Below are 56471 nucleotides of genomic sequence, written 5' to 3'. Positions count from 1 at the left end.
CCGGCAGACCCACGCGCACCATCCACTCGCCGGCGTCGTCGTACATGCCGCAGGTGCTCATGACGCCCAGCACGCGCTCCACCACGGCCTCGTCGAGCACGCGCTCGCCGGTCTGCGGGTGCACGCCGCCGGTGGCCAACAACGCCGCCATCATCGAGAGGTCGCGGACGGTCACGAGGATGGAGCAGGCAGCGAAGTAGTCGTCGGCCACGGCCTCGGGGGCCTCGGTGACCAGGTCGAAGCTGCGCATGAGGTGGGCCAGGGCCAGGTTGCGGTCGCCGTCCTCCCGCTCGAAGGCCAGCACCTCCTCGTCCACCTCCAGCGCGCGTCCGGCCATGCGGGAGTAGCCGCGCACCAGGCGGTCGCGGCGCGTGTCGCCCCGGGCCACCGAGCCCTCGTCGTGCGGGTTGGAGGACGAGCCGGCCACCAGCGAGGTGGCGGCGATGGCGCCGGCGTTGATGAGGGCGTTGGACGGCCGCCCGGTGCCCTCCTGCAGGGAGATCTCGTTGAACGCCTCGCCGGAGGGCTCCACGTCGATGACGGCGTCCACCGCCTCGAACCCGGAGTCGGTGAGCGCGATGGCGTAGGTGAACGCCTTGGAGATGGACTGGATGGCGAAGGACCGCTCGTCCTGGCCCACCGAGTAGGTGTGGCCGTCCACGGTGGTCAGGGCCAGGCCGAAGTCGTCGGCGTCCACCCCGCCGACCGCCTGCGCGAACGCAGCCACCTCCCCCTCGGTATGGGGCAGGAAGTGGTCGTGCACGCGGACCAGCAGGTCGGTCAGGGGCGTGTGCGGGGTCGGCTCGGCCATGCCGCGAGTCTCGCAGGTCCACGGTCCCGGACCGCGCCCCACAACACGACTTGGCACGGCACGATCTGGCCACGACCGGCATCGCAGGGGGTTCGCCACCGCCATGACGTCCACCCCCGTGACGTCCACCGGCGGCAGGGCACTCACCGCGTCCCCCGGGTCAGGTGCACGGTCGCCCGACCGGACGCGTCGCGCGTCACGGTGTGCTGCACCCCGGGGTGCTCCACCATGCGGTTGTGCCGGCCGCACAGGGGGATGGCATTGGCCAGGTCCGTCGACCCCCGCGGCGACCTGCCGGTCGGTGGCCCACCCCGCGGCGACCTGTCGCCACCCCGGTCGCCGGGTGACCCGCGTCGGGCTGCCCACGGCTGGTCGTGATGCACCTGACACCAGGCGAACGGGCGATCACACCCCTCGGCGGCGCACTCGTCGTACACCCGGGAGAGCGCCACTCGTTGCGCATCGGAGAAGAAGCGCCGTTGCCGCCCCAGGTCCAGCGGCATGCTCTCGCCACCCAGCACGCTGGGGACGATGCCGGCCTGTGCCGCGATCCGCCGGACCTCCCCTGCCGAGAGGCGGTGGGCGCTGTCGGTCACCCCGGCCCGTTCGGCCTCTCCCCGCAGGGTCTCCAGGTCGGTGTGGACCACGACGGTGGCGGCGACCTTCTGGTGCAGGTGCTCGGTCGGCAGCCGCTCGACGAGCTCGGCCAGGGCCAGGCCCCGCTCGTGCCACAGGTCCAGCTGCTGGTCGCGGGACTCCTCGTCGGTCCGCGACCGCCCCAGCACCGCGGCGGGACGGGTGCGACGAGCCGGCGACGCCATCGCCTGCAGCACCCGTTCCAGGGCCATGGCCTGGAGGGTCGGCAGGACGGCGTGCAGCACGGAGGTGCCGTCGGCGCGGTGCGTGATCGTGGCCCGGGTGGCCTGCCATGCGGCTTCCTCCTGACGGTGCAGCAGGTCGTTCTCGTGCTCGTCCACCTGTCGCCGGGTGCGGCCCACGGCCGCCAGCACCCGCCGCCCCGCTGCCCGGAGCGAGGCCGGGGAGAGGCGATGGGCCGATCGGGTCAGGTCGCGCTCGATCTCCTCGCGTTCCGCTGCCGTGACGTCCTCGGGGAGCTCGCGCAGCGTCGCCAGGATGACGTCCACGTGCTGCCGGCTGATGAGTCCTTCGTCGAACGCCCGCCCCGCAGGCGTTCGCCTCCGTGCGGCCATCCTCTCCGCATCGTCCGGCACCTCCGGGTCACCCGCCGTCCTGCCCGTCGTGGCCAGGCTCTCTCGCCCCACGGGCGCCACGGGGCCGTTGCCGAGCTCGCGGGCCAGGTGGGCGTCCTTGCGGGCAGCCGCCGGGTCCCGCTGCCCGTCCCGGGCGAAGAACTGCCCCTCGTCCAGCAGCGTCGAACCACCGCGCTCGCGACATCCCGCCATGAGGTGCCCCACCCGCAGACGGGCGGACTCCAACCGGTTGACGGCTCGGTTCACCTCCGCCGAGAGGGAGCCCAGCGCTGCGGCGTCCACGCCCGGCGCGGTGGGAGCGAGCGACGACAGGGTCTGCAGCAACTGGTCGGTGGCTCGGTGGGCCTCCGCGAGGGCGGCACGTGCATCGTCCACCGACGGTCGCGCCCGGTCCGCCGCCTGCCGCGCGGCATCCACCCCCGGCCCTGCCGTGGTGTGCGAGATCCCCATGATCACCCCCCGTGACCCTCGTGCGCCCGGCGCGGTAAGCCCGTGCCCTTGACCCAAGGATAGTACAGATGAACGAGCACATGCAACACGTGTACCCATGTCCATCCGGTGCGACCATGTCCGCCATGGATGCCGTGCAGCACGTGGACGCCGTGACCCGTCGGGTGGAGCCCCTGGGCGAGGGCTGGGTGCTCTCCCTCTCTCGCGTGGTGCCCGGGGTGCCGCGCACGGTGTGGCCCCACTGGCAGCAGGCCGTGGCCAGTACCGGTGCGCGTGCCGACGAGCTGCTGGACCCCGAGGGCTGGCGCGGCAGCCTGGAGGTGGACGGGGTGACCTCCTGGGTGGCCGCGGACCTGGCCCGTGACGGCGGGCAGACGGTGCTCACCGTGCAGCACGCCCTGCCCGCCGGGGTGGTGGACGGGCCGCAGCAGGACGTGGCCGCGGCGCTCGTGGCCCGGGGACTGGTGTGGGACCGGCTGCTCTGGGGGCTCGGCCGCGCCGTGGAGGCCGAGCGGGGCGAGCTGGAGGACGTGCCCGCCCGCGAGGACGAGGCGGCCGACGCAGCATCGGAGCTGTGGCGGGTGGCTGCGCGACAGGCGGGCATCCACCCGCGCTGAGGGGCGCGCCCCCATCGGGCCCGGGGAGCCGGTGCTCAGGCCAGGCCCATGTGGCGGGCCTCCTCCCACAGCTCCTCGCGCACGCTGGGGTGCGCCGCGTTCTCGATGATGCCGGCCGCCTGCTCCCGCTCCGAGAGACCCCACAGCCGCGCCACGCCCTGCTCGGTGACGACGGCCGTCTGCTGGAAGCTGGTCACCGGCTCGTCGAGCAGCGGCACCACCGTGGACACGTCTGCCCGCGGGTGCCACGAGCGCAGCCCGATGAAGCTCTGCCCGCCCGCCGAGTGCAGCGCGCCCACGATGAAGTCGGTCTGCCCGCCGAAGCCCGAGTGGATGTGCGCGTCGATGCGCGAGGCGTTGGCCTGGCCGAAGAGGTCCACCTCCAGGGCGGCGTTGATGGAGGTCATGGCCCGCTGCTGCGCGATGCGCCCCGGGTCGTTGGTCTTCTCCGTGCGGAGCATGCGCACCTGCGGGTTGCCGTCCACCCAGTCGTAGAGCTCGGTGGACCCGAAGCAGAAGGACGACGTGATGGGCGCCTCCGGGTCCAGGGCGCCCTGTCGGTGCAGCTCGAGCACGCCGTCGCTGAACATCTCGGTCCAGATGCGCAGGTCGCGGCGGCCGGTGAGATTGGCCAGCACGGAGTCAGGCACCGCACCGATGCCCATCTGCAGCGTGGCGCCGTCGCCGATGAGGGCCGCCACGCGCTCGCCGATGACGCGCCCCGCCTCGTCCGTGGCCGGTGCGCCGTCGTGGGCGGCCAGCGGGGCGTCCACCTCCAGGGCCAGGTCCACGTGCTCCACCGGCACCTGCGCGTCGCCGTAGGCGTACGGCATCCGCGGGTTGACCACGGCCACCACCAGCCCGCCGCGGGCCCGGCACGCCTCGATGGCCGCGGGCATGATGTTGGTCTCCAGCCCCAGGCTCAGCTGGCCGTCGCGGGGCGGGGCGCAGTGGGCCAGCACCACGTCCGGCGGCAGGGTGCTGCTGAACAGCAGGGGCACCATCGAGAGGCGGCTGGGCACGTAGCGCAGGCGGGGGTGGCGGCGCTGACCGGGGCCCACGAAGGAGGTCTCGACGGTGACGCCCTCACGGTCCGGCAGGCCGGGCGGGCCGTTGAGCACGTTGAGCACGTACTGCGCGCAGGCCCGGTCGGCCACGGCCACGGCCTCCCACGGCACGCACATGTTGCCGCTGGCCACGATGCGGGGGGTGCCCGGCAGGGCGGACAGTCGGGACTCCAGGGCCTCGGCGCTCACGGTCTGCATGGGGAGATGGTGCCCGATGGGGCGGTGTCCGGCCACGGGCGGTCGCGGCCGGGGGGGTACCACGGCCTCCGCAGGCCAGTCCGGCGACACCGCCGCCACCACCTGCGTGAGCCGCCCGTGGGGATCCGGTGCCACGCAGCGCGACTGGCCCGGCATCGACTCCGGCTCCTAACTCGACGGCGCCCGCGCCACCCGGCACACCTGCACCGACCGCGTCGTGTTCGACCTGGGTCGAGTGAAGCGCGAGGACGTCTCCTACGACGTGCGCTATGTGGGCGCCGTGCACAACGACTTCAGCGGCAAGAAGGTGCCGTTGGACGGCGGCGCCTTCCTCGAGCTGCACCTCGGCTCGCCGGCCTACGTGTGGAAGGACGGCCGGGTCGTGCCCACCTGGGCACCGGCCAACCCGATGCGCGCCGTGAACGTCTCCGGATTCCGCACGCTGCGCCAGGTGGCCCTGGTGTCGTCGTGGGAGGGCCCCTCGTCGCGTCACCGCGCGGTGCGCTCGTTGGTGGACTCCCCGGCCCGGTCGCCGAGGGTGGTCAGGGCGTCGACCACTCGTCGGGCCCGGCCGCGCAGTCCCTGGCGGGCCACCCGTCCCTCGACGGTGGTGCCGGGGCCCAGCGGGTCGACCGCCTCGGCGCCGGGCAGCACCCGGTTGACCAACCCCATGAGGCGGGTGGTGAAGGAGGGGGCCAGCCCGTGCACGCGCGAGCCCACCTGGGTCACCGGGGTGAGCATGACGTGCGTGTGACCCTCCAGCACGCCGTGCACCATCCTCTCGGCGGCGCGCTCGGCGTCCATGGACAGCAGGGGCAGCGAGGCCGAGGGGCCGAACCAGGCGAACTCCCGGGCCGCGTCACCGGTGAACAGGGCGGCGTCGTGCGAGCCGGTGCGCATGAGGCCCGGCACGATGGTGGTGGCCGTGACGCCGGTGCCGGCCAGCTCGGCCGTGAGGCCTTCGCTGAAGCCGACGGCGCCGAACTTGGCCGTGGAGTAGGGCAGCAGGTGCGGGGGCGCCACCTTGCCGCCGACGCTGGTGACGGTGCCGATGCGGCCGCGTCCCCGCTGCCGCATGTGCGGGAGCACCTGCATCGTCACGTTCACCGGACCCATGAGCATGGTGCCGACGGCCTGGTCGAAGTGTTCCAGGGTCATCGCCTGCGCGGGCCCCACCTGGATGATGCCGGCCACCGTGAGCAGCACCTCGATGGGGCCGAGGTCACGCTCCACACCCTCGACGAGCGCGGTCACGGCATGGCGGTCGGAGACGTCGCAGGGGGCGATGTCGACGGTGGCCTCGGGGTGCTCGGCGAGCAGCTGGGCGCGGGCGGCCTCCAAGGACTCCTGGCTGCGCGAGGAGAGCACCACGCGGTGGCCGTGCTGGATGAGCTGCTCGGCACAGAGCAGGCCCAGCCCGCGCGATGCCCCCACCACCAGGGCCAGTGGTTCGCCGCCACGGGGTGCCGGGCGGGCGGTGCCTGCGGACGGGGACGTGGCCGGGCGGGCGGACGGGGAGGGGAGGGTGGACGGTGTGCTCGACACGGTGGAGTCCATGCCTCCACGGTAGGGGCGCGGCGCTCACCGCGCGCGCTGGACGGATCACGTCTAGCGTGGAGCCGACCGAGCAGGACCCCCATCCGGCCCCGGCCGGGCAAGGAGCAGGACCATGCGCGCACTGACCTGGCAGGGCCCCCAGGACGTCCGGGTGGAGACCGTCCCGGACCCCGTCATCCAGCAGCCCACCGACGCGATCGTCCGTGTCACCTCGACCGCCATCTGCGGCTCCGACCTGCACCTGTACTCGGTGCTCGGGGCGTTCCTGCACCCCGGGGACGTGCTGGGCCACGAGTTCATGGGCGTCGTGGAGGAGGTCGGGCCCGAGGCCGCGGCGTCCGGGCTGTCCGTCGGCGACCGCGTGGTGGTGCCGTTCAACATCTCGTGCGGCCACTGCTGGATGTGCTCCCGTGGGCTGTTCGCCCAGTGCGAGACCACGCAGAACCGCGACCAGAGCAAGGGGGCCTCGCTGTTCGGGTACACCGATCTCTACGGCGCGGTGCCCGGCGGCCAGGCCGAGTACGTGCGCGTGCCGCAGGCCCAGTTCGGACCGGTGACGCTGCCCGAGCACGGCGCCGACGAGCGCTACCTGTACCTCTCGGACATCCTGCCCACCGCGTGGCAGGGCGTGCAGTGGGCCCAGGTCCCCGAGGGCGGCACGCTGGCCGTCTTCGGACTGGGTCCGGTGGGGCAGTTGGCCGTCCGGACCGCGCTGCGGCTGGGGAGGGTCGGCCGCGTCATCGGGGTGGACCTGGTGCCCGAGCGCCTGGCAGCCGCCCGCGCCTGGGGCGCTGAGGTGGTGGACCTGAACCAGGTGGACGGGAAGGGCCGCAAACCGGAGGAGGTCGGCCGCGCCATCGCGGAGCTCACCGACGGGCGGGGTGCCGACGGCGCCCTGGACGCGGTGGGCATGGAGGCCCACGGCAACCCGGTGGCCGAGCGCGTCATCACCGTCGCCGGCCGGCTGCCCGGGGTCATCGGCAAGCCGGCCATCGAGAACGCGGGCATCGACCGCCTCGCGGCGCTGCACGGCTGCATCGAGTCGGTGCGGCGCGGTGGCACGGTCTCGATCTCGGGCGTCTACGGGGGCATGGTGGACCCGATGCCGATGATGACCATGTTCGACAAGGGCATCGCGATGCGGATGGGCCAGTGCCACGTCAAGCAGTGGACCCCCGAGCTGTTCGACGTCGTGACGCAGGACGAGGACGTGCTGGGCCTGGAGGACCTTGCCACCCACCGGGTGGGCCTGGAGGACGCCCCGCGCATGTACGAGGTCTTCCAGAAGAAGCAGGACAACTGCCTCAAGGTGGTCATGACCCCCTGACGCGCGTCCCGTGGGCCGAGTGCCCCACCCCTGCAGGGCACTCGCCGGCAATCACCGCCAGCGGGTGCCCTGCAGCAGTCCGATGAGGTGGTCCAACACGTCCTCGCCGGCGCCCAGCCCGTTGTGCTCGTGCGCGCTGGTCTCGTACACCCGGGCGTCCTGGAGCAGCGCGGCCGTCTCCAGCGAGAAGTCGCGCGGCACGTAGGCGTCGTTGCTGTAGACCGCCGCGGCCACGGGCACGTCAGCCCGGCGCAGCGCCTCGGCCGGGTAGAGCTCCGCCCACTCGACCTCGGCCAGCAGGTCGGTCGCCTCCGCGAACGGTGCCAGCAGGCTGTCCTCGGTGAACAGCGACCGGTGCAGGTGCTCCCCGCCCAGCAGCGTCGGGTCCGCCGCCACCGCACCGGGGATCGTGCGGTCGGCCGCCCAGCGGGTGGCGACGCCGTCCGCCATCGAGGACTCGTGCAGGACCGAGTACAAGGGGTTGCGACCGCCGAACGGCAGCATCCCCTCGAGGTCGGCCGCGAAGGCCGATGACGTGTGGTCGCGCTCCAGCAGGTGGTGCAGCCGCTCGGAGCCCCAGGACATGCCCAGCCCGTGGCCGACGGTTCGGAAGCGCTCGGGGGAGACGACGTCGCCGTTCGGCAGGACGATCTCGCCGTCGGCCGCGCGCTCGGTGAGCTCGGCGATGCGGGCGCGGTCGCCGGGGAAGCGGCGGTGGTGCTCCTCGGACTTCCCGATCATCAGCTCCCAGGTGGCGCCGTAGACCTCCTCGATGGTGTGGTCCACCGGCGGCAGACCGCCGGTGATGAGCGCACCGGCCAGGGACTCGGGGTGGGTGGCGAGGTAGTGCAGGGAGGTGAAGCCGCCGAAGGACTGCCCGAGGACGGTCCACTGCTCGGCCCCCAGGGCTTCGCGCACCAGCTCGCAGTCCGCGACGATCGAGTCCGCCCGGAAGTGCTGCAGGTAGGCGGCCTGCTGGGCGGGCGTGGTACCGGCCAGGACGCCGGTCAGCCCGGGCGCGGTGCGGCGCGGCCCCAGGGTGCTCCCCACGGGGGTGGACAGGCCCGTTCCCCGCTGGTCCAGCATCACCACCTGGTAGTCCTGCAGGGCACGCCGCAGCCACGACGGGCTCGAGAGGGTGAGGGAGGGACGTGGGGCCTCGCCGCCCGGGCCGCCCTGCAGGAAGACCAGATACGGCTTGTCCGCCCCGTCGGTGCCGGTGACCACGCGGGCGAAGAGCTCGAGCGTGTCTGCGGGCAGGGCCACGTCCGCCGGGGCGTCCGGGCCGGTCGCCGGAGGCCGGGACAGGCCGTGGTCGACGGGCGCCTCGAGGCGCAGGGTGCGGATGGTCAGGCCGGGCTGGTACTCGGTGGTCTGCTGCATGCGCCGAGCCTAGGGCCCGTGACACCATCACCCGATGCGTCTGTGGAGTGTGCACCCCGCCCAGCTGGACCGTGCCGCCCTGGTGGCCGGCTGGCGGGAGGGTCTGCTGGCGCAGAAGGTGCTGCGGGGGCTGACGAAGGGCTATACGCAGCATCCCCAGCTGGAGCGCTTCCGGGCGCTGGACGACCCGGTGCTCGGCATCGCGACCTGGCTGCACGGCCTCGCCGATGCCGCCGACGCCCGCGGCTACCGGTTCGACCGCACCCGGGTGGTCTGCGATGCTGACCCGCACCTGCGCCTGCCGCTCACCGACGGGCAGCTCGCCTTCGAGTGGGAGCACCTGGGGGCCAAGTGCCGCCAGCGCTCACCCGAGTGGTGGGCGCAGGTGGGGAGCGACGAGCCCCGACCCCACCGCATGTTCGTGGTGGAGCCGGGGCCCGTGGCGCCGTGGGAGCGTGGTGCCTCGTGAGGGCTCACTCCGTCTCGGAGGCCTGCAGGCTCTCCTTCGGCGCGTCACCGGCGCGATCGCTGGCCTGCGCGTCGGCGTCGTCGTGGTCGTCGATCCACTCCTGCGGGTCCTTGTCCTGCGGGGTGATGCCGCGTGCAGCCTTGAGCGCCTCGTAGCGCAGGAACTCCACGGCGATGTCGTGGCGCAGCTGTAGCGATGCCTGCTGGCGGAAGTCCAGCAGGTCCTGGCGCTCCTCCTCGCCCATGTGGGTGGAGTTGGCCACGTTGGCGTCCACCACGGCCTTCCACCACGCCTCGGAGCCCACCTCCTCGGCGTCCGCGCGGCGCACGGCCTCGCGGATGGAGTTGTGGTCCTCCAGCGCGTCCTCGATCTCGTGCTCGGCGTCCGGGGCGTCCGCGCCGCCGGTGCCCAGGGTGAGCAGGTGCGGGTAGAAGTACTTCTCCTCGGCCTCGGCGTGGGTCTCCAGCAGGATGGCCAGGCGCTTCCACACGGCGCCCAGGCCCTCGGTGTCGGTGCGGTCCCACTCCTCGAGGTAGGAGAAGAGGGTGCGCTGCTCGTCGTGCTGGCGCTGGATGATCTGGCAGATGTCCATGGGGCCTCCCGGGTGGTGGTGGGTTCCCCGGCAGCCTAGAGGCGACCGCGCCCCGCCGCCTGTGGGAGGCGGCCGGGGCGCGGGGACGCGGGACGGGTCAGGCGCGCTGGCCCGCGCGCTCCTGGTGGCGCACCGTGAGCACGCCCAGCCCGGAGAGCACCACCAGTGCGACGGCGCCGGCCACCAGCGCGGGGCGGGTGTCGGGCGAGAGGGCCATGGCCACCAGCACGACGGCGAAGAAGGCCAGTGCCAGCAGGGAGGGCAGGGGCCACCCGGGCATCGCGAACTCGCCGCGCTCCAGCCGGCCGCGGGCCACCTGGCGGCGCATCACGAAGTGCGCCACGAGGATCGTCCCCCACACGAAGATGGTGGTGAAGCTGGCCAGCGACGCCAGCAGCATGAAGATCACGCCGGGCCAGATGACGTTGGCCACCAGCCCCAGTACCAGGCCCGCACCCACCACGGTGATGGCGCCGGTGGGCACGCCCTGGGCGCCCACGTGGCGCAGTGCGGCCGGGGCGCGACCGTGGTCGGCCAGGCCGTAGAGGGTGCGGGCGGTGGCGAAGACGATGGCGTTGAGCGCGGAGAACGCCGCGATGATGACCACGGCGTTGAGCACGTGGCCGGCGGCGGGCAGGCCCACGGCATCGAGCACCTGGACGAAGGGGGACTGCTCCCCGTCGATGCTGTTCCACGGGGCCAGCGCCAGCATGATGCCCACGGACCCCACGTAGAAGATGAGGATGCGCCAGGGCACCGTGTTGATGGCCTTGGGGATGGCCGTGCGGGGGTCCCGTGCCTCGGCCGCGGTGAGGCCCACGGTCTCCACGCCGCCGAAGGCGAACACCACGATGGTCAGGGACATGACGATGCCGCTGATGCCGTGCGGGGCGAAGCCCCCGTGCTCCCACAGGTGGGAGATGCTCGGCTGGCTGCCGGGCAGGCCGGACCCGGAGGCGAGCAGGCCCAGGCCGAGCAGGATCATGGCCACGATGGCGCCCACCTTGAGCAGGGTGAGCCAGAACTCGGCCTCGCCGAAGTACCGCACGGCGGCGACGTTGAGCAGCAGCACCAGGGCGATGACGCCGGCGATCCACACCCAGCCGGGCACCGCGGGCCACCAGCGGCCCAGGTAGATGCGCAGGGCGGTGGCGTCGGCGATGCCCACCAGGAGCATCTCCAGGGCGAAGATCCAGCCGAGCACGAAGCCCGGGACACGGCCCAGGTAGCGCTCGGTGAAGTCCACGAAGCTCGTGGCGTCCGGCTGGCGCACGACCATCTCGCCCAGGGCGCGCATGACCACGTAGATGGCCGCGCCGGCCAGGGCGTAGGCCACGAGCACGGCGGGGCCGGCCACCTGGATGGCGCCGGCGGAACCGAGGAAGAGCCCGGTGCCGATGGCGGTGCCGAGCGCGATGAACATGACGTGCCGCGTGCTGAGGCCGCGGTCGAGGGCGCGGGGCGCTGCGGCGTCCTCCGCGGGGGCGGGGGGCAGGGGGGTGGCCACGGGGGTCCTCTCGGGGATGGGTGAGTGCGCAGAACCGTAGGGCATGTGGGGGCGGTCCGTGGGGTCGGGCGCGGGCCGGCGCGATGGTCGGAGGGGCTCGCGCGGCGTGATGAGTAACACAGGGTTTGGAGAAAGAACACGCCTCGTGATCCCATGGTGGGGCGGTCGTGCGACCGCACCGTCCCGACCCCTCATCGATCCCTTGGGAGTTCTCCGTGGTCCTCACCGGCCTCCTCGTCGGCGCCCTGCTCGGTCTCGTCATGCAACGCGGCCGCTTCTGCGTCACCGGCGCCTTCCGCGACGTGTGGCTCAGCGGCTCAACGCGCTGGCTCACCGCCTTCGGCCTGGTCATCGCCCTGCACGCCGTGGGCTACCTCGCGCTCACCGCCACCGGCGTGGTCGCGCCCGAGGTGGACCCGCTGCCGCTGGGTGCCGCCGCGGTGGGTGGCCTGGTGTTCGGCGCCGGCATCATCGCCGCCGGAGGGTGCGCCACCGGCACCTACTACCGGGCCGGCGAGGGCCTGGTGGGCAGCTGGTTCGCCCTCATCTTCTTCGCCCTCTCGGCCGCGGTCATGAAGTACGGCCCGCTGGCCGGCGGCTGCACCGTGGGCCACGGCATGGTGGCCACCGCCCAGCTCAGCTGGGGGGGTGGGGCGCCACCGGCTCGATGCTGCTGGGCGCCGACGTGGGCACGCGCCTGTTCGTGACCGCCCGTCAGGGCCGTACCGCCAGGGCCGACGCGGCGGACCAGCCCGCCACCGAGCGCCCCGCTCCGGCCCTCACCCCGGTGGACGAGCGCCCCGCTCCGGCCCTCACCCCGGTGGACGAGCGCCCCGCTCCGGCCCTCACCCCGGTGGACGAGCGCCCCGCCCCGGTGCTCACCCCCGTCGGCTGAGACGTCCCGCTGGGGCGGGTGCGGTGACGCGCTCGCCCCAGCACTCCCCTCGACACCGACACCGACCCCCGACTCCCCCAGGAGGACCCCGTGACCACCTACGCCCTCGACACCGCCGGGGACGTCTGCCCCTTCCCGCTCGTGGACGCACGCCGCGCCATGGAGCAGCTGCAGGTGGGCGACCAGCTGCGCATCGACTTCGACTGCACGCAGGCCACCGAGAGCCTGCCCCAGTGGGCCGCCGAGGACGGCCACGAGGTGACGGCCTTCGACCGCACGGGTGACGCCGCGTGGACGATCACCGTCCGCAAGGGGAGGTGAGCCGCCGCTGGGGCCTACGCTCGGGGACATGACTCCCAGCAGCCCCAGCGGTCCCCCTGCCGGCGAGCAGTCCCGCCCGCAGCTCAACCCGTCCTCCCAGCCGGCCGTCGTTCCGGGTGCGTACGGCCCGTACCCGGGCGGTCCCGGCCAGGAGGAGCACCCCGACGGCGTGCCCGTGTTCGTGACGGGTCTGCTGAGCCTCATCGCGTTCCCGCCCATCGGGTTCCTGGCCTGGGTGATGGGCAACCGGGCCCGCCGTGACATCCGCTCGCAGCCGGGGCGCTATCGCAACGAGGGCCTCGTGACAGCCGGCTGGGTGATGGGCATCATCGGCGGACTCATCACCCTGTTCCTCGGTGCGCTGTTCGTGCTGATGTTCGGCCTGGGCATCGGCGTCCCGATCCTGATCGGCCTCAGCGAGGCCTGAGCCCCGCCCCCACGGCGCGGAGGGGCGCCCACCACCACGGTGGGCGCCCCTCGCGCGTGTTCCGGGGACGACGGGACGCGGCTCAGCCGACCAGCCCCACCTCGGTGGCGAGGAAGAACACGGTGAAGCCGGCGAGGAAGACCAGGCCCACCCACGAGAGGGCGCGCAGCCACGCGGGCAGGTGCTCCTCGCGGCGCACCAGGCTGAAGTTGAGCCACGCGAACACCGGCGCGGTGACGAAGGCCACCATCATCGAGAAGCGCAGCAGCTCGCCCATCTGGGCGCTGAACCACAGGATGACGGCCAGCGACGCCACCGCGATGAGGGTGCTCCACAGGATGACCGCGGTGCGCCCGGCGTTGCCCCCGCCGCGGCGCAGGTGGTGCAGGGACTCGGCGCACGCGCGGCCGTACCCGTCCACCACGGTGATGGTGGTGCCGTACATGACCACGAACGCGAGCAGCGCCATGAGCGGGCGGCTCCACTCGCCCATGGTGGCGGTGTACATGCTGATGAGTTGCGGGATGTACGCGCCGCCGGCCATCTTGATCTCCACCCCGGTGCCGAACTGCACCAGGGCGCCCATGGCCAGGAAGAAGACCGCCAGCACGGTGGTGACCACGTAGCCCACGTTGAAGTCCCACAGCACGTCGCGCGCCGTGGACGGGGTGCGGCGCTGCTTCTCGGCCACCCACAGCGACTGCAGGGCCGAGATCTCGATGGGGGCCGGCATCCAGCCCACGAGTGCCACGAGGAAGGGCACCGAGGCCAGCGTCCACGGGCTCGCGGCCACCGCGTCGGCGGCGCCCTGCGGGCCCTTGGCGGCGGCCACCACCACGGTGAGCACCGTGACCGTGGTGAGGATGACGACGATCACCTTGGTGAGGCCGTCCAGGGCGGGGAAGCGGCCGGCCAGCAGGATCACCCAGACCGACAGCATCATGAGACCGGCCACCCACGGCACGCTCAGGGACCACGAGGCGGGCAGGGCGAACTTCAGGATGACCGCGCACAGGATGCCCACGCCGGCGGCGGCGATGACGGCCGAGACCACGCAGAGCAGGAAGAACACCCAAAGGTAGCCGCGGCCCTTGCGGGCGTAGCCCTCCACGAGGTTGTGGCCGGTCTCCACCGTGTACTGGGCGCCGAAGCGGAAGAAGGGGTACTTGAGCACGTTGGCGGCCACGACCAGGCCCACCAGCTGCCACTGGAACAGGGCGCCGGCCTGGGTGGAGCTCACCAGGTGGGAACCGCCGATGGCGGCCGAGGCCATGAGCAGGCCGGGGCCCAGGGCGGCGACGCGGGAGCGCCAGGTGCTGGGGGCGCCGGGTGGCGCGGACGTGCGGGAGTCGGGCAGTGCGGTCGACATGGCAGCACCCTGCCGCCGGACGCAGACGGGGCCCCACCGCGACGTCGCGGTGGGGCCCCATCGTTGCCAATCCGTGACCTGGCCACGGGGCGTGCGTGTCAGGCGTGGGCGGGCACGGCGTCGATGGCCTCCTCGCCCATGTCCTCCAGCTCCTTGCCGTTGGTCTCCTGCACGTAGCGCCACACGAACAGCAGCGAGAGCAGGGCGAACGCGGCGTACAGGCCGTAGGCCAGGGTGAGCGACACCTCGGCCAGGCGCGGGAAGCTCATGGTGATGGCGAAGTTGGCCAGCCACTGCGCGGCAGCGGCCACGCCGAGGGCCAGGGAGCGGATCTTGTTGGGGAACATCTCGCCCAGCAGCACCCACACCACCGGGCCCCAGGTGATGCCGAAGGCCACGATGAACAGGTTGGCCGCCACCAGGGCGATGACGCCCCACGGCTCGGGCAGGGAGACGGTGTGCGTCTCACCCGAGCCGCTCACCACGGCCTGGGAGAACGCCACCGCCATCGTGGCCAGGGAGAGGAACATGCCCGCCGAACCGGCCAGCAGCAGCGGGCGGCGGCCCACCCGGTCCACCAGCAGGATGGCCACGATGGTCACCACGATGTTGGTGACCGAGGTGCCCACGTTGATGAGCAGGGCCTGCGACTCCTCGAAGCCGACGGCCTGCCACAGGGTGGAACCGAAGTAGAAGATGACGTTGATGCCGACGAACTGCTGGAAGACGCTCAGCAGGATGCCCACCCAGACGATGGGCTTGAGGCCGGCCGCGGCGCCCTTGAGGTCGGACAGCGACTGGCGCTCCTCGAGGTTGAGGGTGCGCTGGATGTCGGCCACCTTCTCCTCCACCTCGGCCTCGGGGGTGCCGATGACGTCGATGAGCAGGCGGCGGGCCTTCTCCACCTGGCCCTTGCCCACCATGTAGCGGGGGGACTCGGGGATGCTCAGGGCGAGCACGCCGTAGACCACGGCCGGCACCACGCCGGAGAGGAACATCCAGCGCCAGGCCTCGAGGCCGAACCACAGGTCCTGCGCGGCGCCGCCGGCCAGCTCGGCCAGCCAGGCGTCCACCAGCAGGGCGGCGAACAGGCCGATGACGATGGCCAGCTGCTGCAGCGAGCCGAGCTTGCCGCGGATGCGGGCCGGGGAGATCTCGGCGATGTACGCCGGGGCCAGCACGGAGGCCATGCCGATGCCGGCACCGCCGACGAAGCGCCAGGCCATGAGGTCCCACTCCGAGACGGTGAGGAAGCAGCCCAGCGAGGAGGCGGTGAACAGCACGGCGGCCACGACCATGGCGCGGGTGCGGCCGATGCGGTCGGAGACGGTGCCGGCGAACCAGGCACCCACCATCGCGCCGAGGAGGGCGATGGCCACGGTGAAGCCGATGAGGGAGGACGACAGGCCGAAGCGGTGCTGGATGGCGTTGACGCCACCGTTGATGACGGCGGAGTCGAAGCCGAACAGGAAGCCGCCGAGCGCGGCGACGAGGGCGAGCATGACCACCTGCGAGCCGGACTCGGCGGCGGTGCCGGGCAGGCGGCTGGCCGGCGAGGCGCCGGAGGTGGAGGGGTGGAGCGGTTCAGTGGGCATCGGAGAAGTGTGCGGCCCCCGGGGGTCTGCGCGCCAATCCCGCTCGACCGCGCGGGGGCTCAACGGCCTCCCTCAGCCGGTGGATTCGGCGGTGAGCTCCAGGAAGGCGCCCAGGGTGAGCAGGTCGTGCGGCGAGGCCGGCGCGATGTCGGTGAGCGCCGCCGAGCGCACCACGTACGCGGCCACCTGTCCGCGGGAGACGGCCACGTTGAGGCGGTGCACGTCGAACAGGAAGGCCATGCCGCGCGAGACCCGGTCGCGGGCCGATGCGGTCATGGAGAGCACCACCACCGGGGCCTCCTGGCCCTGGAAGGCGTCCACGGTGCCCACGGCCACCTCGCCCAGACCGGCCCGCTCCAGGGTGGTGCGCAGCAGGGCGACCTGCGCGTTGTACGGCGCCACCACCAGCACGTCGGCCTCGGTGAGGGGGCGCTGCTGCTCGCCGGCCGGCAGGTTCTCGTCGGTGAGCGTGCGGCCCAGCAGGTCCTGCACGACCCGCAGCACCTCGTCGGCCTCCTCGGGGCTGGCCACGGCGTTGTCCTGGTGGTCCACCACGCGCACGTGCAGGCCGGGGGTCACCCCCTCGATGCGGCGGCCGGCGGTCACCTGCTCGTGGGAGCGCAGCCGGCCGTCGTAGGCCAGGGCGGAGACGCGGCGGGTGAGCTCGGGGTGCATGCGCCAGGTGGTGTCCAGGAAGTAGCCGAACCGCTCGGGCAGCACGTGCTCGGAGCCGATGAGCCAGCCGAGCGCGGAGTCGTCGAGCGGCTCGGGGTGGATGCCCTGGGAGACCTGCGGCAGCTGCTGCGGGTCGCCGAGCAGCAGGAGGTTGCGGGCGGCCCGGCTGGCGGCCAGCAGCGGCGCCAGGGAGAACTGGCCGGCCTCGTCCACCACCAGCAGGTCCAGTCCCTCGGCATCCAGGGCGGGGTTGGCGAAGGTCCACGCCGTGCCGCCCACCACGAACCCGTGGCCGGCGGCGGTCTGCTCCTCCACCCACGCCGCGGGCTGCCCGGAGCCCTTGATACGGGTGAACGCGGCCTGCGCGTTCTCCGGCCGGGCCTGCTTGCCCACGCGCACGTCGGGCACCCCGGCGCGCACGCAGGCGGCCAGGAAGTTCTCCACCGCGGCGTGCGACTGCGCCACCACGCCCACGCGCCACCCGCGGGCCACCAGGGCGGCCACCACGCGGGAGCCCAGGTAGGTCTTGCCGGTGCCGGGCGGGCCCTGCACGGCCAGGTAGCTGTTCTGCAGCATCTGCACCGCGGCGGTCACGGCGTCGACGGGCGTCTCGATGCCGGGGTCGCCCACCTGCGGCAGCAGGGTGCGCCGGGCATCGGGCCCGGGGGTCGTGTCGCTGCCGGTGTCGCCACCGGGGCCGTCCTCGCCGGTCGGGGCCTCCCCGTCGATCCGCGGTGCGCGGCGGGCCAGCACGTCGAGCCCGGCGGTGGCCGGCAGCGGCTCGGTGCTGCTGGCGTCGCGGTGGGCCAGCACGCCGGCGGCCAGCTCCAGCAGGGCGGCGTCCAGGTGGGTGGTGCTCGGCGGGGCGGTGGGGCCGAAGCCCACGGGCACTGCATCGGTGGGCGGCACCTCGGGGCGGTCCGCCCTGGGGCGCGGACAGGGCACGGTCACGGTGCACACCTGCAGGCCGGTGGCGGCGTCGGTGCGGGAGTCGGTCACCTCGGCCGAGGAGGGCCACGCCACGTGGGGGTACCCGCCCTCGGGCACCAGGCCCTGCGGGTGCGGGGCGCCGAACACGGCCACGAGTCCCGTGCCGGGCGGCACCGGTCGGCCGCCGGTGTCCACGCGCACCTCCAGGGTGCGCCGCGGGTTGCTGCGCGGGGTGGGGCGCTCCCACTCGTCGGTCCAGGTGGCGCGGTCCACGGTGGCCACGCCGGAGGTCAACGGCCACTCGGCCACGGGCAGGGCCAGGCGCTCGAAGTGCCCCCACCAGTGCGGCTTGTGCTCGCGGCGGTAGTACTGCGGGGCGGCGCCCACCATGGCCAGCGCCTGCTCGGCACCGGTGCGCTCGCCGGCCGGCGGCAGGCCCAGGGCGCGGAAGCGCTCCTCGGCCTCCTGCGCGGCTGCCCACCGGTCCGATGCGGTGGCCTCCGGCGTCTCGGGCAGCGCCGGTTCGGGCACTGTGGGCCCGGGTTCCTCGGCGTCGCCGTCCGGACCGCCACCGTCCCCCTGGGCGTGAACTCCGCACCGGTGCTGAACTCGACTGTCGAGTTCAGCACCGGTGCGGTTCTCGGTGCCGGTGCACTCCGGGCAGGCGCCCTCCGCCCCACTCGCGTCCGCCACGGCATCGCGCTGGGCGAGCAGCCAGTCACGCAGCCGCCAGGTGGACTCGCAGTCCAGCTCGTTGTACGCCCGGATGCGCTCCAGCATCCCGGCCGCGCGCTCGGCCTCCCCGGCGTCGCGGGCGGTGCAGTACCGTTGGTACTCCACGATCGAGTCGGCCCCACCGGTCACGCCGTCGGCCCCGCGGGCGGGCATGTACAGCGGCTCCAGCTTCTTGATGGAGTAGCTCGCCTGGCTCACCCGCACACCTGCGCGCACGGTGGCGTAGAGGTCCACGAACACGTGCTGGCGCAGCAGGTCGTCCAGCTGCTCGGCCCCGATGCCGTGCACCGCCGTGAGCCGCTTGAGGGCGGTCACCTCGTAGGCGGCGTAGTGGTAGACGTGCAGGTCCGGGTAACGGCGGCGCCGAGCGGCCAGCCAGTCCAGGAAGTCCGCCAGCGCCCGGCCCTCCTCGGCGCGGTCGTGCGCCCACCACGCGCGGTACCGGGCGCCGTGCTCGTCGGGCGGCCCGTAGGCGGCGGGGTCGTCACCACCGACGACGTCAGCCCCCTCGGGCACGTCCAGCACCTCCACGCCGAAGAGGTACTCCAGCCCGCTCGGCGCCCCCGGCGCGGGCCGCCACAGCGGGTCGCCCTCGAAGTCGAAGAACACGTCCCCCGGGCTCGGCGCGGGCAGGGCGGCCAACGCCTCGGCCGAGATCACCTCGCTGAGCACCACCTCCGGTGCCGCGGGGTCGGCCTCCCGTGCGGCGGCGGTGGCCTCGCGGGCCCGTACCTGCAGGGCGGCCTGGTCGCGCAGCGCCTCGAAGTCGGCCTGCCGGATGCCGCGCGGGCCCCGCTCGGCGGTGGCCAGCTGCGCCATCGTGGTGATGCCGTGGGCGTGCAGGGCCTTGCGTCGCGGCATCGACATGCGGGCCACGCCGAGCAGGTCGTCGCCCGCCGCGGCGCGGGGCGCGCACACGTCGCAGCGCCCGCAGGCGGCCACCCCCTCGGCGCCCCAGACCACCGACGCGCCACCCTCCCGGTGCGCGGTCACCAACCGGGAGAGCCGCGCCCACCGGTCACGCACCACCGCGGCGGTGGGGCCCAGCGGGTGGGCGTCCACGGCGCCGGTGCCCAGCACCAGCTCCACCTCGGGCGCCACGGGCACTCCCTGCCGCGTGAGGGCCTCGGCGTAGGCGGCCACCTGCAGCATCGAGGCCACGGTGGAGTGCGCGGCCAGCTTGGTGTCGCCCACGCGCCAGCCCTCGGGGGTGCGCACCACGAAGTCGGCCATGCCGCTCAGGGGCAGCAGGGGTGTGCCGTCGGCGGTGGTGCCCTCCAGCAGCACGGGGGCCTGGTGCACCACCTGCACGTCGGGGCGGCGGCACTGCTGCACCGTCCAGGCCATGCCGTCGGCCAGCGCGTTCCACGTGAAACCGCGCGGGCGCTCGCCGGTCACCACACCGGCACCGAACCGCTCGCGCAACCGCTCCAGCTCGCGCGTCTCGTGGGCCGTGCCCAGCTCCGCCAGGCGGTCGGCCATCGGGTCGTCGGCCACCTCGCGCGGGGCGCGGCCCAGCGTGACGTCCACGCGGTGCAGCAGCGCGAACTCGCACTCGCTGGCCAGGCGGAGGTCCTGGGCGCTGGTGGCCAGCGTCCCGTCATCGAGGAGGAACATGGCGCCACCCTAGGGGTGGGCACCGACACCCACGAGGGGTCGATGCGGTGGGCGCAGGTCTCCGCCGAGGGTTGCAGAGGGACGGGTCCGGTTGCCCCTATGGTGAAGACGTGCCCGCGGGAGCGGGCATCGTGCCGGGGAGGCACGTCTTCCCCGGGGCGTCCACACATCACGTACGTGCGTGCGTGACAACGAAAGGGATCCCATGACCATCACCAAGATCGCCGGTGGCTCCCTGGCCGCCGCCGTGGCCGTGGCCGGCCTGACCTTCGCCGGTGGCACCGCCGCCCAGGCCGCTCCGGGGGCTCAGGACAACCTGCCGACCTGCACCAAGTTCACGGGGAGCGGCTCGCACAAGATCACCGACGTCGACGGCAACGGCAAGGCCAGCGCCGGTGACAAGATCACCCTGACCGTCGTGCTGAAGAACGGCACCAAGTCGAACGTCCCCTTCCACGCCTTCAGCGCCCCGTACACGGACGCCAACGGCGGTGCCGCCTACTACTCCCTCACCACCAAGCAGGACACCCTCAAGGCCGGCGGCACCGTCACCCTGACCGGCACCCACACCATCAAGGAGGGTGACTTCGGCAAGACCAACCCGGTGACCCTGGTCGGCCCGGAGTTCGTCTACCACGAGAACAACGTGCCGTCCTGCAACGTGAAGCTGGCGAACGTGACCTTCCAGGGCGACGACCTGGGTGGCGACAAGCCGGCCCCCAAGCCGGAGCCGAAGCCCGAGCCCAAGCCGAAGCCGGAGCCCAAGCCCGAGCCGAAGCCGGAGCCCGGCCCCCCGGTGGACACCGGCTACATGGGTGAGGACAACACCGCCACCGCCGGCCTGGCCGGTGCGGGTCTGCTGCTGGCCGGTGCCGCCACCGTCGGCGCCACCCGCCTGCGTCGCAACAACTGACGCACGCACCCACGGCCGAGGGCCGGCTCCCCACCCGGGGAGCCGGCCCTCTCGCCGTACCTGTGGCCTGCCTCAGCCCTTCAGGCGCGGCAGGCGCGGGCGCCAGCGGCTCAGCGGCGAGTCGTCACCGGTGTGCCGCACGCCCTGGGCGCCCGGGTCGGTGGGACGGGCGCTCGGCGTCTCGATGGAGTCCACCACCTCCACCTCCGGGTACTCCGGGGTCCACATGAGGTTGGCGATGGTCTCGCGCGGGTTGTCCAGCTCCAGGGTGGCCACCCCCTCCTCGACGGCGGCGGCGGCCACGCGCTCGGCCACGGCCGCGGACACCGAGCGCAGCTCCCGCATCGAGGGCAGCACGGCCGCGCCCTGCGTGCCCACGGTGGTCATGTCGGCCACGGCCTGGGCGGCGGCGGTGATCATGCCGTCGGTCAGGCGGGTGGCGCGCACGGCCACGGTGCCCAGCCCCATGCCGGGGAACACCAGCGCGTTGTTGGCCTGGGCGATGGTGTAGGTCACCCCGTCGCGGACCACGGGCTTGAACGGCGACCCGGTGGCGATGAGCGCGCCGCCGTCGGTCCACTCCAGCAGGTCCTCCGGCACGGCCTCGGCCTTGGCGGTGGGGTTGCTCAGCGGCAGGATGATGGGCCGCTCGGTGACCGAGGTCATCTCGCGGACGATCTCCTCGGTGAACGCCCCGGCCTGCGCGGAGGTGCCGATGAGCAGGGTCGGCTTGGCCTGTCGCACGGTCTCGGCCAGCGAGTAGTTGCCGTCCTCGTCGGCCTGCCAGTCGGCCAGCTCGTCGGTGGGGCGGGCGTAGCGCTCCTGGAAGGGGCGCATCCTGCCGCCGGTGTGGATGAGGCCGCGGCTGCCCAGGCCCCAGAAGCGGCGGGTGGCCTCGTCGGCGTCCAGACCCTCGCTGATCATGATGTCGCGCATCAGGTCGGCGATGCCGATGCCGGCGGTGCCTGCGCCGTGGATGACCACGCGCTGGTCGGAGAGCTGCTCGCCCTTGGCCTTGCACGCCGCCAGGGCGGAGGCCACCACGACGGCAGCGGTGCCCTGGATGTCGTCGTTGAACGAGCACACCTGGTCGCGGTAGGTCTCCAGGATGCTGTGGGCGTTGGAGGCGCCGAAGTCCTCCCAGTGCAGCAGGGCCTTGGGGAAGCGCTCCTGCACGGCCTCCACGAAGTCGCCGATGAAGGCCTCGTACTCCTCGCCGCGCACGCGGTCACGGCGCAGGCCCAGGTAGTTGGGGTCGTGCAGCAGGGCCGGGTTGTCGGTGCCCACGTCGAGCACCACCGGGAGCACCCGCATCGGGTGGATGCCGGCCGCAGTGGTGTACACGGCGGACTTGCCGATGGCGATGCGGATGCCGCCCACGCCCTGGTCGCCGATGCCGAGGATGCCCTCGGAGTCGGTGACCACCACGATGTCCACGTCGTCCGGGCCGTTGCCGTAGGCGGCCAGCGCGGAGGCGATGCCCTCGGCGCCGCCGTGGTCCTCGATGGACAGGTAGATGCCGCGCTGACGGTCGAAGGTGGAGGAGAACTGCTGGATGGCCTCACCCACGGTGGGGGTGTAGATGATCGGCATCATCTCGTCGAGGTGCTCGGCCACCAGGCGGTGGAAGAGGATCTCGTTGAGGTCCTGCAGCGAGTTCAGGTACACGTACTTGGCCAGGTTGGTGGGCTGCATCTGGAACTGGCCGTAGCAGCGGCGCACCTGGTCGTCGATGGTGTTGACCGCCGGCGGGATGAGGCCGCGCAGACCCAGCGCGTCGCGGTCCTCGAGGCTGAAGGCGGACCCGCGGTTGAGCATGGGGCGCGCCAGGACCTGGCGGCCGCGGACGGCGATCTGGACGGTCTCGTGGCCGTCTTCGTTGCGGAACTGGTACTGGCGAGGCATGGAGCCAACGTAGTGCCCTGCGCGCCGCGCGTCGCGGGCGGTGCGCGGTGTACCGGGTGAGGGGGGGACACCTCCGGAAGTCCGACGCCGGGCAGCACTACGCTCGGTCACATGAAGACGCCGAGTCTGTCCCCCCAGTCCGCCGAGATCGTCGCCGCCACCGCCGGGGTGGTGGCCGAGCACGCCGTGGAGATCACCCGGAGCTTCTACCCCAACATGTTCGCGGCCCACCCCGAGCTGCTGCGGGTCTTCAACAAGGCCAACCAGGCCATCGGGGAGCAGCCCGTGGCCCTGGCCAGCTCCGTGGTGGCCTACGCGGTGCACCTCATCGACCCCGACGCGCCGGACTTCACCCCCGTCATGGAGCGCATCGCCCACAAGCACGTCTCGCTGGGTATCAAGGCCACCGAGTACACGATCGTGGGCCACTACCTGCTCGAGGCCGTGGGCCAGGTGCTCGGCGACGCCGTCACCCCCGAGGTGGCCGCCGCCTGGGACGAGGTCTACTGGCTGTTCGGCACCCAGCTCATCGCCGCCGAGGCCCGCCTCTACGCCCTGGCCGGCGTGGACCCCGAGGAGCCGTGGCGCAAGTACGAGGTGACCGAGCGCACCGAGGAGACCGACGAGGTGTTCTCGCTGACCATCAAGCCCGTGGAGGGCGAGCTGCCCGCGCACACCACCGGCCAGTACGTGGCCGTGGCCGTGGACCTGCCCAATGGTGAGCGTCAGCCCCGCCAGTACACGATCTCCGGCGCGCCCGAGGGGGCCTTCCGCCTGAGCATCCGCCGCGTCAAGGGCGTGGACGGCCACCCCGACGGCCAGGTCTCCACGTGGCTGCACGAGAACGCCCACCCCGGCACCGTGCTCGACGTCTCCACCCCATCCGGCGACGTGGTGCTCGAGGAGTCCGACGCCCCGCTGGTGCTGGCCAGCGCCGGCATCGGCATCACCCCCATGGCCGCGATCGTGGAGGACCTGGCCGAGCGCCAGCCGCAGCGCCCGGTGACCCTGCTGCACGCCGACCGCACCGCATCGGCCCACCCGCTGGTGGAGACGATGCAGGCCTCCAGCTCCCGCCTGGCCCACGTGGCCGAGCACGTCTGGTACGAGGAGATGGACGCCGCCGGCGAGGCCCGCGGCGCCCGGGTGGGCCGCATGGACCTCACCGATGTGGAGGTGCCCACCAACGCGAAGGTGTTCATGTGCGGCCCGCTGCCGTTCATGCGCGCCGTGCGCCGCACCCTCATGGACAAGGGCGTGGACCCCCGCAACATCTCCTACGAGGTGTTCGGCCCGGACCTGTGGGCCCAGGACCCGGACAACGACGCCGCCGAGCAGAAGGTGCAGCTGAACGCCGCCATGGCCTGACACCACCGTGCTCCACCGGGGCCTCCTCCGCGCCGTCCGGGGGAGGCCCCAACGTTTGGTCAAGACCTCGGCAGGAGTCCGTCTGCGGCCTTGAGAGGGCCTGTGGCGCACCGCACGATGGCGGTGCCGGAGCAACCTCCAGTGCGCCGGCCCCGCCCAGCGGGCGGTCCCCCATCCAAGGAGAAAGACCATGCGTCGCACAACGCTGAGCGCCCTCATCGCCTCCCCGGTGGCCGCCGTCTCGCTGGCGGGCCTGGCCCTGTCGTCCACCGCCATGGCCGACAGCCCCGACCTCGGCCCCGAGTCGGCCGCCGTCGTCGACTTCAAGGCCCCCAACGGGGGTGTGGACAGCTCCACCCGCTACGTGGTGACCACCGCCGCCGAGAGGGCCGAGCACTTCGGTGCCACCACCGCCCTGGGCACGGTGAAGGACGCGTCCGGCCAGAAGCTGGTCATCTCCCGCACCACCGCCGACCAGATCGCCCGCATGAACCACGGCGAGGCCGGCGAGCGCGGCCCGGGCTTCCGCTCCTTCGCCACCCGGGCCGAGGCCGAGGCGTTCGTGCAGAACGACCGCACCGCCCAGACGGTGGGCGCTGCGCTGGACCTGCCGCCGGTGGACAACCAGGACACGGTGAACCCGTGGTTGGACGAGGTGAAGGAGGAGCGCATCCGCCAGACCATCACCGACCTCTCCACCACCTGGCCCAACCGCTACTACGCCTCCAGCCACGGCAAGGCCGCCACCGCCTACGTGCACGACGCGTGGACCAAGGTGGCCGGCGACCGCGAGGACGTGACCGTGGCCTACGACGAGTCGTGCGGCTCCGACTGCGGCAACCAGTCCAACGTGACCATGACCGTCAAGGGCACCGAGAACCCCGAGGAGATCGTCGTCATCGGCGCGCACTTCGACTCGGTCTCCAATGCCGGCCAGGGCGACGACATGGACGCCCCGGGTGCCGACGACAACGCCTCGGCCACCGCCACCGTCACCGAGGTGGCGCGGGTGGCGCTGGAGAGCGGCTGGAAGCCGAAGCGCACCGTGGTGTTCGCCGCCTACGCCGCCGAGGAGGTGGGTCTGGTGGGTTCCAACGCCATGGCCCAGTCCTTCGCCAGCGAGGGCAAGAACGTGGTGGGCGTGCTCAACCTGGACATGACCAACTACGACGGTGGTGACACCGACATGTCCGTGATGGAGGACAACGTCAACACCGAGCTGACCGCCTTCAACAAGGAGGTCTTCACCACCTACCTGGAGCCCAAGGGCATGACGCTCGGCGCCATCTCCTGCGGCTACGGCTGCTCGGACCACTCCTCGTGGACCTCGGCCGGCTACCCGGCCTCGATGATGAGCGAGACCGAGCTGTTCCCCTACATCCACACCGCCTACGACACCCTGGAGAACTCCGGCGGCACCGCCGAGCACTCGGTGAAGTTCGCCCAGTTCGGCCTCGCGTTCCTCGGCGAGATGGCCAAGACCGGCGCCTGATCCCCCTCCGCCCGGGTTTGTGTGTGGGCCCGGGCACCAGGCGCTCCGCTTCGAGCCCCACCCCTGAGCGGGGGTGGGGCTCGAAGTCCTTGCGGGGGGGGGTCAGGAGGCCGGTCTCAGGGGCACTCCTGGCCGTGGGGCATCGCCAGTAGACGCCGAGCGGGGGTGAGTGAACCCTTGCGCCCGCTCTCCTCGTGGTACTCGATGGTGAGGTGGTCCTCCGTGGTGTGGTCGCCGGTCACCTCGAGGACGACCGCCACCCGCTTGGACTCACCGGGGGCGAGTGTGGGTGAGCTGTCCCCCGGGCGAGGAGGGATGTCCGGGGAGGCGGCTGCGGCGTACAGGTACTCGTCCATCCCGACGAGGAACCAGTCACGCACCGTCTGGCCCGACCGGTCGGGCATCTCCACGCGGTCCACCGTCAACGTGACATCCCCATTGTTCGTGATCATCTGGGTTGCGAACATCTTGAGTTGGTCCGGTTTGGGTCCTGCCGGGCCACGGGTGCGAGCTCCGCTGTCGGGCGCGGTGAGTGCTGTGGACGGGTGCGGCCAAACCCCCCAGACAGCGGCCGCCGCGAGGAGAAGGACCCCCACAGCGGTCGCTGCCGAGAGCACCAGGTGTCGTGTAGAACGCATCGCCGCTCCTTGCGACTCCTGCGGTGACCCGAGTGGTCCCCGCCGTCGGGAAGAGAATCCGGCCACGGGTGGCTGCCCACAAGGGCCGAGGGGAATCGTGTTCGAATCGTGACCGCCCCGGAGCTCTGTTCAGCGTGCCGGCGCCCTCACCAGGGGTGGGGCTCGAAGTCCTTGAGGAACACGCCGTACAGGTCCTCGCCGGCCTCACCGCGCACGATGGGGTCGTAGACGCGCGCGGCGCCGTCCACCAGGTCCAGCGGGGCGTGCCAGCCCTCGGCGGCGATGCGCAGCTTCTCGTGGTGCGGCCGCTCATCGGTGATCCAGCCGGTGTCCACGGCGGTCATCAGGATGCCGTCGGTCTCCAGCATCTCCTTGGCCGAGGTGCGGGTGAGCATGTTGAGTGCGGCCTTGGCCATGTTGGTGTGCGGGTGGCCCGAGCCCTTGTAGCGGCGGGAGAACTGCCCCTCCATCGCCGAGACGTTGACCACGTACGAGCGGCGCGCGCCGGCCTGGACGGCGGCGGCCAGCGCCGGGCGCAGGCGGCTCACCAGCAGGAACGGTGCCACCGAGTTGCACAGCTGCACCTCCAGCAGCTCCATCGGGTCCACCTCCTGCACCTTCTGCGTCCACGAGTTCTGGGTGGCCACGTCCGGCAGCAGGCCCCCCGCATCCAGCGCGGTGCCCGCCCGGTGGGCCTCCAGGCTGGCCGACCCGGCACGCAGGGCCAGGCGCGTCATGTCCGATGCGGTGAGCGCGCCCCCCTCCACGTGCGCCACCGCGTGCTCGCTCAGCGAGCCGACCAGCGCCGCCGGGTGCGCCTCGCTGATGCGGTCGAAGGCCAGCATCGAGGGGCGCAGCTCGTCGCCGACCAGCGGCTGCTTCTCGCCCTCGGTGAGGTGGGAGTACGAACCCGGCGTGCGGCGCACCGTCTGGCACGCGTTGTTGATGAGGATGTCGAGCGGCCCGCCGGCGGCCACCTCGTCGGCCAGGGCGATCACCTGGGTGGGGTCGCGCAGGTCGATGCCCACGATGTGCAGACGGTCGATCCAGTCGGCCTGGTCCGGCTGGGCGGCGAAGCGGCGCGCGGCGTCCCGGGGGAAGCGCGTGGTGATGGTGAGCTCCGCGCCGTCGCGCAGCAGCATGAGGGCGATGTACATGCCGATCTTGGCGCGGCCACCGGTGAGCAGGGCGCGCTTGCCGCGCAGGTCCGTGTGCTGGTCGCGGCGGGCGTGGCTGTCGCCGGCGCAGTCCGGGCAGAGCCAGTGGTAGAAGGAGTCGACCGCGGTGAACTTCTGGTGGCAGATGTAGCAGCCGCGCGGGATGTTCAGGTGGCCGATGACGTGCCCGGGCCCGGCCAGGCCGGTGGGGGTCTCCAGCAGGATGCCGGCCGTCTCGTCGTCGATGCGCTGCGGGCTGCCGGTGGCGGTGCGCTCCATGAGGCGCTGGTCGGCCTCGAGCAGGGGCTGGCGCTCGGCGCGGCGGGCCTCCGCGCGGCGTGCCTTGCGGACGGCCTTGTACATGCGGCCCGCGGCGCGCTTGACGGTCTCGATGTCCGGGTGGCCCTTGGGCAGCTCGTGCAGCTGGCCGAGCACGCGCAGGGTGGCCTCGAGGTCCGCCGGGTCGATGCCGGGGTGGTCGGTGGCGGGGTCCTCCGGGGCCAGGCCCTCGGCGGCGGCGTCGGTGTCGTGCGTGGCGTCGGCGGGGGTCACGTCATCGGGCTGGTGGGGCTGTGGGGGCTGGTCGGGCACGGGGCGCATCGTAGGTGCCCTGGCCGGTCCGAGCCCCCCGATCCGGTCGGGCGGCCGGCGCGGGGGGCGGGAACGCGCAAGGGGGTGGGGCGGGTGCAGATCCAGGTTCAGGCGGCGCGGGAGGGGTGCCGCGCCAGGGTCGCTCGCATGCCGGCCGCGGTGAGGTGCTGCCCGAAGAGCACGTTGCCCGGTTCGGCGAGACGCCCGCGGGCCAGCGGCGCCTCCACGGGTGCGAAACCCATCGCCACCACCAGGCCGCTCACCACGGTGCGGGCGGTCGGGTCGTCGCCGGCGACGAGCAGTGCGCGGCGGTGGTCCGGGCCCGATGCGGGGTCGGCGCCACCGGGCCCCCGCGCCTCGAGGTCGCCGTCCTCGCCGTCCGCGCCAGCCGCGCCGCCCGCCCCACCGGGCGCCACCTCCACGTCGTGGTACGAGAGGTGGTTGAACGCCTTGACCACCCGCGAGTGCCGCAGGTGCTCGGCCACCGCCCCGCTCGTACCACCCGGGTGCACGGCGGCCGGCATCAGCTCGGCGGCATCGCCCCAGGCGTTCATGGCGTCCACCACCACCCGCCCGGCCAGCAGCTCGGGGTCCAGCTCCTCCAGGTGCTCCAGCGGCAGGGCCAGTAGCACCGGCACCGCGGGCGAGCCCGCCGGCATCAGGTGCAGGCGCCGGTGCACGCGCACCCCCAGCCCGCGGGCGGCCGCGCGCCCGGCCAGGGCCCGGCCCATGCGGCCGGCACCCAGTACGTCCAGCTGGTCCACGCGCGTCCTCCTCTCGATGCCGTGCTCCCGGGCGTCCGCGCCGGACTCCCGCACGCCGCCCACGGTGCAGTGCCTCATGCCGGCCGCACCGTCAGGTCACCGTCCCGGGCCGCGCCCGTCTGCCCCGCACCGTCACGTGCTGCGTGGGCGCCGCCACCGGCGACCGTGCGGCCCGCCCGGGCCCGGCGCCGCGCCGGAACCCACGCCCCGGAGAGCAGCCGCTGCGCGGCCAGGTCCACCAGTGTGCCCACCGCTCCGATGAGCAGGATCACCACGAGCATCTCGTCGTAGGCCAGCCGGTCGCGGGCGTTGAGGATCTCGTACCCCAGCCCGCTGCGCACCCCCAGCATCTCCGCCGGCACCAGCACCACCCACGCGATGCCCAGCGCCAGCCGGATGCCGGTGAGCACCTGCGGCCGCACCCCCGGCCACACCACGGAGCGCAGCAGCTCACCGCGCGAGGCGCCCAGGGTCCGCGCCACGGCACCCCAGCTGGGCGGCAGGTTGCGGATCCCGTGCGCCGTGTTGAGCACCACCGGCCAGGTGGCCGCCGCGGCCACGATGAACACCACCGGCACCGCCCCGATGCCGAAGGCCGCCACGGCCACCGGCGCCCAGGAGAGCGGCGAGACCATGCGCAGGAACTGGATGCCGGGAGCGGTGGTCTCGCGCACCCACCGGCTGGCGCCCACCATCGCGCCCAGGGGCACGCCCACGAGCACGGCCAGCGCCACCCCCGCGGCGAGGCGGCCGAGGCTGGTGGCCAGCCCCGGCAGCAGGGCGCCGCGGCCCCACAGCTCGGCCAGGGCGCCGGGCACGCGGTCGGGGCGCATGGCGGCGGCCATCGGGTCGGTGCGGCCGGCCACGGCGGTGAACACCCACCAGGCCAGCACGAGCAGCAGCACGCCGAGCAGGCCACGCCCCAGGGCGCGGGCGGAGGGGGTCATGCGGAGTACTCCTCGGTGCGGGGGGTCAACAGGGGCGAGTCGGGGCCGTCGAGGGCCTCCAGGGAGTGGCGCACGAACCGGTCGTCCACCACGCGGGCGTGCACCGATGCGGGGTCGGCGTCGTGCAGGAAGGCGTCGGGGGCGTCCACCACGGTGCGGCGCATGGCCTGCACCAGCCGGGTGGTGAAGTCCTTCTGCGGCCACGGGGTGAAGTCCAGACGCTCGCCGTGCCAGTCGGCGTGGTCCACCTGTGGCGGCGCGGTGCCGGGCCTCGGCCCGTGCGGGTGGTGGTGCAGCGCGGCGGCGATGGCCGGTGGCGGCTGGGGCAGGAACTCGCGGCTCAGCATCGCGGCGGCCTCGCCGCGGTGGGCGCTGGTCCAGCGGCCGGCCTCCACCAGTCCGCGGGTGAAGCGCTGCAGCACCTCGGGGTACTCGCGGGCCAGGTCGCCGCGCACCACGGTGACGCAGCAGGCGTGCTGGCGCCACACGTCGCCCAGGAAGCGGTGGATGCGGCCCACGCCCTGGAGCGCGGCGCCGGCGTTGAACGGGTCGGCCACGGTGAAGCCCTGCAGCGTGCCACCGCCCAGGGCGGGCAGCATGTCCGCCGGGGCCATGGGCACCAGGGCCACCTCGCCGTGGCTGGCGCGGGGTCGGCGGCGGATGACGGGCACCATCCCCTCGGCGCGCAGCATCTCCTGCAGCACCACGTTGTGGATGCTCCACCAGGCCGGAATGGCCACGGTGCCGCCGGCCAGGTCGGTCAGCCGCCGCACGTGGGGCGCCACGGTGAGCGCCGAGCCGTTCACGTGGTTCCACGCCACGACGGTGGTGTCGGCCCCGAGCCCCAGGCGCAGGTGCAGCGCCATCGGCATGAGCAGGTGCACCACGTCCACCTCGCCGGCCATGAGCGTCTCGGTGACCGACGCCCAGCTGCGCAGCAGCACCGGCGGCGCCACGTGCACATCCTGTCGGGCGAAGTGCCCGCCGGCGTGGCCCACCAGCAGCGGGGCGGCGTCGGTGATGGGCAGGAAGCCGATGCGCAGGGGGTTCTCGCGGGTGCCGGCACCCACCGGGCGGCGGTCGCCGGCCTGCCAGGTGCCGCCCGCCCAGGCCGCCGCGCCCGTGCCCAGCACCGCGGCCGATGCGGTGAGCAGCTCGCGCCGCGTGGCGCCGACGCTTCTCATGCCGCCCACGCCACGTCCCGCGCGTAGTGGGCGGCCAGCTCGCGCTCCAGGGCCACGCGCCCGGCATCGTCGGCGGGACGGGTCCAGCGGCCGGTGACGCCCCGGGCGCCGTCCAGGTGCACGATCTCGTCGCCCAGCCGCACGGCCTCGGGCACGTCGTGCGTCACCAGCAGGGCCGCCACAGAACGAGCGGCCAGCAGGTCGGCCAGCCAGCCCTGCAGGCGGTCGCGCGTGGCCGGGTCCAGCGCGCCCAGCGGCTCGTCGAGCAGCAGCACCTCGGGGTCCACGGCCAGCGCCCGGCCGATGGCGGTGCGCTGCGCCTGCCCGCCGGAGACCTCGTCCACGCGGGCGTCGGCCAGGTGCTCGATGCCGAGCTCGGCCAGCAACTCGCCCGCCGAGAGGTGCCCGGCGCCCCGGTTGGCGCGGAACCCGGTGCCCAGCACGAGGTTCTGCTCCACCGTGAGCCACGGCAGCAGGGCCGGCTCCTGGAAGGCCACGGCCGGACGGCGGGCCGCCGGGTGGCGCTCCACGGTGCCGGTGGTGGGCTCCAGCAGTCCGGCGGCCACCCGCAGCAGCGTGGACTTGCCGCTGCCGGAGGGCCCCAGCACCACGGTGGTGCGGCCGGCCACGAGGTCGAGGTCCACCCCGGCCACCGCCGGTGAGGCGGCACCGGGGTGGGTGTAGCCCACGCCGCGCAGGCGCAGCACGGTGGTCATCCCGCCTGCTCCAACCGGCCCAGCAGCACACGCAGGTGGCCCTCGGTGGGCGACTGCACGGGCAGGAACTCGGCCTCGCGCACACGGCGGCTGGTGGCCGAGCGCAGGGCGAAGCCGCGCCCACCGGCCACGCGGCGCTCCAGGGTGGTGGTGCTGCCGGTGAGGTGCGCGGCGGCCAGACGCAGGCGCACCAGCTCCCGGCGGGAGGCCTCGGCCGGGGCGGCGGCCACGGCCTCGAGGCGGGTGGTGAGCTCCTCCAGCTCGCGCGACAGGGCCGCGTGGTCGTCGGCGAACACGGCCGACTCCGGGCCCGCCAGGAACTCCGCGCTGGCGGCGAGCGACGCCTCGCAGAGGCCCAGGCAGAACGCGCTCTGGAACGCCAGGAAGGGCGTCGTCACGCGCTCGCGGAGGGCGGCGGCGTCGCGGGTGAGCACCCGCTCGGGGCCCACCTGGACGCCGTCCAGGGCCAGCGATCCCGATGCGGTGGCCTCCAGCGCCGTGAGGCCGGACAGCAGACGCACGGACAGGCGCGGGTCGTCGGTGGCCACGCGGACCACGGCCAGCGCAGGGCCAGCGGTCGCCTCGGACCCGCCGGCCGCCGCACCGCCCTCCTCCAGCCGCACCGGCAGCAGCACCTCGCCGTCGGGCAGCAGGTTGGACGCCCACGGCATCCGCCCCTCCAAGCGCAGCCCGCCGTCGGGCAGGGGCGTGCCCACCACGGACACCTCGCCCAGCCCGGCCGCGCTCTTGAACAGCGGCGCCATGGCCGAGCTCAGCGGTACCGCGCCGGTCTCCACGCCCTCGGGCAGGGGCGCCCCGGCCGCGTCGAGGTACTCCACCCCCATCCGGTGGCCCCACAGCGAGAACGCGGTGGACAGGCACCGGGCACCGGTGGCGCGCAGCACGGCCACCTGCTCGCGGAGGTCGCCGGCGGTGGCGGTGTCACCGCGGCCCAGGGTCAGCGCGGTGCCGCCGTGCTCGGCCAGGGTGGTGAAGGCGGGGCGCTCGCCGCGGTCCACGGCCGCCGCGTGCTCGGCCGCGGCCTCCAGCAGTGCGGTGTGCGCGTCCTCGGGGCTGGCGTCCACACCGGTGTGCGTGCGCGCGGCCAGGGTGGTCACCGGCCCACACCCCGCAGCAGGTCGAGGTCCAGCACGTGCAGGCGGTCGATGGGGGTGCTCACGGCCTCGCGGGCGCGCACCACGGCGTCGGTGTCCGGGGCGTCGTAGAAGCACAGGCACTTGGCCGTGTCCTCGCGGACGTAGGTGCGCAGGAAGGAGGTCTCGGGCACGTCGGCGTACTTGGGGGCGTTGGCCTTCTTGCGCGCCAGGTAGGCGTCCATGGTGATCTCGGCGGGGATGTCCCACTCCACCAGGTAGCCGGCGGCGGGGCGGGCGGCCTTCACGTCGGCCAGCTCGGCGCCCACGAGGCGCACGGTGGCGGGCTCGGAGACCTCGGCGGCGGCGTCGCCCAGCGCGGTGGCCAGGTCGGCGGCGGGCGCGGCATCGGCCTCGCCCTGCACCTCGGCGATGACGAAGACACGGCCGCGGTCGGAGGTCACCTGGGCCTCCACCAGCTCGTGGCCTGCCTCGGTGAGGGTCGATGCCGTGCGGTCGAGCAGGGCGGACACGGCCTCGCGAGCGGTGTCGGCGGGGACGATCTCGATCAGCTGCAGGCTCATGGGTGCTCCTCGGGGGCGGTGGGGGAGTGCGGCCGGTGCGGTCGGCACCGTCGACGCCGCACAACGGTAAACAGGCGTGCGGATGTTCCAAACTCAGAGTGATGTGAGATAGCGCACGCCGGCATCTCCCACGCAGAGACCCCCGGCCTGGGTCAGGACCCCCTCGCCACGGTGGGGTGTTCCTGACCCAGCCCAGGGGTCCTGGTCCAGTTCGGGGGTCCTCGGTGAGTGGTCCGGCTCAGCCCTCGCCGCCGCGGGCTGGCACGTGGCCCTCGAGCGCGGCGTCGAACCGCGCGTCGAGCACCTTCTGCATCGACCGCACCCAGCTCGCCGTCACGTGCGCGCCCTGCCGGTAGGTGAGCACCCCGCCCACCACGGCCCGGCAGGTCCCCTCGGGGCAGAGGAAGTCGTTGAGGTCCACCACGGTGGCGTCCTCCACCCGGTCCACGGCACCACGCAACGGGGGCGAGCCCTTGCCCTCGGCGGCCGGCCAGTCGCAGGCCGTCACGTCCTGCCGGTGCTCGGCCACGCACTCGTACACCTTCGTCGGTGGCACGGGCACGTCCAACAGCGCCACCACCCGCGTCCCCCGCTCGGCGAGGGGCCGCCAGTTGCGCTCGTACCCCGCCACCAGCGGCTCCACGCCGTACTCGCGGGTCTCTCCGCCGGCAAACGCCACGTGGGCCCCGCCGCTGACGACCAGCACGTCCGGCTCCAGCGCGGTGAGGCGCTCGCGCACCCCGGCGCCCCAGGCCATGCAGCTGGCGTACCCCTTGTGCTGGGTGAGGGGCGCGTCGGCCCAGGTGCAGGACGACTTCGTGTACGACACCACCAGGTACCCGCGCCGCCTCGCCCAGTCGTCCAGGGCGGGCAGCCACTGGTCGGCCTTGGAGTCGCCGGCCACGGCCACCACCACGTCGCCCTCGGGGTCGCCGAAGCGGCACTCCACCGGGTCCGGGCTCTCCTGGGTCACGTGGCAGCCGCGCGCGTGGGTGGGCGGCACGTCCTCGACGGCGGTCGTCGGCGCCGGCGTGATCGATGCCGGGTCGGCCGCGAACGCCTCGGGCCGCACCACGGGCTCCACGTCCGCGGGCACGCTGCCGGCACCGGGGTCGGGCAGCAGCTGCTCGGCGCCGTGGTGGCCGACGGTCAGGTCCACGGCCGGCTCGGTCCGCTGCGACCCGATGGCCACCAGCGCCGCGGCGGCGGTCACCCCGGTGAGTCCCGCGCCCAGCAGCAGGGCGTTGCGGGTGCGCTTGAACGCCGGGGCGAAGCGCACCGGGTTCTCCACCAGCCGGTGGCCCGCCCACGCGGCCGGCACGGCCACCAGCACGGCCAGCAGGGTGGCCCACAGCGGGGCGTCCCCGTCGAACGGGCCCTGGTCCACCAGCACCACCAGCGGCCAGTGCCACAGGTACAGCGAGTAGCTCAGGCCGCCCACCCACACCATCGGCGCGGAGCGCAGCCCGGCCAGCAGGACACCCCCGCCGGAGACGCCACCGGCCACCACCATCGCGGTGCCCAGGGTGGGCAGCAGGGCCGCGCTGCCGGGCCACGGGGTGGCGGGCGTGACCAGGAAGAAGCCGGCCAGCACCAGCACCACGCCCAGCAGCACCAGGCCCGATGCGGCGGGGCGGCGCAGGCGCGGCCAGAACCCGGCGCCGCAGGCCACCACGGCGCCCACCACGAGCTCCCACAGCCGCGTGGTGGTGACGAAGTAGGCCGACTCCGGCGTGTGCGCGGTGGCCCACAACGACCACGCGAAGGACGGCAGGCCGATGAGGAGCAGCCCGCCCACGGCCGTGGGGCCCAGCCGCGTGCGCTGGCGGCGCACCACCATCGCCACGCCGAGCAGCACCAGCGGCCACAGCAGGTAGAACTGCTCCTCCACCGCGAGCGACCAGTAGTGCTGCACCGGGGAGGGCTGGGAGTCCTCGGCGAGGTAGTCGGTGGAGCGGTCGGCCAGGCGCCAGTTGACGACGTACAGCGCCGATGCCGCGACGTCGCCCCACATCTCGCGCCACCGAGTGGACGGCAGCAGCAGCCAGGAGGCCACGGCGGTGAACGCCAGCACGAGGGTGGCGGCCGGCAGCAGGCGCTTGAAGCGGCGCCCGTAGAAGGCCGGCAGGTCCACCGTGCCGGTGGAGCGCACCTCCTTGAGGAGCTGGCCGGTGATGAGGAAGCCCGAGAGCACGAAGAACACGTCCACGCCCGAGAAGCCGCCGGGCACGAAGGGCAGGCCGGCGTGGTACGCCATCACCGAGAGCACCGCCACGGCGCGCAGGCCCTCGATGTCGGGGCGGAACCCGGTGGGGGCCGTGGCCGGGGTGGCCGGTCGCTGTGTGTCGCGCTGGGCCGCCGCCCGGGTGCCGGGGGCGGGCACGCGGCGCACGCGGTCGGGCAGGGGGCGCACGCGCGGGCCCCGCGGGGCGGGGCGTCGTCCTCGGCCGCTCACCGGGGCGACGGAGCGTGCGGGGGTGCGGCGGCGCGCGGTGGTCACGTGGTCTCCCCGGGTCGGGCCCGCCGGTGGGGTGTGGCCCCAGGGGCGTCTGGTCGATCGAGCGAAGGATAGGCGAGCAGGGGCGACGTCCCGGGTTGGAACGACCCGGCCGAGGGCGCGACACTCACACCGTGCCCACCCGCCACCGCCTCGCCCCCCTCGCCTCGCTCACCGCCGCCTGCCTCGTGCTGGCCGCGTGCTCCGACGACGGGGGCGGCCCCACCGCGCCCGACCCGGCCTCGCCGGCGACCGTCACCGCACCGGACGGCGAGGCGGCCACCTGGTCGGACTGGGTGTCCTACGGCCCCGACGAGCGGCAGCGCTACCTGATGCTGCCCGGTGAGCAGGACGGCGGCGTGGCGGTGCTCGTGCACGGCGGCAGCTGGGTGGGCGGCACCGCCGGCGCCTACGTGGACCCCGCATCGCCCCTCAACGCCCTGGTGCGCGCCCTGCATGACGACGGGTGGTGGGTGGCCGCCGTGGAGTACCGGTACGCCGACCGCGCCCCGTGGCCCGCCACCGCCGACGACGTGCACGCTGCCACGCGCCACGCCGTCCGCGCGGCGCGCGAGCAGGGCGCCGACGCCCGCCTGCTGCTGGCGGGCGACTCCGCCGGCGGGCACCTGGCCGCCCTGGAGGGCACCACGCACCCGCGCGAGGTGGACGTGGTGGCCGCGTACTACGGGCTGCACGACTTCACCACCTCGGCCGGCCAGCGCACGGCCCGCGGCTGCCCGCAGGTGGACGTGGGGGCACCCAACGTGTTCGGCACCGAGCCGACCACCCCGCAGCAGCTGGAGCGCGCCCGGGCCGCCTCGCCGGTGCACCGGGTGACCCCGGACTCCCCGCCGATGGTGCTGCTGCACGGCCAGGACGACTGCATCGTGCCGCCGGAGCAGTCGCAGCAGATGCACGACGCCCTGGCCGACGCGCACGTGCCGGTGGAGCTGGTGAGCCTGCCGGGCCAGGGGCACGGCGGGCCGGCGTTCACCGACGGCACCACGCTGCCGGCGGTGCTGGACTTCGTGGACGAGCACGCCCCGGCCGCTGGGGCCGCCTCCGGCGCGGCAGGCTGAGGCGATGAGCTCCGCCGACCGCGCCACCGAGACCGCCCCCGTCCCCCGCGTCCGGGTGGGCGCCCGCTCGTTCGGCCCCGGTGCCCCCGCCGTCGCCGTGCCCGTGATGGGCTCCACCCCCGAGGAGGTGCTGGCCTCGGCCGCGCGGGCGTGCTCGGGCCCGGCCGACCTCGTGGAGTGGCGGGTGGACCACCTCGCCGCGCCGGTGGCCGACCTGCTCACCGACCTGCCGGACCTGCTGGCACGCCTCGTCGAGGCCCTGGACGGGGTGCCGCTGCTGGTGACCTACCGCACCGCCGGGCAGGGCGGCGAGGGGCACGCCACGCCGCAGGAGTACCTCGCCCTCGTGGAGCGACTCGCGGACCTGCCGGGGGTGGACCTCGTGGACGTGGAGCTCGACCACCCGCAGCGCGACGCCGCCCTGGCCGCCCTCCGCGCCGCCGGCGTGCCCCGCCTGGTGAGCCACCACGACTGGTCCGGCCAGGCGCCGGAGGCCGAGCTGGAGCAGCAGGTGGCCGACCTGCGCGCCACCGGGGCCGATGCGGTGAAGCTCGCCACCACGCCCGCGGACACCCCGGCGGCCCTCGAGCTGCTCGCCGTCCTGGACCGGGTGAGCACCTCGGGCGTCCCCGTCGCGATGCTGGGCATGGGCGCGGCGGGGCAGGTCACCCGGCTGGTGGGGCCGGCCTGTGGCGGGTTCCTCACCTTCGCCCACGCGGGCGCGGCCAGCGCGCCGGGGCAGCTCGACGTGCACCTGGTGGCGGCTACGGTGGAGGGCCTGTGCGGGCCGGGAGGCGAGCCGCCCGCACCCTGACCGTCCCGAGAACCCCTGCCCGAGAGGACCGTCGTGACCACCTCCCCGATGCAGACAACCGTCTTCGCCGTGTGTGCCGCCCTGACTGTCACCGGGTGTGGCGGAGGCCTCCCGGGCGAGGGGGCTGCCGGCCCCACCACGGCCGTCACCGCGGCGCCGTCCGGGGGAGAGGGGCAGCCCGCCGCGTCGGAGGTCGCCTCCGGTGACGGTGCAGCCGGTGACGAGGGGGCGCAGCCCGGCCCGTCGGCGGAGGGCACGAGCGCTGCGCCCGGCCAGCCGGGTGACCCGGCCGCGACCGGCGGCGAGGACGGAGCGGGCGGCGTCGGGGACCCCGACGACGGTGCTGGTGCCGCGCCCGCACCGGAGCAGCCCGCCGCGTCGGGCCAGCCGGGCACGTCCGCCCAGTCCGACGACCCGGGCACGGGGCAGCCCACGGACGGCGGAACCGACGGCTCCGCCCCCGGCGCCCCCCAGCCCGGTGACCCCGTCGTGGACCCGGGGCAGCCCGGTGCGTCGGCGCCCACCACCACGCAGCCCACCGAGGGGGCGCCCACCTCGTCGCCCACCCCGTCCGGCGGCACCGTGTCCGCCCCGGGGGATCCCGCGCCCACCGACCCCACGGCGCCGGCCCCCACCGACACCGCGCCGGCCACGGACGAGCCCGACCCCACCGACTCGGCCCCGGCCACGGACGAGCCCGCCCCCACCGACTCGGCCCCGACCACGGACGAGCCCGCCCCCACCGACTCCGCCCCGACCCCCTCGGACAGCGGGCCCGGCGACCCGACCGACCCCTCCAGCACGAGCCCCACCGACGGCCCCAGCCCGAGCCCCAGCGAGTCCGGCCCCACCAGCCCGGACGAGGGCTGGAGCGACTGGTACCACTACGGCGACGCCGCCGAGCAGAAGTACGCCCTGCTGCCCGGCGAGCCCGGCCGGGACGTCGTGGTGCTCGTGCACGGCGGCGGCTGGGTGGGCGGCCGCGCCGACGCGTTCATGGACGAGTCCTCCCGCAAGAACCGGGTGGTGCAGCGTCTGCACGACCAGGGCCTGTGGGTGGCCACCGTGGAGTACCGCAAGGCCGACGAGCACCCCTGGCCGGCCACCAAGGACGACGTGCACGCCGGCGTGACCGCTGCGGTGAAGAAGGCCCGCAGCCAGGGCGCCGGCCGGCAGGTGGGCCTCTTCGGCGACTCGGCCGGGGGCCACCTCGTGGCGCTGGAGTCGGCCACGCACCCGGGCACGGTCGACGCCGTGGTCGGCTACTTCGGCATCTACGATCCGCTCACCGGCAAGAAGCAGCGTCGGGCCATGGGCTGCCCGAAGGCCACGGCCGCCGAGGACCACATCCTCATGCACGACGCCACCGACCCCGCCGTGCGCGACCGGCTGCGCCGCACCGCCTCGCCCGTGGCCCTGGCCAGCCCGAGGACGGCCCCCACCTACCTGCTGCACGGCGACGCCGACTGCGTGGCCCCCGCCGCCCAGTCACGCCAGATGCACGAGGCCCTGCGCGACAAGGGCGTCGACTCCCGCCTCGACGTGGTGCCCGGCGCCGACCACTCCCAGCCGGCCTTCTGGACCGAGGACCGCCACCTGGGCCGGGTGGCCTCCTGGTTCGCCGACCACGGCGTGGACTGAGGCGCGTTGGTGCGGTCGGGCCCGCATCGGCCGGTAGTGTCCGGGGAATGATCCGACGCACCCTGCGTGACCTCCCCGCCATCAAGTGGCGTGACGAGAAAATCAACGAGTGGCGCGAGCTCGCCCGTCAGCAGAAGGCCGAGCTCCGCGAGGCCCGGGCCGAGATCGAGCGCCTCCGCGGTGCCTCGGCCGGCGTCACCGGAGTGGAGCCCGGCGACGACCTCGACGGCGCCACCCTCACCCGCGACAAGCCCGGCACCCTGCCGCGCGCCGAACTCTCCCGCCGTCAGGTCAAGGCCCTGAACGATGCCGGGTACCCCGGCACCGTCGGCGCCGCCCCGGGCGACGCGCGCGCCTACCCGAGCTTCGTGGACCACCTCTACGAGGCCCGCCGCCGCCGGATGCACCTGCAGAGCCAGGGCCTGCGGAACCACCCGCGCAGCGCCATCCCCAAGAAGCTGCAGAACCTGGCCCTGGGTGCCAGCCACGGCGTGCAGCCGCCCAACGTGCTGCGCATCTGGACCCGCAAGAACGAGATCGACCTCTCGGAGCTGCCCGAGGAGTTCGTCATCAAGTCCAACGGTGGTGCCGGCTCGCGCGGCGTGTACCCGCTGCGCCGCGTGGACGCCGCCCGCGACCTCTACGAGGTCAACGACACCACACGCCGCCGGATCACCGGGGCCGAGGTGGTCAGGAACCTCACCACCGACCGCAAGCTGCTGGGCCCCTGGTTCGCCGAGGAGATGCTGGTGGCCGACATGGGCGACGACCCGCTGCCCGCCGACATCAAGATCTACGCCTTCTACGGCGAGGTGGGCTACGGCTTCGCGCGCCGCGCCCCCATGCACCGGGGCGCGCAGGGCTGGCAGGAGAACCTGCAGTTCCGCTACTTCGACGCCCAGTGCCGCGACATCCCGCTGCGCCGCGACCCGGCCTCGCAGACCGACATCCCCTTCTCCCCGAAGCTGCCGCAGATGGTGGAGTTCGCCAAGGTGCTCTCCAAGGCCGTTCCCCTGCCCTTCGTGCGCGTGGACCTCTACGGCACCACCCGCGGCATCGTGATGGGGGAGATCACCCTGGTGCCCGGTGGCAGCCAGCACGTCTTCCCGCTGGAGGACGCGCGCCTGGGCCTGATGTGGGAGGAGGCCGAGATGCGTCTGCAGATCGACCTGGCCAACAACGGCCGGCCCTTCCGCAACATCGCCGGTGACCACCCGGTGCCGGAGATCCTGCGGCCCTACCTGCCCCAGGCCGACTGAGCGGCGCCCTCCCCCCGCGGGAGGGCGGCGCGGTGGTGCGCGGCGGCCTACCCTGCACCCATGCTCCGACAGACGCTGCGGGACCTGCCCGCCATCAAGTGGCGTGACGAGAAGATCGCCGAGTGGCGCGAGACCGCCCGCACCGAGAAGGCCGCCCGCCGCGCCGCCGAGCAGCGTGCGGCCGAGCTCGAGGGCAGCGCCACCGCCCGGGCGCGGTCCGCCGAGACGCTCGAGGCCCGCCTGGCCGATGCCGAGGAGGCCCGCCGTGCCGCCGAGGAGCGGGCGCGGAAGGCCGAGGCCGAGGTCGAGCGCCTCCGCGAGGCCGCCAAGCGCCCGGACCCGATCCAGCTGCCGTGCGGCCAGAAGCAGCTGGGCACCCACACCACACTCGTCCGCGACGCCGACGGCGCCGCGCCCCGCGCCGAGCTCGGCGGCGACCTCGTCAAGGCCTTGAAGCGTGCCGGGCACGAGCCCTCGGCGGGCACCACCGCCGGCGACCCGCGCGCCTACGGCAGCTTCGCCACCCACCTGCTGGAGGCCCGCCGCTACCGCAAGCGCCTGTCCGACCAGGGGCTCAAGAACCACCCGCGCCGCCAGATCCCCAAGAAGCTCGAGAACTTCGCCCTGGCCGCCAGCCACGGGGTGCGTCCGCCGCACGTCCACGCCGTGTGGCGCACCCCCGAGGCGATCGACCTGGCGGGCCTGCCGGACGAGTTCGTGCTCAAGTCCAACGGCGGCGCCGGCTCGCGCGGGGTCTACCCGGTGCGGCGCGTGCCCGGGCTGGCCGACACCTACGAGGTGGCCGACGAGACCCGCCGCCGCCTGACCGGCGCGGAGATCATCCACAACCTCACCACGGACAAGAAGCTCTCCCGCCCCTGGTTCGCCGAGGAGCTGCTCGTCTCCGACGTGGGCGGGGCCGGCCTGCCCATGGACTACAAGTTCTTCTCGTTCTACGGCGAGGTGGGCTTCGCCTTCACCCGCCACGCCCCGATGCACCGCGGCGCCGAGGGCTGGATGGACGCCCAGGAGTTCCGCTACGTGGACGGCGAGGGGCAGGACATCGAGATGCGCACCGGGGCCTCGCGCCGTGACGTGCCGCTGAGCCCGCTGCTGCCGGAGATGCTCGAGGCCGCGAAGGTGCTCTCCCGGGCGGTGCCGCTGCCGTTCGTGCGCGTGGACCTGTACGGCACCCCGCAGGGCGTGGTGATGGGGGAGATCACCCTCATGCCCGGCAGCCACGTCACCGACCTGCTGCCGCTGCAGGACGCACGCCTGGGCCGCATGTGGGAGGAGGCCGAGATGCGCCTGCAGATCGACCTGGCCCACAACGGGCGCCCCTACGCCATCCTGGCCGGCGACCACCCGGTGCCGGAGGTGCTGCGACGCTACCTGCCCAAGAAGGCCTGAGCCGCCGGACACGCCATCAGGCACGCGAGGGGCCGCACCCACCCGGGTGCGGCCCCTCGCGTCGAGGACGGGCGTCAGCCGCCCATGCAGGCCTGCTCGACCTTGCCCAGCTGCTGGCCGATCTTCGGGTCCTGCGGGCCCTTGGCCTTCTCCATCGCCCCGGCCAGGCCGGTGAGGGCCTTGCCCACCGCCGGCGGGGAGACCTTGGCCAGGTCCTTGAGGCCCTGCGCGCCCTCCGCGGGTGCGTCCAGGGAGGCCGGGTCGCTCATGGCGCCCTGCCAGTAGCCGCAGGCGTCCGTGGCGGAGAGCTTCTTGACCTTCGTGTCGATGCCCTCCATGTCCTTGAAGGTCGCGATGTCCAGGGCGCCGTCCTGGCCGGCAGCCGCCTCCGACGGGTCGGACTCCGGGTCGGACCCGGCGTCCTCCGGGGCGGCGGAGCCCTCGGCGTCGACGGACTCCCCGCCGGGCGCGGACTCCCCGCCGGGCGTCTCCGCGTTCGTCTCCGCCGGGGCCTCGGCGGAGGGGCTCGTGCTCGTCCCGGTGGACTCCTCACCCCCGCCGCAGGCGCCCAGGGCGAGGGCGGCGGGCAGGACCGCGAGGGCCAGCAGGCGCTTCGAGGTGCGGACGGGTCCGGTGCTCGGTGCGGTGTTCATCCCCCCTGCCTAGCACCCGGGCGCGGAGTGGGCCCAATCCGCGACCGGCCGGGACATACCGTGGGGTCGACCCCGACCGACCCCCGGAGGCACCCCATACCCACCCCACCCACCGGTGGACCCCGACGCCGTGACGCCGCCGGCGCGCACGCCGCCACCCCGGACCCCCACGGCCGCCGGCGCCGGTTCCTGCGCGAGGTCTCCTACCCGCACAGAATCCACCCGGCGATCGTGCCCGGTGTCTCGGTGGAGGACCAGAAGGTGCGCTACGGCATCGACAAGGTGGTGCTCGGCACGTCCGCCGCCGCGGTGCTGGCCTTCATCGCCTGGGGGCTGTCCGATGCCGCGCAGGTCACCCGCGTGACCACCGCCATGCTCACCTGGGTCATGGCCAACCTCGGCTGGCTGTTCAACGGCATCGCCGTGGTGATCCTGCTCATCGGCGGGGCCACGGCCCTCACCGGCCTGCAGAACCTGGTCACCGTCTCGGCGCTGCCCTTCGCCGTGGTGATGATCGGCATGTGCGTGGCCGTGCTGCGCGACTTCTCCACCGACCCGATGATGATCCGCCGCGAGTTCCGGCAGCAGGCGCTGGAGAACGCGGTGCGCGAGGGCGTCACCGAGTACGGCGACGACTGCAAGCTGGCGGTGGAGCCGGCGCACGGCGAGGCCGGGCAGTGGGCGGCCGGCCGGGACTTCGAGTCCACCGCCGAGGAGTACACGGCCTGGTACCAGCGCACCGACGAGGACGGCGAGCCGGTGGCGTACGACGACGAGACGAACGAGTAGGCCGACGACGCGCCGCGGGAGTGCCCCCAGGGATAACCTCTGGCCCCATGACCTCCTCCCGGCTCCGCTCCCTGGCCCGACGACTGCGCCCTGGAGCGGAGCGCAGGAGGCAGCTGGAGGAGCAGCTCGCCCGATGCGGGGGCCAGCTCTCGCAACGCGAGGACGAACTGTCCCGGGCCCACGCGGAGCTGTCCGAGGTGCGCTCCGAGCTCACCCGGGTGAGGGGCCGTCTCGAACAGGCCAGCGCGATGCGGGCGGTGGTCGACGCCCCCAACGCGATGCCCCGGGCGGTGCTGCCACCTGCGGTGCAGGACCGCCTGCGCAGCGCCGGCTTCCGCAACACCGGTGGCACGAAGAAGGGTGACCCTCGGGCATACGCGAGCTTCGTGGCAAAGCTCTTCGAGGTGCGCCGGTACACGTATGCCGTCCAGCAGACCGGTCTGCCTCACCCCCGGCCGGTGGTGTCCGACCGGCTGTCGGCCCTCGCGCTGGCGGCGAGCCACGGCATCGGCGTGCCGACCATCCACGGACTCTGGCGCGCCCCCGAGGAGATCGACCTCTCGGGCCTGCCCGACACCTTCGTGCTCAAGGCGAACCGGAGCGCCGGCAGCCGGGGGGTGATCCCGTTGCGGCGGCAGCCGGGTCACCCCGACCGCTACGAGGTAACCGACGACTCCTCGCGCAGCCTCAGCGCGTCCGAGGTGATCGATTGGGTGACGTCGAGGCCGGGACTCCGTGGCCCCTGGTACGCCGAGGAGATGCTCGTGGGCGACGACGGGTTCGGCAGCATCCCCCACGACTACAAGGTGTACTGCTTCTACGGCGAGATCGGCGGCGGTTTCGTGCGCCGCACCCACACGCACTTCGGGGTGGAGGGGTTCTCCGAGGGGGTGCGTTTCCGCTACTTCGACCATGAGGGGCGGGATGCCGTGTGGCGCAAGGAGCGCGTGGACCAGTCGATCCCGCTCTCACCCCAGCTGCCGGAGATCCTGGAGACCGCCCGCAGGTTGTCGAGGGTGGCGCCCCTGCCCTTCCTCCGGGTGGACCTGTACGCCACCACCCGCGGTGTCGTCATGGGCGAGCTCACGCTCGGCCCCGGTGGGAACCAGTACCTCCGGGCCGAGGACGACGTGCGCTTCGGGCGGTTGTGGGAGCGCGCCCAGGTGCGCCTGGAGTCCGACCTCTACACCGGCGCCCGTCCGTACGGTCTGGTGGCCGGGGACCACCCCGTGCCGGAGCTGCTGCGCGAGTTCCTGCCCGGCGCCTGAGCGCGGGTGCGCCCACGCGGGGCCCGACACCCGCGTGGCTGAGGGCTCCTACAGCCAGCCGTTCTCGCGGGCCGTGGTGGCCGCCCCGGCGCTGGTGCGTGCCCCCGTCTTGCCGATGGCGGAGGACAGGTGGTTGCGCACCGTGCCGGCCGAGAGGAACAGCTCGCCGGCGATCTCGGCGACCCCCTTGCCGGCAGAGGTCAGCCGCAGCACGTCGGTCTCCCGCGGGGTGAGCGGGTTGGGGCCGGCCAGCATCGAGGCCGCGGCCAGCTCGGCGTCCACGGTGCGCAGCCCGGCGTGGGTGCGACGCACGGCCTCCACCAGCTCGGCCGGCGGGCAGTCCTTGACCACGAAGCCGCTGGCCCCGGCGTCGAGGGCGCGGCGCAGGTAACCCGGCCGGCCGAAGGTGGTGACCACCAGCACGCGGGGCCCCTCGGGGTGGCCCACCAGCTCGGGCAGGGCGTCGATGCCGCTCCCGCCGGGCATCTCGATGTCCAGCAGCACCACGTCCACTGGCTGCTCGGCGGCGAACTGCACGGCGGACGGGCCGTCGGACACCTGGCCCACCACGTGCAGGTCGGGTTCCAGGTCGAGCAGGGCCGCCAGGGCGCCGCGCACCAGGGCCTGGTCGTCCACCACGAGCACACGGATCATCGGGGGGCCTCCTGCGGGGTCGGGGTGGTCGTCGCGCCGCCGGCCGGCGCGGCACCGGTCGGCGAGGCCGCGCCGGTCGGGAAGGTGAGCACCAGCCGGGTGCCGGGAGCGGCATCGGACCAGGTGACGGTGCCCCCGAGGGAGGCCACGCGCTCGCGGATGCCGCGCATGCCCGAGCCCTCGGCGGTGTGAGCCCCCTCGGGCAGGCCACGACCGTCGTCCTGCACCTCCACCCGGTCGGCGGCCAGGCGCACCGTCACGTGCGCGGCCCCGGCGTGGCGGGCCACGTTGGTCACGGCCTCGCGGAGCACCCACGCGGTGACGGGGCGGAAGCGCGGCGGCACGGCGGTGGCGCTGCCCTCCACGGCCAGCACGGCGCCGGCGCTGCGGGCCAGGTCGGCGGCACGGTCCAGCTCGGCCTCCACCTGCGGCGAGCGCAGCCCCACCACGGTGGAGCGCGCCTCGCCCAGGGCGGTGCGGGCGAGCGCGGCCACCTCGGCCACCTCGGCGCGGGCGCGCTCGTCGTCCCGGCCGATGAGGCGCTCGGCCAGGTCGGCCTTGAGCACGATGGCGGTCAACGAGTGCCCCAGCACGTCGTGCACGTCGCGGGCCACGCGCTCGCGCTCGGCGGAGACGGCCCAGGCGGTCTCCACCTCCTGCAGCTCGGTGCCGCGGTGGATCATCTGGCGCACCGCGAGCATCCCGGAGGTCACCGGCAGGGTCAGGAGGGCGAACCACGCGGCATCGGGCCAGGGGGTGAGCAGCATCGGCAGCGGGGTGGCGGCCGCGCCCAGGGCGACGGGCAGGTGGGCCGGGCGGGGCAGCTGCAGGGCGCAGTGCACGCCCACGTAGGGCACCAGGCCCAGGGCGCCGGGGCCCAGCACGGGCACGGTGGCCGCGGTGAGCGCGAGCAGGGCGCAGAGCACCAGCCACGGGCGCCACTCGGAGTAGCCCACGAGGTAGACCACCGCGAAGGCCAGCACCGCCGCCAGGGTGAGCCCCTGCGCCTCCCACCCGACGGGGGCCCGGAAGGCGGCCATGGCGGGGAAGACCAGGAAGACCATGAACGACAGGGCGATGGCCAGTGACCAGCGCTGCCACGGGTCGGGACCGGAGGCGGCGGGGGAGCTCACGCCCGTCCGCCCGTCCGCCGCATCATCAGGGCGCACGCCACCCCCAGCACCAGGAACCATGCGCCCATCGTCGCCCACGGCTGCCACAGCGGCACCTGGGTGGTCCGATCGAGCCACCCGTGGGTGACGGGGCGGCTGGCCGCGTTGGCCACGCCGAACATGGGCGTGAAGCGCGCCAGGTCGAGCAGCCAGCCCGAGAGGGGCATGAAGATGTTGCCCAGGAAGGCGAACACCACGAGCGACCCGGACGCGATGCCGATGGCCGAGTCCGACCGCATCACCAGGGCCACGAGCAGGCCGAACAGGGCGAACAGGGAGGAACCGAGCCAGCCGGTCACGCCCGCGGTGAGCCAGGTCTGCCAGGACGCCTCGGCGCCGGTGGACGCGGCGATGCCGAGCACCACCACCATCGGCACCGCGGCCACGAGCAGGGCGGTGAGCAGCTTCTGCACGGCGAACCCGACCGGGCTCAGTCGGGTGAGCAGCACCTGGCGGGTCCAGCCCTGCTGGCGCTCCCAGGCGGTCAGGGCGCCGATGGCCGCACATGCGGTGCACGCCCCGTAGGTGGCGAGGTTGACCGCCACCAGGGCGGCGCCGTTGCCGCCGGGCAGCTGGAAGTCACCGGTCTGGCCGCTGGAGAACACGAGGTACATGAACACCGGCAGACCGATGGTGAACACGAGGTTGGAGACGTTGCGCAGGATGCGCACGGTGTCGATGCGCAGGTAGGTGGGGGAGAACGGGATGCTCACGGGGTGCTCCTGGGGGTCGTTGCGGACGGGGTGCTGGCGGTGCTCGTGCTGGCGGTGCGGGTGAGCTCGGCGAAGGCCTCGTCGAGGCCCAGCGGCACCACCTCGAGCTCGCGGGCGCCCCACTGCTGCAGGGCCAGGGCGGCCAGGCGGTCGGAGTCGGTGGTGCGCAGCTCGAGGCGGTCCTCGGCGGTGGCGCGCGCGTCCACCACGGTGGGGTCGCCCGCCAGGGTGCCCAGCACCGCATCGGCCCGGGGCACCGTGCAGCGCAGCATGCGGCCGGGCACCCGGTTGCGCACGGCGGCGGTGGCGTCGTCGGCGATGACGCGCCCGCTGGCCATGAGCACCGTGCGGGGCGCGTACTCCTCGGCCTCGGCGAGGTAGTGGGTGGCGAAGACGATGGTGCGCCCGGCGTGCGCCTCCTGGGTGACGGTGCCCCAGAACTCCTGGCGTGCCGTGACGTCCATGCCCGCGGTGGGCTCGTCGAGCACGAGGAGGTCGGGGTCGGGCAGCAGGGCCAGGGCGAAGCGGAGGCGCTGCTGCTCGCCACCGCTGCACCTGCCGACGCGCCGGCCGGCCAGGGGGTCCAGGCCGGTGCGGGCCATGACCTCCTCGCAGCGCTGGCGGGTGGTGCGGTGCAGAGCGCCGACGGCGCGGACGGTCTCGGCGACGGTGAGGTCGGTGAGCAGGGAGCCGGTCTGCAGCATCGCGCCGAGGCGGCCGCGACGCACCGCGGTGGCCGGTGGTTCACCGCAGAGGCGCACCGTGCCGGCATCGGGGGCCTGGAGACCCATGGCCAGGTCGAGCGTCACGGACTTGCCGGCACCGTTGTGGCCGAGCAGGGCCACCACCTCGCCGCGGCGGAGCGTGAGGTCCACGCCGCGGACGGCCTCGACGCGCCGGGTGCCCCGGCCGAACGCCTTGGTGACGCCGGCGAGCTCCAGCACCGGGTCACCGGCGGAGGGTGCGCCAGAGGTGCTGGCGGCGTTGGCGGGGGCGGCGCCGGCGGTCGTGGGCGCCGCGTCAGGGTGTGGTCGCTGGGTCGGGGCGGTGGTGGGGGTGTCCATGGACCCACCGTGCTGCGGCGGGCCTCCTGGCACCTGCCCCTGCCGTCACGTCCTCACCGTGACGGCAGTCATGGGTGCCCGCTGCGCCGGCCGTGCGCCTTTCTGCCGCTGATCCCCGCCGCGCCCCCTGCCCTCCGCGCCCCTCCTCGCGGGCCCCACACCTCCGGGAACCTTTCAGACCCACTACGACGTCGCGGTGGGTCTGAAAGGTTCCCGGAGGGTGCCGGCTCAGGCGGTGGGGTCGAGCAGCAACTTGCCGCTGGTGCGGCGCCCGGCGAGGTCGTCCTGGGCGCGGGCGGCCTCGGCCAGCGGGTAGGTCTCGCCGATGGTGAGGCGCAGCGACCCGTCGGCCACCTGTGCGAGCACGTCCCCGGTGAGCCGCAGCAGGTCCTCGCGGGTGCTCACGAAGGTGTGCAGGGTCGGCCGCGTCAGGTAGACCGACCCGGCGGCGTTGAGCCGCTGCGGGTCCACCGGCGGCACGGGTCCGCTCGCGGCCCCGAACAGGCACAGCAGGCCGCGGGGGGACAGGCTCGCCATCGAGGCGTCGAAGGTGCTGGCCCCCACGCCGTCGAACGCCACCTTCACCCCGCGCCCACCGGTGATCTCCCGCACCCGGTCGGCCACGTCCTCACGGTCGTAGCGCACCACGTGCGCCGCGCCGGCCGCGCGGCCCGCCTCGGCCTTGGCGTCCGTGGAGCAGGTGCCGATGACCTCCACGCCGTCGGCCGTCAGCATCTGCGTGAGCAGCAGCCCCACGCCGCCGGCCACCGCGTGCACGAGCACGGTGTCGCCGGCCTCGAGCGGCCACACCTCGCGGGCCAGGACGTGCGCGGTGGTGCCCTGCACGAGGGCGGCCACGGCCTGCTCGTCGGAGACGCCGTCGGGCACCGGCACCACCTTCTCGGCCGGCACCACCGCGTGGGTGGTGTAGCCCTGCCCGTTCACCAGGCACCAGGCCACCCGGTCGCCAGTGGCCACGTCGGTGACGCCCTCTCCGACGGCCGCCACCCGCCCCGCACCCTCGTTGCCGGCCGTGGCGGGCAGCTCCACCGGGTAGGTGCCCTGACGGAAGTAGGTGTCGATGAAGTTGACGCCCGCCCGGGCCACCTCGACGACGACCTCACCGGGCCCCGGGGTGGGGTCGGGGGACTCGGTGACCTGCAGGACCTCGGAACCGCCGTGCTCGGAGAAGGTGATGTGGCGCATGGGCCCCAGCCTGCCACGCCCACTGCGGTCAGGACATGGATGACGCCGAGTCCACTCTGGAGGCCCTGCGGCTGCCGGTCATCACCCTGGACGCGCTGCTGCTGGGCGCCGTGGTGCTGGCCGTGGGTCTGGTGCCCGCCTGGTGGTCCGCTGGGTGCTGCGGGCCTGCGGTCGGGGCGCCTCGGCGGTGCGGGTGTTCGGCAGCATCGTCGGGTGGGCCGTGGCGCTCCTGGCGCTCGGCGTGGCGTTCACGATGGTCTTCCCCAGCATCAAGCCGGTGGACCTCATCGGTGGCATCGGCATCGTCTCGATCGCCGCCGGTATCGCCTTCCAGACGGTGCTGGGCACCATGTTCGCCGGCATCGTCATCCTGGCCCGCGACCGGTTCAACGTCGGCGACCAGGTGCACGTGGGAGACGTGCGCGGGACGGTGGAGGACATCGGTCTGAGCTCCACCGTGATCCGCTCGTTCGACAGCCGGCAGCTGCTGCTGCCGAACAGCCTGGTGCCCTCCCAGGTGGTGACCGTGCAGACCGGGTACGAACGGGTGCGCACCACGGTGACGGTCGACCTGGACCTCGCCACCGACCAGGACCGGGCGCGCGAGGTGGCTCTGGCCGCGATGCTGTCGGTCCCCCAGGTGCACGCCGACCCGGCGCCGCAGGTGCTGGCCGCCGAGGTGGTCACCGGGGCGGTCACCACCGAGCTGCCCTTCTGGTCCGGCGCCCGGCAGCTCGAGACTCGGGAGGCCAAGGACGCGGTGATCCGCGCGGTGCTGCGGGCGTTCGCGGCCGAGGGGATCGGCCTGGTCAGCGCGTGGTGACCGTCGAGGCGGGCGTCACGCTGGACGAGACCGTCCGCCGCGCCGGCGCCGACGCGACCCCGCGCTGAGCGCTCGCCGCCGCGCGCCACGACCGGTCGGGCAGCCTCCGTGTCAGCCGCGGTTCGCGGCCTTGACGATGCCCTCGTGCATCTGCGTGAACAGGGCGTGGTGGGCGGCGAACAGGCCCCACCAGTAGGCCTCCCCGCCGAGCCCGCGGGGCACGAACACGACCTCCTGCTCGAACACCGACCGCCCGTCGTCGCCCGGCGCGGGGGTGACGGTGAACCGCAGGCGCGCGGTGCCCGGCAGACGCATCTCCGAGCGCAGCCGCACCGACCGCCCACCGTTCTGGTCGCCCACCTCCTCGACGCGCCAGGAGTCCACCCGGTCGCCCTCGCGCAGGTCGGCGTGGTCGCGGACGTGGCGGTGCCCCGGGCCGCCGGCCAGCGTGTCGACGCGACCCCGCATCGACCACAGCGAGTCCGGCACGAACCACCCGGTCTGCCCGCCCAGGGAGGAGACGACCTCCCACACCCGGTCGGCCGGGGCGTCCACGGCGGTGCGCCACGTCTCGGTCCGCGGCTGACGGCCCACCCAGGCCGGGTCGGCGGGCGTCGCGTGGGCGGGGTCCTCGGCCAGGTCGTCCTCGCCCACCGGTGGGGCGTCCACCGCATCGGACCGGTCCAGGGCGCGGTCCACGGCGGTGTCGAACGGCGTGTGGCCGCCGGACGGGGCGCCGGTGAACTGCTCCAGCGCGCGCCCGTCCTTGACCACCACCTCGTGCACCAGAGAGCCGACCAGCGGCTTGGCCACCCCGGCATCCACCGGGGTCACCACGCCCACCCAGTGGCTGGCGAGCCACGGGGTCATCACCGGCGCCAGCACGATGCGGCGCCTCGCCAGACCGGCACGCTGTGCGTAGCGCTGCAGCATGTCGCGGAACTCCAGCACCTCGTCACCGCCCACGTCGAACGCCCGGTTCACCTCGGTCGGCAGCGACGCGGCGCCCACCAGGTAGTGCAGCACGTCGGCGACGGCGATCGGCTGGATGCGGTTGGCCAGCCAGGCCGGGGCCACCATCACCGGCAGCCGGTCGGTGAGGTGGCGGATCATCTCGAAGCTCGCCGAGCCGGCACCCACGATGACGGCGGCCTGCAGCACGGCGGCCGGGGTGCGGGCGGCCAGGAACACGTCGCCCACGGCCTTGCGGCTGTACAGGTGCTCCGAGAGCGGCTCGTTCAGGGGGTACATGCCGCCCAGGTAGACGATGCGGCCCACCCCCGCCTCGTCGCAGGCGTCGGCGAAGGTGGTGGCCATCGCCTGCTCGCGCTCGATGAAGTGCCCCTCGCCGTCCATGGAGTGCAGCAGGTAGTAGGCCACGTCGACGCCGTCCAGGGCCTCGGCGAGGTCCTCATCCGAGGTCGCGTCCCCGGCGCTGACCTCCACCCGGTCCGCCCAGGGGCGGCCCTCGAGCTTCGCCGGGGAGCGGGCCAGCACCCGCACCTGCCACCCGGTGGCGAGCAGCGCGGGCACCAGGCGGGAGCCGATGTACCCGGTGGCACCGGTGACCAGCGCGATCCCGGGGGTGGTGGCGGTCCCGGACGTCGTGCCATCAGCGGTCGAGGGGCGGATCTGTGGTCCGGTGGCGGCGGTGTCCATAATCCTCAGCGTAGGGGCGCTTGGGGTGGGGTGCGCGCTCACGCCAGGCCGGTGCGCGCTCACGCCCGGCCGGTGCGCGCTCACGCCCGGCCCGTGGGTGCACTCAGACCGCGCGTTCCATGAGCGTCGGCAGCACCAGCAGCATCCCCAGCGACCACACGCAGTGCACGATCACTGGTGCCAGCACACCGCCGGTGACCCGACGTTGCAGGCCGACCACGAGACCGAGCACGGCGGCGGCCAGGACCAGGCCCAGCGACCCGGTCGCGATCGTGGTGAGCGTGTAGACCACCGTGGTCACCGTGACCGGGTACCGGGGCGTGGCCGAGTACAGCGCCCCCCGGAAGAACAGCTCCTCGGCCACCCCGTTCACCAGGGCCAGTGCGACCACCAACGGCAGGTAGCCCAATCGGGCGTGGTCGAGCACCGCGTTGACGCTCTCCTCCAGCAGTGGGATGCGGGCGGCCACCAGGGCTCCGACGACGAACACCACGATGATCCCCAGGGCCACCAGCACCGGCTGCACCACCGGGCGGACGTAGTGCTGGCCGGACCGGGTGTGGTTGCGCCCCAAGTGCAGCGGTCCGGAGGCGAAGGAGCCGGCGGTCCAGGTCACGGCCAGTGCGGCGGCGGCTCCGTAGAACGACGGCGCCCCCGGCGCCGAGCGCAGCGACCAGCCGAGGAACACGATCCCCACCAGCAGCGTGCAGGCCACCACCAGCTGTCGACGGCGGAGCTCCGCGGTGGTCACCCGGTGGTCCCGCGGCACCTGGTCGACGAACTGCGCACTGCCGAAGTGCCGCAGCTCGCGGACCAGCGGGTCGAAGGGGGTGCGCATGCCACAAGGGTAGGTGCGGCCCGTCCCCGTGTCCCGTGCGCAACGGCCACACCCGTGATCCACGGCGCCCCGCCTCGCCCCCACACCCAGGCCGGCGCGAAGACCCGCGTCGCCCCCCACCCTGGCCGGCGCCGGCCGCGCCCCACGGCCCCGCCCCTCTGTGTCCTGAATCACCCTGTGTCTGTGGTTTACTGCGCGGCGGCCCGCCGGGGACCGGCTCCATCACGCCCCTGCGGAGACGACACGAAGGGTGAGGAGACCCATGAGTACCGCCGTGCACACCACGGGGAAGGCCGAGAACGACCGCAGCTTCCTGGGGCACCCCCGGGGACTGGCGACGCTGTTCAACATCGAGCTGTGGGAGCGCTTCTCCTACTACGGGATGCGCGCCATCCTGCTCTACTACATCGTCGACACGGTCGCCAATGGAGGCCTCGGTCTCCAGGACAGCGTCGGTGAGGCGATCGTCGCCACCTACGGTGCCGCCGTCTACCTGTTGTCGATCATCGGTGGCTGGGCCGCCGACCGCCTCATCGGTCCGCAGCGCAGCGTGCTGCTGGGCGGCGTGGTCATCATGGCCGGCCACATCTCGCTGGCGGTTCCCGGCAGCCTCTTCTCGTGGCTGGGCATCGTCCTGGTCGCGCTGGGCACCGGCTTCCTGAAGCCCAACGTGTCCACGATGGTGGGCCACCTCTACGACGACCGCGACGTCCGCCAGGACCAGGCGTTCACGATCTTCTACATGTCCATCAACATCGGCGCGTTCTTCTCGCCGTTCGTGGTGGCCTGGCTCAAGAGCCACTGGGGCTACCACGCGGGCTTCGCGGCCGCCGCGGTCGGGATGGCCGTGGCGCTGGTGGCCTACCTCATCGGCAAGCGCACGCTGGCCGACGAGTCCATCCGCGTCCCCAACCCGCTGTCCTCCGAGGAGCGCCGCCGCGTGCCCGTGCTCGCGCTGGGGCTGCTGGCCCTGGTGGCCGCCGCCATCGGCGTGGCCCGCCTGTGGCGCGAGACCTGGCCCGAGGCGATCGCCGACGGCATCTTCATCCTGTCGCTGGTGGCCTCCGTCGCCTACTTCGTCACGATGTTCCGCAGCTCCAAGGTGGAGCCGGTCGAGCGCAAGCACCTGTGGGCCTACCTGCCCATCTGGCTGGCCGCCGTGGCGTTCTGGATGATCTTCGAGCAGGCCGCCGTCAAGCTGGCCAGCTACGGCAAGAACCGCACCGACCTGGGCTCGCTCGGCTTCGAGTGGAACCCGGAGTGGTTCCAGTCGGTCAACCCCATCTCGATCATCGTCCTGGCGCCGCTCTTCGCGATGCTGTGGGCCGCCCGCAGCGGCAAGTTCCCGTCCACCGCCGCCAAGATCGCCCTCGGTGTGTCCATCGTGGGCCTGACGTTCATCTTCCTGGCGTGGGCCTCGCTCACCTTCCCCGGTGCCACCAGCCCGGTGTGGGTGCTGGTCTTGGTGTTCGTGGTGCAGACCGTCGCCGAGTTGTGCCTCAGCCCGGTGGGCCTGTCCGCGACGGCGTCCCTGGCGCCCAAGGCGTTCGCCTCGCAGGCGATGGCGCTGTGGTTCCTGTCCTCGGCGACCGGCCAGTCCATCGCCGGTCAGCTGATCTTGGCCATGGAGGGCATGGAGGACCACGTGTTCTTCCTGACCACCGGTGGCATCGCGATCGTGTTCGGCCTGCTGCTGTTCCTGCTCGTGCCCAAGGTGTCGCGCCTCATGGCCGACGCCGAGCCGGAGCGCCTGGCGCACTGACCCGACGCTCCTGAGGTGGCCCGCTGCGCGCTCGCGTGGCGGGCCACCGGCGTCGTGGGCAAGTCCTTGCCCAGCGTTCACCCCGGATTCACCCATGGACCAGATCGGTGCCACGTGCCCGGTACACACTGTGCCGCCATGCGCACCCCTGCACAGACCTCCCATGCCCTGACCGTGCGGAGTGCCGCGACGCACTCCTCGACCTCCGCGGCCTCGGTCACCTCCGCCGACCCGACTGCTGTCGGCCCCACCCACACCCCCGCCACCGCGCCCTCGCGCCGCCTGGTGCTCGCCTCGGGTGCTGCCGCGGCGGTCCTCGGCGCCTCGCCGTTGCTCACCGGCACCGCGGCCGCCGGGGACGCCTACCCCTTCCGCCTCGGCGTGGCCAGCGGTGACCCGACGCCCGACGGCGTGGTGCTGTGGACCCGCATCGCCCCGGACCCGGTGGCCGCCGACGGCCTGGGTGGTCTCACGGCGTCCACGAGGACCACCGTGGAGTGGGAGCTGGCCACCGACGAGACCTTCCGCACCATCGTGCGCCGCGGGTCCGTGACCACCGACTCCTCCGTGGGCCACAGCGTCCACATCGAGCTCTCCGGGCTGCGTCCCGACGCCTGGTACGCCTACCGCTTCCGCGTGGGATCGCACGTCTCCCCGGTGGGTCGCACCCGCACCGCCCCGGCGCCCACGAGCGACCGCCCGGCCCGCATCGGCGTGGTCTCGTGCGCGCAGTGGGAGCACGGCTTCTTCACCGCCTACCGGCACCTCGCGGACGAGGCGCCCGACATGGTCCTCCACCTGGGTGACTACATCTACGAGCACGGCCCGGGCGGGTACCCGGTGAAGTCCGGCGTGGCCCGCAGGATGGTGGGCGCCGAGATCCACACGCTGGCCGACTACCGGCGCCGCCACGCCCTGTACAAGACCGATGCCGACCTCCAGGCCCTGCACGCCACCGCCCCGTGGGTGGTGGTCTTCGACGACCACGAGATCGACAACGACTGGGCCGCGGAGTACCACGAGGTGTTCGGCCGCACGCCGGCCTTCCTCGAGCGTCGCGCCGCGGGCTTCCGTGCGTACTGGGAGAACATGCCGCTGCGCCGCACCTCGGTGCCCACGGCCGACGGCATCCACCTGTACCGCCGCCTCACGTGGGGTCGCATGGCCACCTTCCACATGCTCGACACCCGCCAGTACCGCTCCGACCAGACCGGCTGGGTGGGCCCGGTGCCGGCCACCTACGACACCCGCCGCACGATGCTGGGCTCCACGCAGGAGGCCTGGCTCGACGAGGGCCTGCGCTCCTCCGGTGCCCGTTGGGACGTGCTCGGCCAGCAGGTGATGGTGGCGCAGTACGACATGATGGCCGGCCCCGGCTTCATGACCAACCAGGACGCCTGGGACGGCTACGTGGCCGCCAAGGACCGCCTGCTCACCAGCATCGAGCGGTCCGGTGCCCGCAACCCGCTGGTGCTCACCGGTGACGTGCACGAGTCCTTCGCGAGCGACCTGTGGCGCACCACCGACTCGGGCCGCACCACCATCGCCTCGGAGCTGGTGACCACGTCGGTGACCTCCGGCGGTGACAGCAAGGACTCCGCCTTCACCGGCGACGCGGACAACCCGCACATGCGCTATCACGAGACCACGCGCGGCTACCTGCGCCTGGACCTCGCGGCCGACGCCCTGACCGGCACCTTCCGCGCGGTCGACCGCGTGAGCACGATGGGCGGTGCCGTGCGCACGGACGCCACCTTCCGCCTGTCCGACGGCGTGCGCGGGCTGCAGAACGCCTGACCCAGCGCGTTCCCGCGGGCCCTCCCGGGACGGCGCGGCGGCACGCGGAGCCCGGTGCAGGACGGTCCTGCGCCGGGCTCCCGGCGTGTGCTGTCCGCGCGTCACGTCCTGCCTCCTTCCGAGAGCGAGCGGCGTCGTGACCCGTCGGGCGGCCCACCGGGTGTCCCTCGGGGTGGGGTGTCCGTCCTCCATGGTTGTCCGGGTCGTCGTGGGTGGTAGGTGATGGTCCGTGTGCCGTCGGGGTGG

Annotated in this window: 48 protein-coding genes and 1 pseudogene (1 of these 49 running past the window's edge); 21 read left to right on the top strand and 28 right to left on the bottom strand. The window is 73.9% G+C overall.

The genetic code is table 11. The features are described 5' to 3' along the window. Together glsA and CYJ76_RS02320 are read right to left on the bottom strand one after the other, a co-directional pair. A protein-coding gene (glsA, locus tag CYJ76_RS02325; RefSeq protein ID WP_070705938.1) for a glutaminase A crosses the window boundary here: on the bottom strand, positions 1 to 811 show its beginning. 1085 nt of this gene lie to the left of the window's left edge; only the first 811 of its 1896 coding nucleotides appear in the window; its start codon is at positions 809 to 811; its stop codon lies beyond the left edge, outside the window. 143 nt (positions 812 to 954) lie between these two features. Further along, the gene (locus CYJ76_RS02320; protein ID WP_180802180.1) at positions 955 to 2493 is read right to left on the bottom strand and encodes a DUF222 domain-containing protein; all 1539 of its coding nucleotides are present in this window, start codon (positions 2491 to 2493) and stop codon (positions 955 to 957) included. Between the two features lie 125 nt (positions 2494 to 2618). Here CYJ76_RS02320 and CYJ76_RS02315 point away from each other — a divergent pair, with 125 nt between their 5' ends. After that, entirely contained in the window at positions 2619 to 3110 is a 492-nt protein-coding gene (locus tag CYJ76_RS02315) for a hypothetical protein (protein WP_141762130.1), read from the top strand. 35 nt (positions 3111 to 3145) lie between these two features. On the opposite strand, the gene CYJ76_RS02310 is transcribed toward CYJ76_RS02315, so the two are convergent. Continuing rightward, positions 3146 to 4375 carry an acetyl-CoA hydrolase/transferase family protein gene (locus tag CYJ76_RS02310; RefSeq protein WP_101849142.1) on the bottom strand — a complete coding sequence of 410 codons (1230 nt, stop codon included), beginning with the start codon at positions 4373 to 4375 and terminating at the stop codon, positions 3146 to 3148. Positions 4376 to 4565: 190 nt separating this feature from the next. On the opposite strand from CYJ76_RS02310, the pseudogene CYJ76_RS13280 reads away from it, so the two are divergent. Continuing rightward, positions 4566 to 4850: pseudogene (locus CYJ76_RS13280) on the top strand (AMIN-like domain-containing (lipo)protein); the annotation flags it as partial. A gap of 14 nt (positions 4851 to 4864) precedes the next feature. Here the strand turns inward: CYJ76_RS13280 and CYJ76_RS02305 are convergent. After that, positions 4865 to 5932 (bottom strand): SDR family NAD(P)-dependent oxidoreductase, encoded by a 1068-nt coding sequence (locus CYJ76_RS02305; RefSeq protein ID WP_083323718.1) that lies wholly within the window; start codon positions 5930 to 5932, stop codon positions 4865 to 4867. Positions 5933 to 6044: 112 nt separating this feature from the next. On the opposite strand from CYJ76_RS02305, the gene CYJ76_RS02300 reads away from it, so the two are divergent. Further along, entirely contained in the window at positions 6045 to 7259 is a 1215-nt protein-coding gene (locus CYJ76_RS02300; RefSeq protein ID WP_101849141.1) for a zinc-dependent alcohol dehydrogenase, read from the top strand. A 51-nt stretch (positions 7260 to 7310) separates the two neighbouring features. On the opposite strand, the gene CYJ76_RS02295 is transcribed toward CYJ76_RS02300, so the two are convergent. Then, positions 7311 to 8642 (bottom strand): alpha/beta fold hydrolase, encoded by a 1332-nt coding sequence (locus CYJ76_RS02295; protein WP_070705947.1) that lies wholly within the window; start codon positions 8640 to 8642, stop codon positions 7311 to 7313. 34 nt (positions 8643 to 8676) lie between these two features. Between CYJ76_RS02295 and CYJ76_RS02290 the strand changes: the two genes are divergently transcribed. Further along, complete coding sequence (locus CYJ76_RS02290) at positions 8677 to 9111, top strand: pyrimidine dimer DNA glycosylase/endonuclease V (RefSeq protein WP_101849140.1); 435 nt, start codon at positions 8677 to 8679, stop codon at positions 9109 to 9111. A 4-nt stretch (positions 9112 to 9115) separates the two neighbouring features. Here the strand turns inward: CYJ76_RS02290 and CYJ76_RS02285 are convergent, their stop codons facing one another. Then, positions 9116 to 9703 (bottom strand): hemerythrin domain-containing protein, encoded by a 588-nt coding sequence (locus tag CYJ76_RS02285; RefSeq protein ID WP_101849139.1) that lies wholly within the window; start codon positions 9701 to 9703, stop codon positions 9116 to 9118. 97 nt (positions 9704 to 9800) lie between these two features. Further along, entirely contained in the window at positions 9801 to 11210 is a 1410-nt protein-coding gene (locus tag CYJ76_RS02280) for an amino acid permease (RefSeq protein ID WP_238138118.1), read from the bottom strand. 215 nt (positions 11211 to 11425) lie between these two features. Here CYJ76_RS02280 and CYJ76_RS02275 point away from each other — a divergent pair, with 215 nt between their 5' ends. The 4 genes from CYJ76_RS02275 (at position 11426) to CYJ76_RS02260 (ending at position 12853) form a co-directional block, all read left to right on the top strand. Next, positions 11426 to 11917 carry a YeeE/YedE thiosulfate transporter family protein gene (locus tag CYJ76_RS02275; RefSeq protein ID WP_101849137.1) on the top strand — a complete coding sequence of 164 codons (492 nt, stop codon included), beginning with the start codon at positions 11426 to 11428 and terminating at the stop codon, positions 11915 to 11917. Beyond that, entirely contained in the window at positions 11914 to 12105 is a 192-nt protein-coding gene (locus CYJ76_RS02270; protein ID WP_238138117.1) for a hypothetical protein, read from the top strand. Before CYJ76_RS02275 ends, CYJ76_RS02270 begins: the two co-directional genes overlap by 4 nt. Before the next feature lie 90 nt (positions 12106 to 12195). Further along, positions 12196 to 12426, top strand: coding sequence for a sulfurtransferase TusA family protein (locus CYJ76_RS02265; RefSeq protein ID WP_070705150.1), 231 nt, complete (start codon positions 12196 to 12198; stop codon positions 12424 to 12426). 28 nt (positions 12427 to 12454) lie between these two features. Next, a complete protein-coding gene (locus CYJ76_RS02260) occupies positions 12455 to 12853 on the top strand; it encodes a hypothetical protein (RefSeq protein ID WP_101849135.1) in 399 nt (132 codons plus the stop codon). 82 nt (positions 12854 to 12935) lie between these two features. On the opposite strand, the gene CYJ76_RS02255 is transcribed toward CYJ76_RS02260, so the two are convergent. The 3 genes from CYJ76_RS02255 to CYJ76_RS02245 all read right to left on the bottom strand — a co-directional run bounded on the left by CYJ76_RS02255 (position 12936) and on the right by CYJ76_RS02245 (position 19774). Beyond that, positions 12936 to 14222, bottom strand: coding sequence for an NRAMP family divalent metal transporter (locus tag CYJ76_RS02255; RefSeq protein WP_101849134.1), 1287 nt, complete (start codon positions 14220 to 14222; stop codon positions 12936 to 12938). 98 nt (positions 14223 to 14320) lie between these two features. After that, positions 14321 to 15817 (bottom strand): sugar porter family MFS transporter, encoded by a 1497-nt coding sequence (locus CYJ76_RS02250; protein ID WP_101849133.1) that lies wholly within the window; start codon positions 15815 to 15817, stop codon positions 14321 to 14323. Positions 15818 to 15889: 72 nt separating this feature from the next. Continuing rightward, positions 15890 to 19774 (bottom strand): TM0106 family RecB-like putative nuclease, encoded by a 3885-nt coding sequence (locus CYJ76_RS02245; protein ID WP_101849132.1) that lies wholly within the window; start codon positions 19772 to 19774, stop codon positions 15890 to 15892. Positions 19775 to 19979: 205 nt separating this feature from the next. On the opposite strand from CYJ76_RS02245, the gene CYJ76_RS02240 reads away from it, so the two are divergent. Continuing rightward, positions 19980 to 20687: a hypothetical protein gene (locus CYJ76_RS02240; protein ID WP_070703618.1), complete on the top strand. Its 708-nt coding sequence runs from the start codon at positions 19980 to 19982 to the stop codon at positions 20685 to 20687. A 72-nt stretch (positions 20688 to 20759) separates the two neighbouring features. Here the strand turns inward: CYJ76_RS02240 and CYJ76_RS02235 are convergent, their stop codons facing one another. Continuing rightward, positions 20760 to 22592 (bottom strand): NAD-dependent malic enzyme, encoded by a 1833-nt coding sequence (locus tag CYJ76_RS02235; protein ID WP_101849131.1) that lies wholly within the window; start codon positions 22590 to 22592, stop codon positions 20760 to 20762. A 111-nt stretch (positions 22593 to 22703) separates the two neighbouring features. Here CYJ76_RS02235 and CYJ76_RS02230 point away from each other — a divergent pair, with 111 nt between their 5' ends. After that, positions 22704 to 23960 carry a globin domain-containing protein gene (locus tag CYJ76_RS02230; protein WP_101849130.1) on the top strand — a complete coding sequence of 419 codons (1257 nt, stop codon included), beginning with the start codon at positions 22704 to 22706 and terminating at the stop codon, positions 23958 to 23960. Between the two features lie 190 nt (positions 23961 to 24150). Further along, positions 24151 to 25452 carry a M20/M25/M40 family metallo-hydrolase gene (locus CYJ76_RS02225; RefSeq protein ID WP_101849129.1) on the top strand — a complete coding sequence of 434 codons (1302 nt, stop codon included), beginning with the start codon at positions 24151 to 24153 and terminating at the stop codon, positions 25450 to 25452. A 116-nt stretch (positions 25453 to 25568) separates the two neighbouring features. Here the strand turns inward: CYJ76_RS02225 and CYJ76_RS02220 are convergent, their stop codons facing one another. The 9 genes from CYJ76_RS02220 to CYJ76_RS02180 form a co-directional block, all read right to left on the bottom strand. Continuing rightward, on the bottom strand, positions 25569 to 25877 hold the full coding sequence (locus CYJ76_RS02220) for a hypothetical protein (RefSeq protein WP_144043016.1): 309 nt from the start codon (positions 25875 to 25877) through the stop codon (positions 25569 to 25571). A 359-nt stretch (positions 25878 to 26236) separates the two neighbouring features. Next, positions 26237 to 27847 carry an SDR family NAD(P)-dependent oxidoreductase gene (locus CYJ76_RS02215; protein WP_083323600.1) on the bottom strand — a complete coding sequence of 537 codons (1611 nt, stop codon included), beginning with the start codon at positions 27845 to 27847 and terminating at the stop codon, positions 26237 to 26239. Positions 27848 to 27945: 98 nt separating this feature from the next. Continuing rightward, the gene (locus CYJ76_RS02210) at positions 27946 to 28680 is read right to left on the bottom strand and encodes an NADPH-dependent F420 reductase (RefSeq protein ID WP_144043015.1); all 735 of its coding nucleotides are present in this window, start codon (positions 28678 to 28680) and stop codon (positions 27946 to 27948) included. After that, positions 28677 to 29549, bottom strand: a complete 873-nt coding sequence (locus CYJ76_RS02205) for an ABC transporter permease (protein ID WP_101849127.1) — start codon at positions 29547 to 29549, stop codon at positions 28677 to 28679. Before CYJ76_RS02205 ends, CYJ76_RS02210 begins: the two co-directional genes overlap by 4 nt. After that, entirely contained in the window at positions 29546 to 30733 is a 1188-nt protein-coding gene (locus tag CYJ76_RS02200) for an ABC transporter substrate-binding protein (RefSeq protein WP_101849197.1), read from the bottom strand. Before CYJ76_RS02200 ends, CYJ76_RS02205 begins: the two co-directional genes overlap by 4 nt. Beyond that, a complete protein-coding gene (locus CYJ76_RS02195) occupies positions 30730 to 31449 on the bottom strand; it encodes an ABC transporter ATP-binding protein (RefSeq protein ID WP_101849126.1) in 720 nt (239 codons plus the stop codon). Before CYJ76_RS02195 ends, CYJ76_RS02200 begins: the two co-directional genes overlap by 4 nt. Then, positions 31446 to 32567, bottom strand: coding sequence for an acyl-CoA/acyl-ACP dehydrogenase (locus CYJ76_RS02190; RefSeq protein WP_101849125.1), 1122 nt, complete (start codon positions 32565 to 32567; stop codon positions 31446 to 31448). The genes CYJ76_RS02195 and CYJ76_RS02190 overlap by 4 nt, the downstream gene beginning before the upstream one ends. Continuing rightward, a complete protein-coding gene (locus CYJ76_RS02185; RefSeq protein WP_101849124.1) occupies positions 32564 to 33127 on the bottom strand; it encodes a DUF4242 domain-containing protein in 564 nt (187 codons plus the stop codon). Before CYJ76_RS02185 ends, CYJ76_RS02190 begins: the two co-directional genes overlap by 4 nt. A 238-nt stretch (positions 33128 to 33365) precedes the next feature. Further along, complete coding sequence (locus CYJ76_RS02180; protein ID WP_238138116.1) at positions 33366 to 35627, bottom strand: acyltransferase family protein; 2262 nt, start codon at positions 35625 to 35627, stop codon at positions 33366 to 33368. Between the two features lie 131 nt (positions 35628 to 35758). Between CYJ76_RS02180 and CYJ76_RS02175 the strand changes: the two genes are divergently transcribed. Genes CYJ76_RS02175 through CYJ76_RS02155 form a run of 5 tightly spaced genes read left to right on the top strand, consistent with a single transcriptional unit; the run spans position 35759 to position 41827 of the window. Next, complete coding sequence (locus tag CYJ76_RS02175) at positions 35759 to 36703, top strand: alpha/beta hydrolase (RefSeq protein ID WP_101849123.1); 945 nt, start codon at positions 35759 to 35761, stop codon at positions 36701 to 36703. A 4-nt stretch (positions 36704 to 36707) separates the two neighbouring features. Further along, positions 36708 to 37517, top strand: coding sequence for a type I 3-dehydroquinate dehydratase (gene aroD, locus CYJ76_RS02170; protein WP_101849122.1), 810 nt, complete (start codon positions 36708 to 36710; stop codon positions 37515 to 37517). Between the two features lie 33 nt (positions 37518 to 37550). Beyond that, the gene (locus CYJ76_RS02165) at positions 37551 to 39158 is read left to right on the top strand and encodes an alpha/beta hydrolase fold domain-containing protein (protein WP_101849121.1); all 1608 of its coding nucleotides are present in this window, start codon (positions 37551 to 37553) and stop codon (positions 39156 to 39158) included. A gap of 47 nt (positions 39159 to 39205) precedes the next feature. Further along, the gene (locus CYJ76_RS02160) at positions 39206 to 40417 is read left to right on the top strand and encodes an ATP-grasp fold amidoligase family protein (protein ID WP_101849120.1); all 1212 of its coding nucleotides are present in this window, start codon (positions 39206 to 39208) and stop codon (positions 40415 to 40417) included. 60 nt (positions 40418 to 40477) lie between these two features. Beyond that, positions 40478 to 41827 carry an ATP-grasp fold amidoligase family protein gene (locus tag CYJ76_RS02155; RefSeq protein WP_101849119.1) on the top strand — a complete coding sequence of 450 codons (1350 nt, stop codon included), beginning with the start codon at positions 40478 to 40480 and terminating at the stop codon, positions 41825 to 41827. 74 nt (positions 41828 to 41901) lie between these two features. Here CYJ76_RS02155 and CYJ76_RS02150 read toward each other — a convergent pair whose 3' ends face one another. Then, the gene (locus CYJ76_RS02150; protein WP_070705779.1) at positions 41902 to 42480 is read right to left on the bottom strand and encodes a hypothetical protein; all 579 of its coding nucleotides are present in this window, start codon (positions 42478 to 42480) and stop codon (positions 41902 to 41904) included. Between the two features lie 231 nt (positions 42481 to 42711). Between CYJ76_RS02150 and CYJ76_RS02145 the strand changes: the two genes are divergently transcribed. Further along, positions 42712 to 43269, top strand: a complete 558-nt coding sequence (locus CYJ76_RS02145; protein ID WP_237769823.1) for a BCCT family transporter — start codon at positions 42712 to 42714, stop codon at positions 43267 to 43269. A 47-nt stretch (positions 43270 to 43316) separates the two neighbouring features. After that, entirely contained in the window at positions 43317 to 44537 is a 1221-nt protein-coding gene (locus CYJ76_RS02140; RefSeq protein WP_101849118.1) for an ATP-grasp fold amidoligase family protein, read from the top strand. A 48-nt stretch (positions 44538 to 44585) separates the two neighbouring features. On the opposite strand, the gene CYJ76_RS02135 is transcribed toward CYJ76_RS02140, so the two are convergent. The 5 genes from CYJ76_RS02135 to CYJ76_RS02115 all read right to left on the bottom strand — a co-directional run bounded on the left by CYJ76_RS02135 (position 44586) and on the right by CYJ76_RS02115 (position 49346). Continuing rightward, on the bottom strand, positions 44586 to 45191 hold the full coding sequence (locus CYJ76_RS02135) for a response regulator transcription factor (RefSeq protein ID WP_070705788.1): 606 nt from the start codon (positions 45189 to 45191) through the stop codon (positions 44586 to 44588). After that, positions 45188 to 46324 carry a sensor histidine kinase gene (locus CYJ76_RS02130; RefSeq protein WP_070705790.1) on the bottom strand — a complete coding sequence of 379 codons (1137 nt, stop codon included), beginning with the start codon at positions 46322 to 46324 and terminating at the stop codon, positions 45188 to 45190. Before CYJ76_RS02130 ends, CYJ76_RS02135 begins: the two co-directional genes overlap by 4 nt. After that, entirely contained in the window at positions 46321 to 47076 is a 756-nt protein-coding gene (locus tag CYJ76_RS02125) for an ABC transporter permease (protein ID WP_083323689.1), read from the bottom strand. Before CYJ76_RS02125 ends, CYJ76_RS02130 begins: the two co-directional genes overlap by 4 nt. After that, complete coding sequence (locus CYJ76_RS02120; RefSeq protein ID WP_101849117.1) at positions 47073 to 48140, bottom strand: ABC transporter ATP-binding protein; 1068 nt, start codon at positions 48138 to 48140, stop codon at positions 47073 to 47075. The genes CYJ76_RS02125 and CYJ76_RS02120 overlap by 4 nt, the downstream gene beginning before the upstream one ends. A 228-nt stretch (positions 48141 to 48368) precedes the next feature. Next, positions 48369 to 49346: a quinone oxidoreductase family protein gene (locus tag CYJ76_RS02115; protein ID WP_101849116.1), complete on the bottom strand. Its 978-nt coding sequence runs from the start codon at positions 49344 to 49346 to the stop codon at positions 48369 to 48371. A 142-nt stretch (positions 49347 to 49488) separates the two neighbouring features. Between CYJ76_RS02115 and CYJ76_RS02110 the strand changes: the two genes are divergently transcribed. Further along, a complete protein-coding gene (locus CYJ76_RS02110) occupies positions 49489 to 50169 on the top strand; it encodes a mechanosensitive ion channel family protein (RefSeq protein ID WP_101849115.1) in 681 nt (226 codons plus the stop codon). Positions 50170 to 50280: 111 nt separating this feature from the next. Here CYJ76_RS02110 and CYJ76_RS02105 read toward each other — a convergent pair whose 3' ends face one another. Then, on the bottom strand, positions 50281 to 51828 hold the full coding sequence (locus tag CYJ76_RS02105) for a DUF2867 domain-containing protein (protein ID WP_101849114.1): 1548 nt from the start codon (positions 51826 to 51828) through the stop codon (positions 50281 to 50283). Positions 51829 to 51931: 103 nt separating this feature from the next. Beyond that, the gene (locus CYJ76_RS02100; protein ID WP_070705793.1) at positions 51932 to 52666 is read right to left on the bottom strand and encodes a CPBP family intramembrane glutamic endopeptidase; all 735 of its coding nucleotides are present in this window, start codon (positions 52664 to 52666) and stop codon (positions 51932 to 51934) included. A gap of 262 nt (positions 52667 to 52928) precedes the next feature. Here CYJ76_RS02100 and CYJ76_RS02095 point away from each other — a divergent pair, with 262 nt between their 5' ends. Further along, positions 52929 to 54428, top strand: coding sequence for a peptide MFS transporter (locus CYJ76_RS02095; RefSeq protein ID WP_070705794.1), 1500 nt, complete (start codon positions 52929 to 52931; stop codon positions 54426 to 54428). Positions 54429 to 54566: 138 nt separating this feature from the next. Then, positions 54567 to 56225, top strand: a complete 1659-nt coding sequence (locus CYJ76_RS02090; protein WP_101849113.1) for an alkaline phosphatase D family protein — start codon at positions 54567 to 54569, stop codon at positions 56223 to 56225. Positions 56226 to 56471: the final 246 nt, after the last annotated feature.

The sequence above is a fragment of the Kytococcus schroeteri genome, assembly GCF_002847825.1.
GTDB lineage: Bacteria > Actinomycetota > Actinomycetes > Actinomycetales > Dermatophilaceae > Kytococcus > Kytococcus schroeteri.
Note: the sequence above shows the minus strand (reverse complement) of the source record. Positions and strands in the feature narration are given on the sequence as shown.

Excerpts from the sequence above, each read along its gene's own strand:
- CYJ76_RS02250 (WP_101849133.1), bottom strand. The coding sequence starts at position 15,817 with ATGCCCACTGAACCGCTCCACCCCTCCACCTCCGGCGCCTCGCCGGCC.
- CYJ76_RS02120 (WP_101849117.1), bottom strand. The coding sequence starts at position 48,140 with ATGGACACCCCCACCACCGCCCCGACCCAGCGACCACACCCTGACGCG.
- CYJ76_RS02310 (WP_101849142.1), bottom strand. The coding sequence starts at position 4,375 with ATGCAGACCGTGAGCGCCGAGGCCCTGGAGTCCCGACTGTCCGCCCTG.
- CYJ76_RS02185 (WP_101849124.1), bottom strand. The coding sequence starts at position 33,127 with ATGAGCCTGCAGCTGATCGAGATCGTCCCCGCCGACACCGCTCGCGAG.
- CYJ76_RS02315 (WP_141762130.1), top strand. The coding sequence starts at position 2,619 with ATGGATGCCGTGCAGCACGTGGACGCCGTGACCCGTCGGGTGGAGCCC.
- CYJ76_RS02240 (WP_070703618.1), top strand. The coding sequence starts at position 19,980 with ATGACCATCACCAAGATCGCCGGTGGCTCCCTGGCCGCCGCCGTGGCC.
- CYJ76_RS02300 (WP_101849141.1), top strand. The coding sequence starts at position 6,045 with ATGCGCGCACTGACCTGGCAGGGCCCCCAGGACGTCCGGGTGGAGACC.
- CYJ76_RS02225 (WP_101849129.1), top strand. The coding sequence starts at position 24,151 with ATGCGTCGCACAACGCTGAGCGCCCTCATCGCCTCCCCGGTGGCCGCC.
- CYJ76_RS02155 (WP_101849119.1), top strand. The coding sequence starts at position 40,478 with ATGCTCCGACAGACGCTGCGGGACCTGCCCGCCATCAAGTGGCGTGAC.
- CYJ76_RS02210 (WP_144043015.1), bottom strand. The coding sequence starts at position 28,680 with ATGAGGCACTGCACCGTGGGCGGCGTGCGGGAGTCCGGCGCGGACGCC.
- CYJ76_RS02285 (WP_101849139.1), bottom strand. The coding sequence starts at position 9,703 with ATGGACATCTGCCAGATCATCCAGCGCCAGCACGACGAGCAGCGCACC.
- CYJ76_RS02160 (WP_101849120.1), top strand. The coding sequence starts at position 39,206 with ATGATCCGACGCACCCTGCGTGACCTCCCCGCCATCAAGTGGCGTGAC.
- CYJ76_RS02255 (WP_101849134.1), bottom strand. The coding sequence starts at position 14,222 with ATGTCGACCGCACTGCCCGACTCCCGCACGTCCGCGCCACCCGGCGCC.
- CYJ76_RS02205 (WP_101849127.1), bottom strand. The coding sequence starts at position 29,549 with ATGACCCCCTCCGCCCGCGCCCTGGGGCGTGGCCTGCTCGGCGTGCTG.
- CYJ76_RS02305 (WP_083323718.1), bottom strand. The coding sequence starts at position 5,932 with ATGGACTCCACCGTGTCGAGCACACCGTCCACCCTCCCCTCCCCGTCC.
- CYJ76_RS02115 (WP_101849116.1), bottom strand. The coding sequence starts at position 49,346 with ATGCGCCACATCACCTTCTCCGAGCACGGCGGTTCCGAGGTCCTGCAG.
- CYJ76_RS02230 (WP_101849130.1), top strand. The coding sequence starts at position 22,704 with ATGAAGACGCCGAGTCTGTCCCCCCAGTCCGCCGAGATCGTCGCCGCC.
- CYJ76_RS02320 (WP_180802180.1), bottom strand. The coding sequence starts at position 2,493 with ATGGGGATCTCGCACACCACGGCAGGGCCGGGGGTGGATGCCGCGCGG.
- aroD (WP_101849122.1), top strand. The coding sequence starts at position 36,708 with ATGAGCTCCGCCGACCGCGCCACCGAGACCGCCCCCGTCCCCCGCGTC.
- CYJ76_RS02290 (WP_101849140.1), top strand. The coding sequence starts at position 8,677 with ATGCGTCTGTGGAGTGTGCACCCCGCCCAGCTGGACCGTGCCGCCCTG.
- CYJ76_RS02090 (WP_101849113.1), top strand. The coding sequence starts at position 54,567 with ATGCGCACCCCTGCACAGACCTCCCATGCCCTGACCGTGCGGAGTGCC.
- CYJ76_RS02150 (WP_070705779.1), bottom strand. The coding sequence starts at position 42,480 with ATGAACACCGCACCGAGCACCGGACCCGTCCGCACCTCGAAGCGCCTG.
- CYJ76_RS02100 (WP_070705793.1), bottom strand. The coding sequence starts at position 52,666 with ATGCGCACCCCCTTCGACCCGCTGGTCCGCGAGCTGCGGCACTTCGGC.
- CYJ76_RS02095 (WP_070705794.1), top strand. The coding sequence starts at position 52,929 with ATGAGTACCGCCGTGCACACCACGGGGAAGGCCGAGAACGACCGCAGC.
- CYJ76_RS02215 (WP_083323600.1), bottom strand. The coding sequence starts at position 27,847 with ATGCGCCCCGTGCCCGACCAGCCCCCACAGCCCCACCAGCCCGATGAC.
- CYJ76_RS02140 (WP_101849118.1), top strand. The coding sequence starts at position 43,317 with ATGACCTCCTCCCGGCTCCGCTCCCTGGCCCGACGACTGCGCCCTGGA.
- CYJ76_RS02135 (WP_070705788.1), bottom strand. The coding sequence starts at position 45,191 with ATGATCCGTGTGCTCGTGGTGGACGACCAGGCCCTGGTGCGCGGCGCC.
- CYJ76_RS02245 (WP_101849132.1), bottom strand. The coding sequence starts at position 19,774 with ATGTTCCTCCTCGATGACGGGACGCTGGCCACCAGCGCCCAGGACCTC.
- CYJ76_RS02295 (WP_070705947.1), bottom strand. The coding sequence starts at position 8,642 with ATGCAGCAGACCACCGAGTACCAGCCCGGCCTGACCATCCGCACCCTG.
- CYJ76_RS02260 (WP_101849135.1), top strand. The coding sequence starts at position 12,455 with ATGACTCCCAGCAGCCCCAGCGGTCCCCCTGCCGGCGAGCAGTCCCGC.
- CYJ76_RS02235 (WP_101849131.1), bottom strand. The coding sequence starts at position 22,592 with ATGCCTCGCCAGTACCAGTTCCGCAACGAAGACGGCCACGAGACCGTC.
- CYJ76_RS02200 (WP_101849197.1), bottom strand. The coding sequence starts at position 30,733 with ATGAGAAGCGTCGGCGCCACGCGGCGCGAGCTGCTCACCGCATCGGCC.
- CYJ76_RS02105 (WP_101849114.1), bottom strand. The coding sequence starts at position 51,828 with ATGGACACCGCCGCCACCGGACCACAGATCCGCCCCTCGACCGCTGAT.
- CYJ76_RS02195 (WP_101849126.1), bottom strand. The coding sequence starts at position 31,449 with ATGACCACCGTGCTGCGCCTGCGCGGCGTGGGCTACACCCACCCCGGT.